Annotated in this window: 56 protein-coding genes, 1 tRNA gene and 1 pseudogene (1 of these 58 only partly in view); 30 read left to right on the top strand and 28 right to left on the bottom strand. The window is 69.0% G+C overall.

What is annotated here, in order from left to right:
• Positions 1-7: 7 nt before the first annotated feature.
• The 5 genes from AU194_RS03240 to AU194_RS03220 are packed head-to-tail and all read right to left on the bottom strand — an operon-like array spanning position 8 to position 6,206.
• Positions 8-1,468 (bottom strand): long-chain fatty acid--CoA ligase, encoded by a 1,461-nt coding sequence (locus tag AU194_RS03240; protein ID WP_059087791.1) that lies wholly within the window; start codon positions 1,466-1,468, stop codon positions 8-10.
• Entirely contained in the window at positions 1,465-2,241 is a 777-nt protein-coding gene (locus tag AU194_RS03235) for an SDR family NAD(P)-dependent oxidoreductase (protein ID WP_059087790.1), read from the bottom strand. Before AU194_RS03235 ends, AU194_RS03240 begins: the two co-directional genes overlap by 4 nt.
• 1 nt (position 2,242) lies before the next feature.
• Positions 2,243-3,838, bottom strand: a complete 1,596-nt coding sequence (locus AU194_RS03230; RefSeq protein WP_059087789.1) for an AMP-binding protein — start codon at positions 3,836-3,838, stop codon at positions 2,243-2,245.
• A gap of 5 nt (positions 3,839-3,843) precedes the next feature.
• Positions 3,844-4,581, bottom strand: a complete 738-nt coding sequence (locus AU194_RS03225; RefSeq protein ID WP_059087788.1) for a GntR family transcriptional regulator — start codon at positions 4,579-4,581, stop codon at positions 3,844-3,846.
• The gene (locus tag AU194_RS03220; protein WP_059087787.1) at positions 4,578-6,206 is read right to left on the bottom strand and encodes an SMP-30/gluconolactonase/LRE family protein; all 1,629 of its coding nucleotides are present in this window, start codon (positions 6,204-6,206) and stop codon (positions 4,578-4,580) included. Before AU194_RS03220 ends, AU194_RS03225 begins: the two co-directional genes overlap by 4 nt.
• A gap of 144 nt (positions 6,207-6,350) precedes the next feature.
• Between AU194_RS03220 and AU194_RS03215 the strand changes: the two genes are divergently transcribed.
• The 19 genes from AU194_RS03215 (at position 6,351) to AU194_RS03125 (ending at position 29,367) form a co-directional block, all read left to right on the top strand.
• Entirely contained in the window at positions 6,351-7,196 is an 846-nt protein-coding gene (locus AU194_RS03215) for an SDR family NAD(P)-dependent oxidoreductase (protein WP_059087786.1), read from the top strand.
• Between the two features lie 12 nt (positions 7,197-7,208).
• Positions 7,209-8,624: an SRPBCC family protein gene (locus AU194_RS03210; RefSeq protein WP_059087785.1), complete on the top strand. Its 1,416-nt coding sequence runs from the start codon at positions 7,209-7,211 to the stop codon at positions 8,622-8,624.
• A 61-nt stretch (positions 8,625-8,685) separates the two neighbouring features.
• Complete coding sequence (locus AU194_RS03205; RefSeq protein WP_059087784.1) at positions 8,686-10,518, top strand: NAD(P)/FAD-dependent oxidoreductase; 1,833 nt, start codon at positions 8,686-8,688, stop codon at positions 10,516-10,518.
• A 65-nt stretch (positions 10,519-10,583) separates the two neighbouring features.
• Positions 10,584-11,501: an SDR family NAD(P)-dependent oxidoreductase gene (locus AU194_RS03200; RefSeq protein ID WP_059087783.1), complete on the top strand. Its 918-nt coding sequence runs from the start codon at positions 10,584-10,586 to the stop codon at positions 11,499-11,501.
• Positions 11,494-12,645 (top strand): CaiB/BaiF CoA-transferase family protein, encoded by a 1,152-nt coding sequence (locus AU194_RS03195; protein WP_082698449.1) that lies wholly within the window; start codon positions 11,494-11,496, stop codon positions 12,643-12,645. The genes AU194_RS03200 and AU194_RS03195 overlap by 8 nt, the downstream gene beginning before the upstream one ends.
• Positions 12,646-12,647: 2 nt before the next feature.
• Positions 12,648-13,799, top strand: coding sequence for an acyl-CoA dehydrogenase family protein (locus AU194_RS03190; protein WP_059087782.1), 1,152 nt, complete (start codon positions 12,648-12,650; stop codon positions 13,797-13,799).
• Positions 13,796-14,713, top strand: coding sequence for an acyl-CoA dehydrogenase family protein (locus AU194_RS03185; RefSeq protein WP_059087781.1), 918 nt, complete (start codon positions 13,796-13,798; stop codon positions 14,711-14,713). The genes AU194_RS03190 and AU194_RS03185 overlap by 4 nt, the downstream gene beginning before the upstream one ends.
• Positions 14,710-15,645, top strand: coding sequence for a Gfo/Idh/MocA family protein (locus tag AU194_RS03180; protein ID WP_059087780.1), 936 nt, complete (start codon positions 14,710-14,712; stop codon positions 15,643-15,645). The genes AU194_RS03185 and AU194_RS03180 overlap by 4 nt, the downstream gene beginning before the upstream one ends.
• On the top strand, positions 15,642-16,802 hold the full coding sequence (locus AU194_RS03175; protein ID WP_059087779.1) for an acyl-CoA dehydrogenase family protein: 1,161 nt from the start codon (positions 15,642-15,644) through the stop codon (positions 16,800-16,802). Before AU194_RS03180 ends, AU194_RS03175 begins: the two co-directional genes overlap by 4 nt.
• Complete coding sequence (locus tag AU194_RS03170) at positions 16,802-17,779, top strand: acyl-CoA dehydrogenase family protein (RefSeq protein WP_059087778.1); 978 nt, start codon at positions 16,802-16,804, stop codon at positions 17,777-17,779. Before AU194_RS03175 ends, AU194_RS03170 begins: the two co-directional genes overlap by 1 nt.
• 4 nt (positions 17,780-17,783) lie before the next feature.
• Entirely contained in the window at positions 17,784-19,499 is a 1,716-nt protein-coding gene (locus tag AU194_RS03165) for a thiamine pyrophosphate-binding protein (protein ID WP_059087777.1), read from the top strand.
• Positions 19,500-19,526: 27 nt separating this feature from the next.
• On the top strand, positions 19,527-20,960 hold the full coding sequence (locus AU194_RS03160) for an aldehyde dehydrogenase family protein (RefSeq protein WP_059087776.1): 1,434 nt from the start codon (positions 19,527-19,529) through the stop codon (positions 20,958-20,960).
• Between the two features lie 70 nt (positions 20,961-21,030).
• Complete coding sequence (locus AU194_RS03155; RefSeq protein ID WP_059087775.1) at positions 21,031-21,927, top strand: amidohydrolase family protein; 897 nt, start codon at positions 21,031-21,033, stop codon at positions 21,925-21,927.
• Between the two features lie 152 nt (positions 21,928-22,079).
• Positions 22,080-22,397, top strand: coding sequence for an L-rhamnose mutarotase (locus AU194_RS03150; RefSeq protein ID WP_059087774.1), 318 nt, complete (start codon positions 22,080-22,082; stop codon positions 22,395-22,397).
• Between the two features lie 8 nt (positions 22,398-22,405).
• On the top strand, positions 22,406-23,725 hold the full coding sequence (locus AU194_RS03145; RefSeq protein ID WP_059087773.1) for an MFS transporter: 1,320 nt from the start codon (positions 22,406-22,408) through the stop codon (positions 23,723-23,725).
• Complete coding sequence (rhaI, locus tag AU194_RS03140) at positions 23,722-24,870, top strand: L-rhamnose isomerase (protein ID WP_059087772.1); 1,149 nt, start codon at positions 23,722-23,724, stop codon at positions 24,868-24,870. The genes AU194_RS03145 and rhaI overlap by 4 nt, the downstream gene beginning before the upstream one ends.
• A gap of 3 nt (positions 24,871-24,873) precedes the next feature.
• On the top strand, positions 24,874-26,907 hold the full coding sequence (locus AU194_RS03135; protein ID WP_059087771.1) for a bifunctional rhamnulose-1-phosphate aldolase/short-chain dehydrogenase: 2,034 nt from the start codon (positions 24,874-24,876) through the stop codon (positions 26,905-26,907).
• 28 nt (positions 26,908-26,935) lie between these two features.
• On the top strand, positions 26,936-28,375 hold the full coding sequence (locus AU194_RS03130) for a rhamnulokinase family protein (RefSeq protein WP_059087770.1): 1,440 nt from the start codon (positions 26,936-26,938) through the stop codon (positions 28,373-28,375).
• A 2-nt stretch (positions 28,376-28,377) separates the two neighbouring features.
• Positions 28,378-29,367: a LacI family DNA-binding transcriptional regulator gene (locus AU194_RS03125; RefSeq protein ID WP_059087769.1), complete on the top strand. Its 990-nt coding sequence runs from the start codon at positions 28,378-28,380 to the stop codon at positions 29,365-29,367.
• On the opposite strand, the gene AU194_RS03120 is transcribed toward AU194_RS03125, so the two are convergent.
• Genes AU194_RS03120 through AU194_RS03110 form a run of 3 tightly spaced genes read right to left on the bottom strand, consistent with a single transcriptional unit; the run spans position 29,364 to position 32,174 of the window.
• A complete protein-coding gene (locus tag AU194_RS03120) occupies positions 29,364-29,975 on the bottom strand; it encodes an LUD domain-containing protein (protein ID WP_059087768.1) in 612 nt (203 codons plus the stop codon). The two genes, AU194_RS03125 and AU194_RS03120, sit on opposite strands and share 4 nt — an antisense overlap.
• Positions 29,968-31,422, bottom strand: a complete 1,455-nt coding sequence (locus AU194_RS03115) for a LutB/LldF family L-lactate oxidation iron-sulfur protein (RefSeq protein WP_059087767.1) — start codon at positions 31,420-31,422, stop codon at positions 29,968-29,970. Before AU194_RS03115 ends, AU194_RS03120 begins: the two co-directional genes overlap by 8 nt.
• Positions 31,419-32,174 (bottom strand): (Fe-S)-binding protein, encoded by a 756-nt coding sequence (locus tag AU194_RS03110; RefSeq protein ID WP_059087766.1) that lies wholly within the window; start codon positions 32,172-32,174, stop codon positions 31,419-31,421. Before AU194_RS03110 ends, AU194_RS03115 begins: the two co-directional genes overlap by 4 nt.
• Before the next feature lie 85 nt (positions 32,175-32,259).
• On the opposite strand from AU194_RS03110, the gene AU194_RS03105 reads away from it, so the two are divergent.
• From AU194_RS03105 to AU194_RS03095, 3 genes are read left to right on the top strand one after another with little or no spacing between them, the layout of a single operon-like run.
• Positions 32,260-32,955 (top strand): FadR/GntR family transcriptional regulator, encoded by a 696-nt coding sequence (locus AU194_RS03105; RefSeq protein WP_197417499.1) that lies wholly within the window; start codon positions 32,260-32,262, stop codon positions 32,953-32,955.
• A gap of 57 nt (positions 32,956-33,012) precedes the next feature.
• Complete coding sequence (locus tag AU194_RS03100; protein WP_059087840.1) at positions 33,013-33,786, top strand: VOC family protein; 774 nt, start codon at positions 33,013-33,015, stop codon at positions 33,784-33,786.
• A 20-nt stretch (positions 33,787-33,806) separates the two neighbouring features.
• A complete protein-coding gene (locus tag AU194_RS03095) occupies positions 33,807-34,532 on the top strand; it encodes a 3-keto-5-aminohexanoate cleavage protein (RefSeq protein ID WP_059087764.1) in 726 nt (241 codons plus the stop codon).
• On the opposite strand, the gene AU194_RS03090 is transcribed toward AU194_RS03095, so the two are convergent.
• Entirely contained in the window at positions 34,522-34,968 is a 447-nt protein-coding gene (locus AU194_RS03090) for a cupin domain-containing protein (protein ID WP_059087763.1), read from the bottom strand. The genes AU194_RS03095 and AU194_RS03090 overlap by 11 nt on opposite strands.
• Positions 34,969-35,065: 97 nt before the next feature.
• Between AU194_RS03090 and AU194_RS03085 the strand changes: the two genes are divergently transcribed.
• Positions 35,066-35,485 carry a hypothetical protein gene (locus AU194_RS03085; RefSeq protein WP_059087762.1) on the top strand — a complete coding sequence of 140 codons (420 nt, stop codon included), beginning with the start codon at positions 35,066-35,068 and terminating at the stop codon, positions 35,483-35,485.
• A 48-nt stretch (positions 35,486-35,533) separates the two neighbouring features.
• Here the strand turns inward: AU194_RS03085 and AU194_RS03080 are convergent, their stop codons facing one another.
• Positions 35,534-35,983, bottom strand: coding sequence for an Hsp20/alpha crystallin family protein (locus AU194_RS03080; RefSeq protein ID WP_059087761.1), 450 nt, complete (start codon positions 35,981-35,983; stop codon positions 35,534-35,536).
• Positions 35,984-36,284: 301 nt separating this feature from the next.
• On the opposite strand from AU194_RS03080, the gene AU194_RS03075 reads away from it, so the two are divergent.
• Positions 36,285-36,968, top strand: coding sequence for a GAF and ANTAR domain-containing protein (locus AU194_RS03075; RefSeq protein ID WP_059087839.1), 684 nt, complete (start codon positions 36,285-36,287; stop codon positions 36,966-36,968).
• Between the two features lie 55 nt (positions 36,969-37,023).
• On the opposite strand, the gene AU194_RS32915 is transcribed toward AU194_RS03075, so the two are convergent.
• Together AU194_RS32915 and AU194_RS32450 are read right to left on the bottom strand one after the other, a co-directional pair.
• The gene (locus AU194_RS32915; protein ID WP_304438538.1) at positions 37,024-37,107 is read right to left on the bottom strand and encodes a hypothetical protein; all 84 of its coding nucleotides are present in this window, start codon (positions 37,105-37,107) and stop codon (positions 37,024-37,026) included.
• Between the two features lie 4 nt (positions 37,108-37,111).
• Entirely contained in the window at positions 37,112-37,360 is a 249-nt protein-coding gene (locus AU194_RS32450) for a 2-hydroxycarboxylate transporter family protein (protein WP_059087760.1), read from the bottom strand.
• Positions 37,361-37,401: 41 nt separating this feature from the next.
• On the opposite strand from AU194_RS32450, the gene AU194_RS32940 reads away from it, so the two are divergent.
• Entirely contained in the window at positions 37,402-37,557 is a 156-nt protein-coding gene (locus AU194_RS32940; protein WP_369804018.1) for a hypothetical protein, read from the top strand.
• On the opposite strand, the gene AU194_RS03065 is transcribed toward AU194_RS32940, so the two are convergent.
• On the bottom strand, positions 37,493-37,723 hold the full coding sequence (locus AU194_RS03065) for a hypothetical protein (RefSeq protein ID WP_059087759.1): 231 nt from the start codon (positions 37,721-37,723) through the stop codon (positions 37,493-37,495). The two genes, AU194_RS32940 and AU194_RS03065, sit on opposite strands and share 65 nt — an antisense overlap.
• A gap of 269 nt (positions 37,724-37,992) precedes the next feature.
• Between AU194_RS03065 and AU194_RS03060 the strand changes: the two are divergent.
• Positions 37,993-39,467: pseudogene (locus AU194_RS03060) on the top strand (HNH endonuclease signature motif containing protein); the annotation flags it as partial.
• A 474-nt stretch (positions 39,468-39,941) separates the two neighbouring features.
• Here AU194_RS03060 and AU194_RS03055 read toward each other — a convergent pair.
• Both AU194_RS03055 and AU194_RS03050 read right to left on the bottom strand, forming a co-directional pair.
• Positions 39,942-40,017 (bottom strand) — tRNA-Arg (locus AU194_RS03055).
• Positions 40,018-40,042: 25 nt separating this feature from the next.
• Positions 40,043-40,867: an LLM class F420-dependent oxidoreductase gene (locus AU194_RS03050; protein ID WP_059087758.1), complete on the bottom strand. Its 825-nt coding sequence runs from the start codon at positions 40,865-40,867 to the stop codon at positions 40,043-40,045.
• Between the two features lie 180 nt (positions 40,868-41,047).
• On the opposite strand from AU194_RS03050, the gene AU194_RS03045 reads away from it, so the two are divergent.
• A complete protein-coding gene (locus AU194_RS03045; RefSeq protein ID WP_059087757.1) occupies positions 41,048-42,145 on the top strand; it encodes a glutamate--cysteine ligase in 1,098 nt (365 codons plus the stop codon).
• Here AU194_RS03045 and AU194_RS03040 read toward each other — a convergent pair.
• The 3 genes from AU194_RS03040 to AU194_RS03030 all read right to left on the bottom strand — a co-directional run bounded on the left by AU194_RS03040 (position 42,142) and on the right by AU194_RS03030 (position 44,286).
• Positions 42,142-42,864 (bottom strand): anti-sigma factor domain-containing protein, encoded by a 723-nt coding sequence (locus AU194_RS03040; RefSeq protein WP_059087756.1) that lies wholly within the window; start codon positions 42,862-42,864, stop codon positions 42,142-42,144. The two genes, AU194_RS03045 and AU194_RS03040, sit on opposite strands and share 4 nt — an antisense overlap.
• A complete protein-coding gene (locus AU194_RS03035; protein WP_059087755.1) occupies positions 42,861-43,442 on the bottom strand; it encodes a sigma-70 family RNA polymerase sigma factor in 582 nt (193 codons plus the stop codon). Before AU194_RS03035 ends, AU194_RS03040 begins: the two co-directional genes overlap by 4 nt.
• Before the next feature lie 64 nt (positions 43,443-43,506).
• Positions 43,507-44,286 carry a DUF1365 domain-containing protein gene (locus AU194_RS03030; RefSeq protein ID WP_059087754.1) on the bottom strand — a complete coding sequence of 260 codons (780 nt, stop codon included), beginning with the start codon at positions 44,284-44,286 and terminating at the stop codon, positions 43,507-43,509.
• Between the two features lie 40 nt (positions 44,287-44,326).
• Here AU194_RS03030 and AU194_RS03025 point away from each other — a divergent pair, with 40 nt between their 5' ends.
• Positions 44,327-45,934 (top strand): amidohydrolase, encoded by a 1,608-nt coding sequence (locus AU194_RS03025; RefSeq protein WP_059087753.1) that lies wholly within the window; start codon positions 44,327-44,329, stop codon positions 45,932-45,934.
• A gap of 11 nt (positions 45,935-45,945) precedes the next feature.
• Positions 45,946-47,313, top strand: coding sequence for an APC family permease (locus AU194_RS03020; protein WP_059087752.1), 1,368 nt, complete (start codon positions 45,946-45,948; stop codon positions 47,311-47,313).
• Here the strand turns inward: AU194_RS03020 and AU194_RS03015 are convergent.
• From AU194_RS03015 to AU194_RS02970, 10 genes are all read right to left on the bottom strand, one after another.
• Entirely contained in the window at positions 47,304-48,365 is a 1,062-nt protein-coding gene (locus tag AU194_RS03015; protein WP_059087751.1) for a poly-gamma-glutamate hydrolase family protein, read from the bottom strand. The two genes, AU194_RS03020 and AU194_RS03015, sit on opposite strands and share 10 nt — an antisense overlap.
• On the bottom strand, positions 48,366-49,592 hold the full coding sequence (locus AU194_RS03010; RefSeq protein ID WP_059087750.1) for an Nramp family divalent metal transporter: 1,227 nt from the start codon (positions 49,590-49,592) through the stop codon (positions 48,366-48,368).
• A gap of 84 nt (positions 49,593-49,676) precedes the next feature.
• Positions 49,677-49,850 carry a hypothetical protein gene (locus tag AU194_RS03005; RefSeq protein WP_231743138.1) on the bottom strand — a complete coding sequence of 58 codons (174 nt, stop codon included), beginning with the start codon at positions 49,848-49,850 and terminating at the stop codon, positions 49,677-49,679.
• 96 nt (positions 49,851-49,946) lie between these two features.
• Positions 49,947-50,189, bottom strand: a complete 243-nt coding sequence (locus AU194_RS03000) for a hypothetical protein (protein ID WP_059087748.1) — start codon at positions 50,187-50,189, stop codon at positions 49,947-49,949.
• 5 nt (positions 50,190-50,194) lie between these two features.
• Positions 50,195-50,470, bottom strand: a complete 276-nt coding sequence (locus AU194_RS02995) for a hypothetical protein (RefSeq protein WP_059087747.1) — start codon at positions 50,468-50,470, stop codon at positions 50,195-50,197.
• A gap of 27 nt (positions 50,471-50,497) precedes the next feature.
• A complete protein-coding gene (locus AU194_RS02990; protein WP_059087746.1) occupies positions 50,498-51,577 on the bottom strand; it encodes a diacylglycerol kinase in 1,080 nt (359 codons plus the stop codon).
• A 7-nt stretch (positions 51,578-51,584) separates the two neighbouring features.
• Positions 51,585-52,376 carry an SDR family oxidoreductase gene (locus AU194_RS02985; protein WP_059087745.1) on the bottom strand — a complete coding sequence of 264 codons (792 nt, stop codon included), beginning with the start codon at positions 52,374-52,376 and terminating at the stop codon, positions 51,585-51,587.
• Between the two features lie 165 nt (positions 52,377-52,541).
• On the bottom strand, positions 52,542-53,492 hold the full coding sequence (locus AU194_RS02980) for a Ku protein (protein WP_059087744.1): 951 nt from the start codon (positions 53,490-53,492) through the stop codon (positions 52,542-52,544).
• A gap of 22 nt (positions 53,493-53,514) precedes the next feature.
• Entirely contained in the window at positions 53,515-54,456 is a 942-nt protein-coding gene (locus AU194_RS02975; protein ID WP_059087743.1) for a carbohydrate kinase, read from the bottom strand.
• Positions 54,453-55,871 carry a mannitol dehydrogenase family protein gene (locus AU194_RS02970; RefSeq protein WP_059087742.1) on the bottom strand — a complete coding sequence of 473 codons (1,419 nt, stop codon included), beginning with the start codon at positions 55,869-55,871 and terminating at the stop codon, positions 54,453-54,455. Before AU194_RS02970 ends, AU194_RS02975 begins: the two co-directional genes overlap by 4 nt.
• 132 nt (positions 55,872-56,003) lie before the next feature.
• On the opposite strand from AU194_RS02970, the gene AU194_RS02965 reads away from it, so the two are divergent.
• Positions 56,004-56,418: the start of a sugar-binding transcriptional regulator gene (locus AU194_RS02965; RefSeq protein WP_059087741.1), read on the top strand. The gene runs 605 nt beyond the window's last position; only the first 415 of its 1,020 coding nucleotides appear in the window; it begins with the start codon at positions 56,004-56,006; the stop codon falls past the right edge of the window.

Here is a 56,418-nt window from a genome sequence, read left to right as displayed (position 1 = left end):
CGGCGACTCAGGCCAACTGCTCCCGCAATGCCCGCTTGAGCACCTTGCCGTAGCTGTTCTTCGGCAGTTCGTCGATGAACTCGTAGCGTTTGGGCCGCTTGAACCGGGCGATGCGGGTGAGCAGGTGGGCGTCGAGGTCGGCCGGATCCGCGGTGCCGACGATGAACGCGACCACCACCTCACCCCACTCCGCGTCGGGGGCGCCCACCACGCACGCCTCGGTCACCTCGGGATGCTCGATGAGCACCTCTTCGACTTCGCGCGGATAGATGTTGCTGCCGCCGCTGATCACCACGTCCTTCGACCGGTCACGCAGGGTGAGGTAGCCGCGCGCGTCGAACGACCCCATGTCCCCGGTGTGCAGCCAGCCGTCGCGCAGCGTCGCCGCGGTGGCGTCGGGGTTGTTCCAGTAGCCCGACATCACGACGTCGCCGCGGCAGACGATCTCGCCGATCTCGTCGACGGCCGCGGCTGTGCCGTCCTCGCGGACCACCGCGACGTCCACCCCCGAGCGGGCGTAGCCCACCGACCCGAGGACCACGTCATCCGCGTCCAGGTGGTCGCGCCGGCGCAGGCCCGTGATCGTCATCGGCGCTTCACCCTGCCCGTAGAGCTGGACGAAGACCGGACCGAACGCGGCCATCGCCTTCTTCAGGCTGTCCACGTACATCGGCCCGCCGCCGTAGACCACGGTGCGCAGATTCGCCGGCGGAGGCCGGCCGGTGGCCACCAGCCGCTGCACCATCGTCGGGGCGAGGAACGCGCTGCACCCGGGATGCTGGTCGCACAGGTCGAGGAACTCGTCGGGGTCGAACGCCCCGGACGCCGGAATCACCTGCCGCGCGCCGCGCAGCACGTACGGCGGGATGTACAGACCCGAGCCGTGGGACATCGGTGCCCCGTGGATGAGACTGCAATCCTGTTCGGGCGCATCGAAATCCGCGAGGTGGGCCACCGTCATCGCCATCAGGTTGCGGTGGCTCAGCATCGCCCCCTTCGATCGGCCCGTGGTGCCGCTGGTGTAGAACAACCACGCCAGCGCGGCCGGATCCGTCGTCCGGGGCGGAGGCGCCGGTTCCGCCGCGAATCGGCGTTCGTAGGATTCGCTGCCGATCGTCTCCACCGGCACCGAGACGTCGAGCTGCGCGGCGCTCTTCGGGGACGCGAATACCCGGGCCGCGCCGGAATCGTCGAGGATGTCAACCATCTCGCGCGGATGCAGTTTGTAGTTGATCGGGACGTAGACGCACTCCGCCGCCCACACCCCGAACATCAGCTCGACGATCTCCGGACGGTTCTCCGACGCGACGGCGATCCGCGTGCCCGGCGCGCAACGCAGCGATCCCGCCACCCGGAGCGCACGGTCGCGCAGGCCCGCCCACGTACACACTTGTCGCTCACCGTCGTACACCGCACCCCGGTCGGCGTACCGTGCCGCGGCCTGGTCGAGCAGTGCGAACAGATTCACTGCCGCGCAACCCATTCCGAGGTCAAAGCGAAGTCCGACAGGTACTTGGTCGAACTCCACCCGCCGTCGACGACGATGGTCTGCCCGTTGATGAAACTGCCGCCCTCGGAGCACAGGAACGCCACCGTGGCCGCGAGGTCCTCGACCTTTCCGAGCCGCGGATACGGCGTCATCTCGGTGTTGATCTTGCGGAACCGTTCGTCCTCGAGGCGGTGCGCGACCATCGGGGTCAACGTGACCCCGGGGGCGACGGCGTTGCAGCGGATGCCCTGCGGCCCGTACTGACAGGCGATGTGGGTGGTCAGCGCGGTGAGTCCACCCTTGGCCGCCGAATACGCCCCGCCGCGCAACCCGCCCACCACGGCGAAGGTCGAGGTGACGTTGATGATCGCCGATCCCGGACCCATGTGCGGGATCACGTCGCGGGCCAACCGGAAGGGGGCGCGCAGCATCAATCCGAGGAAGTAGTCGAGGGATTCGTCGTCGGTCTCGTGCAGCGGTTTCGGGCTACCCACCCCGGCGTTGTTGACCAGATAGTCGATGTGGCCCCACCGTTCGACCGCGGCGGCGACAACGCGTTGCGGGGCATCGTCGGCGGTGAGGTCGACCGCCAGCGTCGCCACCCGGTCCGGGTCGCCGATCGCATCGCGCAGTTCGGCGAGGCGCTCCTCGTCGCGTCCGGTGCCCAGCACCGCCATCCCGGCCTCGGCGAGTTTGGTGGCGCAGCCGAATCCGATGCCGCTGCTCGCTCCTGTGACGATCGCGACCTGCATGTCAGTGTTCCTTCCCGGTCAGCACCGCGCGGATCCGGTGCTTGAGCACTTTGCCGGCATCGTTGCGCGGCAACGCATCCCAGATCTCCACGTGTTCGGGGATCTTGAACTTCGCCACCCCGTGCGCCTGCAGCACGGCCGCCAGGTCCGCCACCGTGGGGCCGGGCGGCGACGTGGGCACGATGACCGCGCAGGCGCGCTCGCCGGTGCGCTCGTCGGGCAGGCCGACCACCGCGATCTCCGCGATCCCGGCCGCGCCGACCAGTAGATCCTCGATCTCCTTGGGAGAGATGTTCTCCCCGTTGCGGATGATGAGGTCTTTCGCGCGTCCGGTGACCACGAGGTGTCCGTCGTCCCAGCGAGCCAGGTCGCCGGTGCGGAAGAACCCGTCCGCGTCGAAGGATCCGGCCTCGTCCTCGGGATGGAGGTAGCCCAGCAGCATCTGGGCGCCGCGGGCGCGGATCTCGTCGTCGACGAGGCGGACCTCGGCGATGCCGGGGCGGCCGTCGGACTCCGCGGCGTGATCGGCGTCGTCGAGCGCGCCGACGGTGGTCACCGGCACCTCCGTCGACCCGTAGACGCGGCTGACGGCGGCCCGGTCGAAGAACGTCCGTGCGCGGCGGATCAACGACGGCGGGACCGACGCGCCGCCGCAGATGAACACCTTCAGGCTCGGCAACCGGGTATCGGCGCGTTCTGCCGCGGCGAGCAGCTGTTCGAGGAACGGGGTGGCGCCCGCCATGTGCGTACAGCACTGCGCGGCGATCAGGTCGACGGCATCATCGCCGTCCCAGTGCTCCATCAGCACCGCGGTGGTCCCGAGCAGCAGCGGACACTCGAACGCGTAGATCGACCCGCCGATGTGGGCGATCGGCGACGGGACCAGGAAGGCGTCGCCGGGCTCCACCAGCCAGTGCTCGCGCAGCTGGGAGATCAACGCGTGGATCGAATTGTGCGTGTGGAGCACGCCTTTGGGGCGTCCGGTGGTGCCGGAGGTGTACATCACCATCCGGACCTCGTCGGGGTCCGGGCTCCGCAGCGGGGCCGGCGGGGCGTCGAACAGGTCCGAATACGTGGTGTCATCCGCGCCGCGGACCACGACCACCTGCGGTGGACGGTCCAGCGCCTCGGTGACGCGGTGCAGCATCGCGGCGTAGTCGTGCCCGCGGAACTGTGCGGGGACGAAGATGATCCGGCTGTTCACGTCGTCGAGCAGGAAGCGCAGTTCGTGGTCGCGCAGTGACGGAAGGATCGGGTTGACCACCATCCCGGCCAGCGTGGCACCGAGGTAGACGACGGCGGCCTCGTGCCAGTTCGGCAGCATGAACGACACCACCGCGCCCGCGGGCAGTCGTGCGGTGAGCGCATGCGCGAGCGCGGTGGCCTGATCGAGCAGCGCCGCGCAGGTGAGCTGACAGTCGCCGTCGACGATCACGATGCGGTCGGGCGTCTCCCGTGCGGCCTCACGCAGCGCGTCCGCCAGCGTCGTACGCACCCAGAGTCCGCGGGCGTACGCGTCCTCGGCGCGGCGTTCGTCCCAGCGGACGGAGTGGCCGCCGACGGTTCTGCGGGTGGCGGCGGTGGTCGGGCTGGACACCGGTCTCAGTCCTTGACCCGGCGCATCGTCATCGAGTGCCGGTAGCGCGCCGCGGGGTGGGTGTTCACCGTGATCTGGGCGATCTCCCCGTCGGAGGTGGTGTACGTGCGCTGCATCTGCAGTGCGGCGCTGCCGGTTTCGACATCCAGCCGGTCGGCCAGTTCGTCGGGCAGCACCACCGCGGAGATCTCCTGGTGCACCTCGACCACGCTCACCCCGAACAGGTCCTCGATGAGCGGGAAGATGGGGCCGGTGTGGCGGGGCAGCAGCCGGCCGACGGCGGCGAATGCGCGGTTGATGTAGTACTCGGTGCGGCAGATCGGTGTCGAGGTGGCGTCAGCCTGTCGATAGCCGCGCACCGCAAGCCATTCCGAGCCGTTTTCGAGACGGATCCGGTCGGCCAGTTGGGCGTCGACGGTCACGGTGGCGGTGGATTCGATCGTGAACTGGGCGCCCGAGGCGAAGGCCAGCAGGTCGTCGATCGACATCACGTCCTGGGCGTAGGTGTTGCCCGCGGGCCGCGGCACCACCAGCGTCCCCGCCCGCGGCCGCGAGGTGATCAGGTTGTCCTCCCGCAGGCGGCGCAGCGCCTCGCGGATCGTGAAGCGGCTGACCGCGAACCGCTCACACAGTTCGTGCTCGGTGGGCAGCTGCGAGCCGACGGGGTAGACCCCGTCGACGATCTCCTTGCGCAGCGTGCGAGCCACCTGCAGGTAGCGGTGCTCGGACTGGGTCACGCTCATGGGCGGTCGGCGTCGCGGCGCAGGGCCAGCACGCTGCCGTCGCCGTCGGCGGAGACGAACAGCGTCCCGTCGCGGCCCTGCGTGATCCCCGCGAACGGCCCCTGCGGACCCGAGAACGGCGGCATCCCGCGCAGCGGTTTGGGCTCCACCCCGGGTGGTGGACCGACCGGCATCCCGGACGCGATCGTCTCGCGCGCACCGCTGTTGAGGTCGACGGCGATGACCTCCTTGGCGCCGGCGTCGACGATGTAGAGCACCCCGTCGGCGACCAACAGACCCTGTGGGCGCTGCAAGTCGTCTATCACGGGGATGACCTGGGTGCCTGCGAGCCGGACCACGCGCCCGGCGCCGGATTCGGCGACCAGCGGGGTGCCGTCGGGGGCGATCGCGACGCCGACGGGGTCACGCAGGTCGTTGGCGAGCAACTGGACGTTGCCGTCGAGCACCGAGTGCACCCGGCCGGTACCGAGTTCGGCGAACACCGCCGCGCCGCCGGGCGCGAGCGCCACCCCGTAGAGCTGGTCGAAACCCGTTGCCAGGAACTCGCTTTCCCCGGCCGCCGGGTGGTACCGGGCGACCTGACCGCCGGAGGTGGTGACGACGAACCGGCCGTCGCCCGCGGCGGCCAGTCCGCGGACGAAGCCGGGGTAGCCGGGGGTGAACAGCATGCCGACGGTCTGCAGCGACCCGTCGGCGCGGACGACGTAGAAGTAGGTGCCGTCGGCGACGTAGAGCCTGCCGTCGTCGGCGACCGTCAGGTCCAGCGGCCAGTTCAGCCCGCCGGCCAGCGCGGTGCGGACCTCGCCGCCGGGGGTGATCTCGCTGATCTCGCCGGTGAAGTTCGACACGTACAGCCGGTCACCGACGAAGGTGAGGTTGTCCAGGCCCGGGTTCAGTTGTGCGAGTGTGGTTTTGCTTCCGGTGCGTGGATCGATCCGCAGCACCTGGCCGCTGGCCACCTGGGTGGAGACGATGGTGCCGTCGGCGTCGAACTTCACCGCGTCGGGCACCCCAAGGTCACCGGCCACCCGCTCCGGCTCACTGTGTTTTCCCGGGTCGGGGTCTACTCGCCAGATCTCGTTGGCGGTCATCAGCGGGTAGTACAGCAGCCCGTCGGGGCCGACCTCCATCGCGTTGGGGGAGGGCAGGTTCTCGGCGAGGACGCGGACGATGCCGCCGTTGCGGTCGAGCTCCATCAGCCGTCCGCCGTCACGGCATTCGCCGATGAACAGTCGGCCCTGGTGCACCGTGATCCCGTTGGCGCAGGGCAGATCGTCACGCAGGACGCGGGTGCGGCCGTCGGTGCCCCTGGCGCTGACCCGGCCGTCCATCACCTCGGTCGCGAACAGTTCGCCGTCCGGGCCGAACGCCACGTCGTCGGGGGCGATGATGTCGCCGCCCTTCGGGCTGACCGTCTCCAACGCGCCGGTCGCCACGTCCAGCGCGCTGATCTGGCTGCCGGTCACCTGGGCGATGTAGACGCGTCCGTCGGGGCCGGTGCGCAGACCGTTGGCACCGAACAGTCGGCTCGGTGCGGTGATCCGCTCGACGCGCCAGCCTGGTCCGGCGGCCGGCTGCGCGCCGGGGTAGCGGGTGGCCTGCAACGACTCGGTCGACGACGTCATGAAACCGGACGTTATCAACCGTCGATGGTCCAGACAATAGGCGCGCAACGGCCGGTTTCCACCCTTGACTGGTCGATAATGCCTGCGGAATAGTGTTCTGCAATATGAAGAGCAACGTATGTCGTCCGGACAAATAGGCGCCGTATGCAGGAGTCGTTGAACCTCACCGGCCGCACCGTCGTCGTCTCGGGCGCGGGCGGTGGCGGGATCGGTACGACGGTGACCGAGCTGGCGGCCACCGCCGGTGCCACCGTCGTCGCCGTCAGCCGGAATCAGGACAACCTGGACCAACACGTCGGCCCGTTGATCGCCAAGGGACTGTCGATCGTCACCGTCGCTGCCGACGCGTCGACCGACGACGGCGTCGCCCGGGTGCTCGAGGCGGCGCGGCGCGCCGACGGGCAGCTCTACGGTCTGGTCAACGTGGCCGGCGGCGCCGCACCCGCGACGTGGATGCCGGCCACCCGGGTCCGCCGTGAGGACTGGCGGGCGCTGTTCACCGCCAACCTGGAGACGGCGTTCTTCATGAGCCAGGCCGTCGCCGCCGAGATCCGCTCGAGCGGCGGCCCGGGATCGATCGTCTCCGTGTCGTCGATCAGCGGGATGAACACCGCGCCGTACCACATCGCCTACGGCACAGCGAAAGCCGCGGTCGTCGCGATGACGCGCACGCTGGCGGTCGAACTCGCGCTCGACGGTATCCGCGTCAATGCCGTCGCACCCGGCGTCACCGAGACCGCCGCCTCGGCGACCTACGTCGACGAGGACCCCGAACGGGACCGCACGGCGATCGCGATGGGCCGGCGCGGCACACCGGTCGAACAGGCCAACGCGATCCTGTTCCTGCTCTCGGACATGTCGAGCTACATCACCGGCCAGACCCTGCTGGTCGACGGCGGTCTCGATCTCAAGTGGACGCATCTGGGGGCCGACAACACGTCGCTGTTCCTCAAGGACGAGAACTTCCGCGCAGCGATAAGTCGGCCGTGAAAGGAAGATGAAGTGACGCACACGGAATCCGATCTGGACGCCTCGATCGATGTCGACGGCGAACCGGACGACTCGACCGGTCGGATCGCCGAGGACCTGTCGGAGCCGATGACCATCCCGGTCGAGGCGTACACCTCACCGGAGTACGCGCGCGCGGAGCGGGACAGGTTGTGGCGCAAGGTCTGGCAGCAGGTCGGTCGCGTCGAGGAGATCCCGGAAGTAGGCAGCTACCTGACCTACGACATCCTCGACGACTCGATCATCATCGTCAGGACGGGCGCGCACACCTTCGTGGCCCACCACAACGTCTGCATGCACCGCGGCCGCCGGCTCATCGACACCCCCGACGGCGCCAAGAACGCCCGCGGCCGCGCCCGCAAATCGTTCATGTGCGGATTCCACGGCTGGACATACGGTTTGGACGGCACCTGCACGCACATCCGGGAGCAGGACGACTGGAAGGGTGTGCTCACCCCGCAGCGCACCCACCTGGCCCCCGTGCAGGTCGACACCTGGGGCGGCTGGCTGTTCATCAACATGGACCCGGACTGTGAACCGTTGGCCGACTACCTGTTCCCGGCGTCGAAGATCCTCGACCCGTTCGGGCTGGAGAACATGCGCTACAAGTGGCGCAAGTGGTTGTACTTCGACTGCAACTGGAAAGTCGCGCTCGAGGCGTTCAACGAGACCTACCACGTCTTCACCACCCACCCGGAGTTCAACAAGTTCGGCGAGTTCAAGGGCTGGGCCAAGGCGCAGGGCAAACACAGCAACATCGGCTACGACGCGCCCAAGGGAATGGACGAGACGAAGTCCAAGATCCGGCTCGGCACCGGCGACGACCCACGGGTCACCACCGCCGAGATGCAGATGTACACCTGGGAGCAGACCAACGCGACCACCACCGAGACCCTGGTGAACGCGGCCAAGCGGCTGGTCGACGAACTGCCCGAGGGCACACCGCCGGACAAGGTCCTGCAGCACTGGCTGGCCTCGGCGCGGCGCGACGACGAGGCGCGCGGCGTGATCTGGCCGACGATCCCGCCGGACATCCTGGGGCAGAGCGGCACCGCCTGGCAGCTCTTCCCGAACTTCCAGATCGGCCAGGGCCTGACCAGTGCGCTGTGCTACAGCGCGCGACCCGATCCGAGCTACGACCCGAACAAGTGCATCTTCGAGGTCGCGGTCTTCGAGCTGTACCCGAAAGGCGAAGAGCCCGAGACGGAATGGGCCTACACCCCGAAGGACTCCCCGAACTGGCTTTCGGTGCTGCCGCAGGACTTCTCGAACATGGCGGCCGTCCAGCAGGGCATGAAGTCCGCGGGCTTCCCCGGCACGCTGCCCAACCCGTACCGCGAACGCAGCACGGTCAACCTGCATCACCAACTGTCGAAGTACATGGGCACCGGCGAGCCCCGCGAACTGTGATTTCGGTGTAGTCCGTAGCGCTCAACGCAACCAGCTACACCGAAATCGCCGAAGGAGAGACATGACCGACTGCGGTCCGACGCAGACCCCCGACGACGTCGACATCGACGCGCTGCGCGAACGCTATGCCCAGGAACGGGCGAAGCGCCTGCGCCCGGAGGGGTCCAAACAGTACGTCGAGCTGACCGACGAGTTCGCCGGCTACTACGAGACCGACCCGTACACCCCGGTCACCGACCGCGACCCGATCGACGAGGACATCGACGTCGCCGTGCTGGGCGGCGGCTTCGGCGGGCTACTGACCGCGGCGCACCTGAAGAAGGCCGGCGTCGACGACGTGCGGATCATCGAACTCGGCGGCGACTTCGGCGGTGTCTGGTACTGGAACCGCTACCCCGGAATCCAGTGCGACAACGAATCCTATTGCTACATCCCGCTACTCGAAGAGCTCGACTTCATGCCGAGCAAGAAGTTCGCCGACGGCGCGGAGATCTACCAGCACTGCCGCAACATCGGTAAGCACTTCGGCCTCTACGACGGGGCGATCTTCTCCACCCAGGTCCGCGATCTGCGCTGGGACGATGAGATCAACCGCTGGCGGATCAGCACCAACCGCGACGACGACATCCGCGCCCGGTTCGTCGTGCTGGCCTCCGGCCCGTTCCACCGCCCGAAACTGCCCGGCATTCCCGGTATCCAGGACTTCAAAGGCCACGCCTTCCACTCGTCGCGTTGGGATTACGACTACACCGGCGGCGACGCAGGCGGCAATCTGCACAAGCTCGCCGACAAGAAGGTCGCCGTGATCGGCACCGGCGCCACCGCCATCCAGATCGTGCCGTTCCTGGCCCGCGACGCCGGCCACCTCTACGTCTTCCAGCGCACCCCGTCGACCGTCGACGAGCGCAACAACGCCCCCACCGATCCGGAGTGGGTGAAGACGCTGCAGCCGGGCTGGCAGAAGAAACGCCAGCGCAACTTCCACGCGTGGACGTTCGAGGGGATGGCGCCCGGACAGCCGGATCTGGTGTGCGACTTCTGGACCGAACTCGGCCGCAACACCGCCGCGCGCGTGATGGCGCTCGAGGACCCGTCCACGCTGACGCCCGAGCAGTTCATGGCGATCCGCGAGGAAGAGGACTACAAGCTGATGGAGCGGCTGCGCCGCCGCATCGAGGCGATCGTCGACGATCCGGACACCGCCGAGGCGCTCAAACCGTATTACCGGTTCCTGTGCAAGCGGCCGCTGTCCAACGACGAGTACCTGCCCGCGTTCAACCGCCCCAACGTCACCCTCGTCGACGTCTCGGACTCCAAGGGCGTCGAGAAGGTCACCGAGAACGGGTTGGTCGCCAACGGCGTCGAATACGAGGTCGACTGCATCATCTACGCCAGCGGGTTCGAGATCACCACCGACATCAGCAGGCGGTACTCCATCGACGCGATCGAGGGCCGCGACGGGCTGTCGCTCTACGACTACTGGCGTGACGGGTACAAGACGCTGCACGGGATGACCAGCCGCGGGTTCCCCAACCAGTTCTTCACGGGCTTCACCCAGGTCGGCATCTCGGCCAACATCGCCGCGAACTACGAACTGCAGGGCGAGCACATCGCCTACATCATCGCGACCGCACTCGAGCGGGGTGCGCAGGTCGTGGAGCCGACACCCGATGCGCAGGACGCGTGGTGCCGCACGGTCAAGGACACCGCCGTCGACAACTCGGCGTTCGACGCCTCCTGCACGCCGGGTTATTACAACAACGAGGGCGGTGGCGGCGGGGAAGGTATCCGGTCGCACCTCGGCGAACCGTACGGACCGGGGTTCTACGCGTTCGGCGACCTGCTGTCCGCGTGGCGTGAGAAGGGGGACCTCGATGGCCTGGTACTCACCTGACGCCGAGCGCACGGTTGTTGCCGCCCGCTCTCGGCGTTCGCGTACATCAACCGTGCAGTCGGCGCATGGGTGAGCTGAGGTACGACGGTCGAGTGGCCGTGGTGACCGGCGGCGGGCGCGGCCTCGGCCGCGCCTACGCACTGCTGCTGGCCTCGCGTGGTGCGAAGGTCGTCGTCAACGACGTGGGCGGCGACCTGACCGGCGACGGCAGCGACGACGGACCCGCCCGCGAGGTGGCACGCGAAATCGTCTCCGCGGGAGGCGAAGCCGTCGCCACCACCGATTCGGTGGCCACCCCCGAAGGCGGCAGGGCGATCGTCGACGCGGCGCTGGACACCTACGGCAGGCTCGACGTTCTGATCCACAATGCGGGCAACGTCCGGCGCGGATCGCTGCGCGAGATCAGCTACGAGGACTTCGACGCGGTGGTCGACGTGCACCTCAAGGGTGCGTTCCACGTTGTGCGCCCGGCGTTTCCGGTGATGTGCGACGCCGGCTACGGCCGGATCGTGCTGACGTCGTCGATCGGCGGCCTGTACGGCAACCACGACGTGGTGAATTACGCCGTCGCCAAGGCCGGCGTCATCGGGCTGTCCAACGTGGCGGCCATCGAAGGCGCCGAGCACGGGGTGACGAGCAACGTCATCGTGCCCGCCGCCGTCACCCGGATGGCCGAGGGCATCGACACCTCGGCCTATCCGCCGATGGGCCCGGAACTCGTGGCGCCGACGGTCGGCTGGCTGGCGCACGAGAGTTGTTCGGCCACAGGGGAGATGTTCATCGCCCTGGCCGGTCGGGTGGCCAGCGCCGTGCTCACCGAGACGGCGGGCGTACACCGGACGTCGTGGACGGTCGAGGACGTCGCCGCCAACCTCGACGCGATTCGTGACCGGTCGCACTCCGTCGTCTTCCCGGTGGTGCCCGACGGCCACAACGCCCACATCCGGTACAGCTTCGCGATGGCGGCGGTGAACAGTGGGTAGCGGCCCGCTCGCCGGCGTGCGCGTCGTCGACCTCACCGCGATGGTGATGGGGCCCTACTGCACCCAGATCATGGCCGATATGGGCGCCGACGTGGTGAAGATCGAACCGCCCGAGGGGGACAACACCCGGTTCATCTCCGTCGGACCCGCGCCGGGGATGAGCGGGGTGTTCGTCAACGTCAACCGCGGAAAGCGCTCGGCGGTCCTGGATCTGCGCAGCGACGAGGGGAAGCAGGCCCTGCGGGCGCTCATCACCGACGCGGACGTGTTCATCCACTCGATGCGGGCGAAGGCGATCACCAGACTCGGCTTCGACTACCCCGCGGTGTCCGCGCTGAACCCGAACATCGTCTACACCAACTGCTACGGGTACGGCCGCCGCGGCCCGGCCCGTGATCTGCCCGCCTACGACGACACCATCCAGGCCGAGTGCGGCATCCCCGCGGTGCAGCAGCAGCTGACGGGTGAGGCCAACTACGTCGGCACGATCATGGCCGACAAGGTCGCGGGGCTGACCGCGCTCTACGCCACGATGATGGCGCTGTTCCACCGCGAGCGCACCGGCGAAGGCCAGGAGGTCGAGGTCAGCATGTTCGAAACCATGGCCGCCTTCATGCTGGTCGAACATGCCAATGGCGCCATGTTCGACCCCCCGCTCGGCCCGGCGGTGTATCCGCGGACCGTGGCGCCCAACCGCAGACCGTATGCGACCAAGGACGGGTACATCGCCGCGCTGATCTACAACGACAAACACTGGAATGCGTTCGTCGACGCCGTGTCCCCGGTGTGGGCGTCCGACCTGTACGCGACGCTCGAACACCGGGCCAAGCAGATCGACACCGTCTACGGGTTGGTCGCCGAGACGCTCAAGGAGCGCACCACCGCCGAGTGGCTGAAGTTGTTTCAGGAGTTGGAGATCCCCGCCGCACCCATCCAGACCCCCGACGCCCTGTTCGACCATCCGCACCTCAATGCCGTCGGCCTGTTCGAGACCGTCGACACCCCGCACGGCCCGGTTCGGTTCCCCGGCGTGCCGACGTGGTTCTCTCGCACGCCCGGTCACGTGCGCGGACCCGCGCCGGAACTGGGCGCCGACACCGCGGCGGTGCTCGACGAACTCGGCCTCGCCGCGGAGCGGGGGTGAGCATGGACTTCGACATGGGGCCACCGGCCGCCGAGCTACGCGACAAGCTACGCGCGCTCGTCAACGCGCATGTGCCCGAACACTTCCTGGGCGCGTTCACCGACGACCCGACCGATCTGGAGACCGCACAACGGTTTTGCCGAATCCTCGCCGAACAGGACCTGCTGTGCCTGGCGTGGCCGGAGGAGTTCGGCGGCGGCGGAGCATCGGTGTGGGAGCAGACCGTGGTCCGCGAGGAGATGTGGGCACACCACGAACCGCGCGGCGCTCAGTACATGGGCGTCAACTGGGTCGGACCGATCATCATGCGGCACGGGACTTCCGAGCAGCAGGCCGAGCATCTGCCGCCGATCGCGCGCGGTGAGGTGATCTGGTGCCAGGGCTTCTCCGAACCCGAGGCCGGATCGGATCTCGCGTCGCTGCGCACCACCGCGCGTCGGGATGGCGACGGGTGGCTGGTCAGCGGGCAGAAGATCTGGACGTCCTACGCGACGATGGCGCAGTGGTGTTTCCTGCTCGCACGCACGTCGAAGGGCGAGAAGAAACAACAGGGTCTGACGATCTTCCTGGTGCCGATGGACGATCCGGCGATCCAGGTCCGCCCCATCCGGTCGATGCTCGGCCCGCACCACCTCAACGAGGTGTTCTTCGACGATCTGCGGGTCACCGAGGCTGACGTGCTCGGCACCGTCGACGACGGTTGGTCGGTCGTGCAGGACGTGATGGCGTTCGAGCGGGTCGGCATCGCGCGCTACGCCCGCTGTGAACGGCTACTCGCCGCCGCGCCAACGGTTCTCGGCGGCCGCTGGGAACAGTTGACCGACGAGTTGCGTGGCCGCTGGGTGCGGATGCTCACGCACTGCCGGCGGGCCCGGCTGATGGCCTACCGGGTGGTGTCACTGCAGAGCAGCGGCCGCATCGCCCCCGGCGACGCCGCGGCCTACCGCATCGCGGTGACGAGGCTCGATCAGGACAGCGCGGAGGTGCTGATGGATATCGCGGCCGAGGTCGCGCACGACGATCCGCGCGCCGCCTGGTTCCTCGGCGAGGTCGAGGACCACTGGCGGTACTCCCAGGCCGCGACGGTCTCGTCGGGCAGCATCGAGATGCAGCGCATCCTGCTGTCCCGCGCCCTGCTGGCGGCGGTGAAATGATCCTCGACCTCGGCGACGACGCGCTGGAATACGGCCGCCAGGCCCTGCGCGCGTTCGAATCCGCAGGCGGGGACCTGCTGTTGCAGCAGGCCGAAGCCAAACCCACACAACGAGAATCACTGGTCGCCCCGACGCTCACCGAACTCGGGGCCTGGGACCTCGACGTGCGCGCCGAACCCGACGAACTCGAGGCCGGCGCGGCGCTGTGCCGCAGCGCGGGGTACTGGGCGGTGCCGTACCCGGTGGCCGAACGGCTCGCCCGCCCCACCGACCTCGACGTCGACGGGCTGCTCGTCGTGGCCGACACCAGGCCGGCGGGTGCGCTCGCCGGGCTCGAATCACGCTGGGCAGCAACCTCTCTGGACGGTCGACGAAGCACTGTGACGGGCCACCGCGAACCGGGCGCCGCGTTCGTCACCGAACTGGACTTGACCGCCGTCGACGACGCAGGCACCAAGGATCTCGCGCTCGTGCTCACCCTGCCGTGCTGGACGTTGCTCGGCATGCTCGACCGGGCGATCGCGCTGACCACCGCCCACGTCACACTGCGCAAACAGTTCGGCCAGTCACTGTCGACTTTTCAGGGCGTGCAATTCCAGCTCACCGACGCGGAGGTCGAGCGCAGCGGCGTCGACATCCTCGCCAAGTACGCGCTGTGGAGCATCGCCACCGCACGGCCCGAGGCCGTCGACGATGCACTGGCCCTGCGGCTCGCGGCGATCGAGGCCGCCGACGTCGTGTTCCGCGTCTGCCACCAATTGCACGGCGCGGTCGGCTTCTGCGACGAGACCACGCTGTCGTGGCTGTCCCGCCACAGCCAACCGCTGCGCCGCCTGCCGCTCGGCCTGTCGGCGACGCGCGCGGAACTGACCCGCCGCGCGGGTCGGCACGGGCTGACGGGGCTGTACGCGTGAAGGTCCTCGTCGTCGGCACCGGATTCGGCCGCCATGCCGCCGCGCCCGCGTACGAGGCCGTCGGCTTCGACGTCGAGGTGGTGAGCCCCCGCGACGGTGCCGCCATCGAGCGGGCCCTGGACGCGGGCGCCGACCTCGTGTCGGTGCACTCACCGCCGTTCCTGCACGTCGAACATGTGTCCGCCGCGCTGCACCGTGGCCTGAACGTGCTGTGCGACAAACCTTTCGGCCGCACCGCTGCCGAGGCGGAGAAGATGCGCGACGGTGCTCGTGACGCCGGCGTCCTGCACTTCCTCAACTTCGAGTTCCGCCACCGCGAATCCTGGGCCAGGGTCAAACACCTCGTCGACGACGGCGCGATCGGCACTCCACAACACCTGAGCTGGACCTGGTTCGGCAACGGGCTGCGCGGACGCAGAATCGGCTGGATTCACGACGCGGACCTCGGCGGCGGCTGGATCGGGGCCTACGGATCCCATCTGCTCGACTTCACCCGCTGGCTGTTCGGCAGCGAGATCGTCGACTGTGGCGGCGTCACCCGCATCGACGACCCGACCCACCGCGGCACCGCGACCGCCGAGGACGCCTACGCGGCGTGGTTCCGACTCGCCGACGGCGCGTCCGCCGCCCACGACACCGGATTCGCCGCCGTCGCCACCACATCCCCGCGCGCCACCCTGCTGGGCACCGACGGTTCGATCGAGCTGACGGCCGACACGCGGGTGGTGCTGCGTCGCACCGGCGAGGATCCGCAGACCATCGAGTTCGACCGCCCCGGACGCCCGGACCCGGCGCTGACGGCGTTCTTCACCGAGGTCGCCGACGCACTGCGCACCGGAACCCAGGTCGCCCCGTCGTTCGACGACGGTGTCGCCATCGCCCGTGTGATGGACCGGTTGCGCGCCAACGCCGTTCGGGTGGGATCGTCATGAGCATCGACGACTTCCGCGCCACCGTGCGGGCGTGGTGCGCCGAGCACGTGCCCACGGACTGGCGCGAAGGGCAGACCGGGGTGAGCGACGCGGAGTTCGTGCGCTTCCAGAAGGCCTGGTTCGCTGAGCTGCACGCCGCCGGGTACGCGGTACCGCACTGGCCCGCCGAATGGGGCGGCGGCCTCTCGGTGCCCGAACAGATCGTGCTCTACCAGGAACTGGCCGCCCACGACGCGCCCCGGCTGGTGCTGGCCTTCGTCGGCATCCATCACGCGGCGTCCACGCTGCTGATCGCGGGCACCGACGAGCAGCGCCGCAGACACCTGCCCGCGATCCTCGACGGCGAGATCTGGGTGCAGGGATTCTCCGAACCGGAGGCGGGGTCCGATCTGGCGAGCCTGCGGACCACCGCGCGCCGCGACGGCGACACGTTCGTGGTCAACGGCCAGAAGCTCTGGGCCAGCGGCGGTATGCACGCCGACTGGTGTCTGCTGCTCGCCCGGACCGATCCGGACGCCCCGAAACGTAAGGGCATCTCGTATTTCCTGCTCGACATGACCACCCCCGGCGTCGACGTGCGGCCCATCCGCAACGCCGTCGGCGACTCGCACTTCTGCGAGATCTTCCTCAACGACGTCGAGATCCCCGCCGCCAACCTCGTCGGGGCCGAGAACGCCGGCTGGCACGTCGCCCAGGCCACCCTGGGCGCCGAACGCGGGATGACCATGCTCGAACTCGCCGAACGCCTCGCCAATGCGGGCTTCCAGAGGCTGGTGCGGACCAGCCCGGTCGACGACCCGGTGGTGGCGGACCGGTTGGCGCAGATCGAGTGCGAGATCACCGCGCTACGCGGGATGTGCCGCCGGGTGGTCGAAGGCCATGACTCCGGTGCCCCCGGGCCGGCCGACGCGTCGATCGTCAAGCTCTACTACAGCGAACTGCTGCAGCGGCTCACCGATTTCGCTGCCGAGATCGGCGGTCTCCCCGGACACACCGTGCTGACGAAACCCATGTCGAGCGGGTGGGAGTCCGGCGCGTGGGTGCTCGACTTCATCGGCTCGTGGGAGTGGACGATCCCCGGCGGTGCCAGCGAGATCCAGCGCACCATCATCGGCGAACGCGGCCTCGGCCTGCCGAGAGAGCCGAGCGCGGTCTGATGGGCTTCGAGGAATTCCACGACGAACTGCGGGCGGTCGCCGGTGACCTGCTCGCCAAGGACGGCGCCGTCGACTGGCCGGTCCTCGCCGACGCCGGGTGGACCGGTCTGGAGGTGCCCGACGCGCTGGGCGGTGCGGGCGCCACCTTCGCCGAGACCGCGGTGATCGCCACCGAGATCGGCCGCGCCGCGGCGATCACCGATTTCCTCGGCGGCGCCGTCCTGACCGTGGGCGCGCTGAACCTGTTGCCGCCCGGCGAGGTTCGTGACGAACTGCTCACGGGGGTCGCCGCGGGCGACCTCCGGTGCGCGGTCGCCCTCGACGGATTCACCTTCGACGGCGAAATGCTGACCGGGCCTGCCGAATTCGTCCCCGACGCCGTCGGCACCGACCGACTCCTCGTCCTGGCGGGCGACGCCCTCGTCGTCGCCGCCCCGTCCGCGGTACCGCAGCCCGTCCTCGACGAGACCCGGCGACTGGCCGTCGTGACGGCGGGGGAGGTGACCGATGTCCTGCCGATCGGGGACGGTGCCGCCCAGCGGCTGCGGGACCGCGCGGCCGTCGCGATCGCCTGCGACAGTCTGGGTCTCGCCGAGGCGATGCTGGCCGCGACGGTCGAGTACGCGAAGGTCCGCGCGCAGTTCGGCAGGCCGATCGGCTCGTTCCAGGCCGTCAAACACGCCTGCGCCGACATGCTCGTGCAGATCGAGGTGTCCCGGCAACTGGTCTCGGCGGCCGTGGCCGCTGTCGTCGCCGGAGACGCGACCGTCGAGGCCGCCATGGCCAAATCGCACGTCTGCGGGGCCGCCGTCGACATCGCGGGTAAGGCCATGCAGTTGCACGGCGGCATCGGCTACACGTGGGAGAGCGGCATCCACGTCTACCTCAAACGCGCCGCCCTCAACCGTTCGCTGTTCGGATCCCCTGCGGCGCACCGCAGAACGCTCGCTCAACGCTACCGAGGTCAAGGAGAGTAACCCCATGGGTGTCCCCGTCTACAAACGCATACTCGACCTGTTCGAGGCCGAAGGCGTCAACACCATCTTCGGCATTCCCGACCCCAACTTCGTGCACATGTTCACCGAGGCCGAGGCCCGCGGCTGGTCGGTCGTCGCGCCGCACCACGAACTGTCCGCGGGTTTCATGGCCGAGGCGGCATCGCGGATGACCGGTAAGCCCGGGCTGTGCATCGGCACGCTCGGACCCGGCATGGCCAACATCGCCGGCGCCATCCAGTGCGCGCTCGTCGAGAATTCGCCGGTGATCTTCCTCGGCGGTCAGCGGGCCCGCGTCACCGAACGCCGGGTGCGCCGCGGCCGCATCCAATTCATCCAGCAGGAACCCCTTTTCGAGGCATCGGTCAAGTTCAGCAGCTCCATCGAGTACGCCGACCAGACCGACGAGATCATCCGCGAGGCGATCAGGCGCTCGATGTCGGGCACCCCCGGGCCCAGCTACGTCGAGTACCCGTCGCACGTCATCCTCGAAGAACTCGACGTACCGGATCCGTTGCCGCCCAACCGGTATCGACTGGTCAACCAGGGTGCGGGGGCCAACGAGGTCGCCGAGGCCGCGAAACTGATCCGGGAGGCGGCCAATCCGATCCTGTTGGTGGGCCACGGCGTTCACACCTCCCGCACCCAGGAACAGGTCAGGGAGCTGGCCGAGCTGATGGCGTGCCCGGTGATCCAGACCTCGGGTGGGACCTCGTTCATCCCGGGCCTGGAGGACCGGACCTTCCCGTACCTGTTCTCCCCGGCCGCCAACGAGGCCGTCGAGCAGTCCGACCTGTGCGTGGCGCTGGGCACCGAACTCGGTGAGCCGATGCACTACGGCCGCACGCAGCACTGGGCCGGCAACGACGCCAACCGCAAGTGGGTCTACGTCGAGCAGGACCCGACCGCGATCGGCGTGAACCGGCAGTTCGACGTCCCCCTGGTCGGCGATCTGCGTGGGGTGGTGCCGCAACTGGTCGACGCGCTACGGGACGCCCCGCGCACCCCGTCGGCCACACTGGAGTCCCTGGTCGAAGCCGACGCCGCCGAGATCGCCCGGGTGGCCGAGGAGGCTCCGAGCGGTCGCACCCCGGTCCATCCGGCCCGCTTCGTCGTCGAGGCCACCAAGGCCTTCAACGAGTACGCCGAGGACGGCATCATGGTCCGCGACGGCGGCGCCACCGTGATCTTCCAGTGGACCTACTCGCAGGCCAAACCGCGCGACGTCATCTGGAACCAGAACTTCGGTCACCTCGGCACGGGCCTGCCGTATGCCGTCGGTGCGTCGGTCGCCGAGGGCCGCAAGCGGCCGGTCATGCTGCTCACCAGCGACTCGGCGTTCCTGTTCCACATCGCTGAACTGGAGACCGCCGCCCGCGAGGGTCTGCCGCTGGTCTGCGTGGTCGGCGTCGACCACCAGTGGGGTCTCGAAGTGGGCGTCTACAAGCGCACGTTCGAGCAGCCGTCGCCGCAGCCCGGTGTGCACTGGAGCAAGGACGTCCGGATGGACAAGATCGCCGAGGGCTTCGGCTGCCACGGCGAGTTCGTCGAGAAGGACGACGAGATCGGCCCGGCGATCCAGCGGGCGTACGCCAGCGGGAAGACCGCCGTCGTGCACGTCTGCATCGATCCGAAGGCCAACTCCGAGGAGATGCCGAAGTACGACCGATTCCGCACCTGGTATGCAGAAGGCACCCAGTAGGCAGGCGATCTAGGGGAGAGTGAACCCATGCGTGAGTATCTGAAGTTCTACATCGACGGCCAATGGGTCGACCCGCTCCGGCCCAACGCCCTCGAGGTCGACAATCCGACCACCGAAGAGGTCTCCGGCAAGATCGCGATGGGTTCCTCGGCCGATGTCGACCTGGCGGTCAGCGCCGCCCGCCGGGCGTTCGCGACCTGGTCGCGGACCACCCGCGAGGAGCGCCTCGACGTACTGCAGGCCATCCTCGCCGAATACCAGAAGCGCACCGATGACCTCGCCGACGCGGTGACCGAGGAGATGGGCGCGCCGCCCTCGCTGTCGGCGGGCCCCCAGGTCAACCTGGGCCTCGGACACCTCATGACGGCGATCGACGTGCTGAAGAACTACGAGTTCGAAGAACAGCACGGGTCGACACTGGTGGTGAAGGAGCCGGTCGGGGTCTGCGGGCTCATCACCCCGTGGAACTGGCCGATCAACCAGATCGCCTGCAAGGTGTTCCCGGCGTTGGCCACGGGCTGCACCATGGTGCTCAAACCGTCTGAGGTCGCACCGTATTCGGCGCAGATCTTCACCGAGATCGTCGACGCCGCGGGCGTTCCCGCCGGTGTCTACAACCTGGTCTTCGGTGACGGGCCGGGCGTCGGTGTCCCGCTGTCGAGCCATCCGGACGTCGACATGGTGTCGTTCACCGGGTCGACGCGCGCCGGCATCGAGGTGGCGCGCAACGCGGCCCCGACCGTCAAACGGGTGACGCAGGAACTCGGTGGCAAGAGCCCCAACATCGTGCTCGACGACGACGACTTCGCCAAGAGCGTGACCGCGGGCGTCTCGGTGATGATGATGAACAGCGGTCAGAGCTGTAACGCCCCGTCGCGCATGCTCGTGCCGAGCTCGCGGATGGACGAGGCCATCGAGATCGCCAGGCAGACCGCCGGTGCGGTCAAGGTGGGCGATCCGGGCGACAAGACCGCGATCGGTCCGGTGGCGTCGAAGGCGCAGTTCGACAAGATCCAGGGTCTGATCCAGAAGGGCATCGACGAGGGTGCCACGGTCGCCGTCGGCGGCACCGGCCGTCCCGACGGCCTCGACAAGGGTTACTACGTCAAGCCGACGGTGTTCGCCAACGTCACCAACGACATGACGATCGCCCGCGAGGAGATCTTCGGCCCGGTGCTGTGCATCCTCGGCTACGACGATCTCGACCAGGCCGTCGAGATCGCCAACGACACCGAATACGGACTGGCCGGGTACGTGTCGGCGGCCGATCTCGACAAGGCCCGCGAGGTCGCCCGCCGCATCCGCGCCGGGTCGGTCGCGATCAACCACGGCTTCGACATGAGCGCCCCGTTCGGCGGCTACAAGCGCAGCGGCAACGGGCGCGAGTGGGGGCCGTTCGCGTTCGACGAGTTCCTCGAGATCAAGGCCGCGCTGGGCTACGCGCCGGAGGCGTCTGCCTGATCTCCCCGCCGAGACTACGGTTGTTGACGGATTTCCTCGGATTTCGGTCAACAACCGTAGTCTCGCGGTCATGGTGGCCGGTAAGTACGCATACGGGATCGATTTCGCCCGCGTCGACGCCGTCGACTTCCACACCCATGTCGAGGTCGACGGTCACGGCCACCCGGCCTACGACGACGCGCTCATCGAGGCCACCGCCAAATACTTCAAGCTCGAATCCGGCGCGCTGTCGAGCGTGGACGCGCTCGCCGATCTCTACCGCCGCCACAACACCGCCGCGGTGGTGTTCACGATCGACGCCCGCACCGCAATGCGCCACGCGCCCAATTCAATCGAGGACCTGATCGGCGGCGCCGTCCGCAACAACGACGTGCTGATCCCGTTCGGCAGCGTCGACCCATGGCACGAACGGCGGGCGGTGCACCGGGTGCACGAACTGGTCCGCGACTACGGCGTCCGCGGGTTCAAGTTCCACCCGAGCATGCAGGCGTTCGAACCCAACGACCGCCGCTTCTATCCCATCTACGAGGCGATCGCCGAGGCCGGGGTGCCCGCGCTGTTCCACACCGGGCAGACCGGGATGGGGGCGGGACTGCCCGGCGGCCACGGCATCAAGCTGCGCTACTCCGACCCGATGCTGCTCGACGACGTCGCCGCCGATTTCCCCGAACTCACCGTCGTTATGGCGCATCCCGCGGTGCCGTGGGTGGATGCGCAGATCGCGATCGCCGCGCACAAGGTCAACGTGTTCGTCGACCTGTCGGGCTGGTCGCCCAAGTACTTCCCGCCGCAGCTGGTCCGCGCCATCTCCCGGCAGTTGCGCACCAAGGTGCTCTTCGGCACCGACTACCCGTACATCGCTATCGACCGGTGGCAGCGCGACTTCGACGAGCTCGGCTTCGACCCGTCGGTGCGCAGGCTGGTACTCAAGGACAACGCGCTGCGGGTGCTAGGCCTCACCTCCTAGCACGAGCAGTCACAGATTCGCGTGCCGAGGGGCGCGAGCGCACGAATCTGTGTCTGGTCGGCGGTCTTGACGTGTCCGGCCGCCGTGCCCTAACGTGAGCGCAGTCACGTATTGAAACGTTTCAACATGTACACGAACGCAAGGGAGCGGTCATGGACACCGAACGTGTGTGCTTCCTGCTCCACCTCAAACCCGACCGCGTCGACGACTACCTCGCCGCCCACGAACACGTGTGGCCGGAGATGCTCGACGCGCTGCGGCGCGCCGGCTGGCGCAACTACTCACTGTTCGTCCGTCTCGAGGACGGTCTTGTCGTCGGCTACTTCGAGACCGACGACTACGAGGCCGCCACCGCGGCCATGGCCGACACCGAGGTCAACGACCGGTGGCAGGCGACGATGGCCGAGTACTTCGACAACCGGCCCGATCACGCGATGGACCGACTCACCCACTATCTCCATCTACCCTGAGGATTGCCGTGAAAGTAGGAGCGCGCTCCACCACAGGCTGGAAGGCCACGATCTCGGTCGCGATGTCGAACTACATCGAGGCCGGGTCGATCATCGCGATCGCCACCAGCCTGGGCTTCTGGCAGGAGGCTTTCGGCATCAGCAACTTCGGTGTCGGGTTACTGGCGGCGTTGAGCGCCAACGCATTCGGCGCGGCCATCGGCGCGATCCTCGGCGGTCCGCTGTGTGATCGCTTCGGCCGCAAGGCGATCTACACCTACGACCTGCTGGTGTACATGGCCGGCGTGCTGGTCGCCGCCTGCGCCGTGAACTTCACCATGCTGCTGATCGGCTTCATCATCACCGGCATCGCCGTCGGCGCCGGTGTGCCCGCCTCGTGGACCTACATCGCCGAACAGGCGCCATCGGTGCAGCGGGCCAAACACGTCGGCACCGCACAGCTGGCCTGGTCGACCGGACCGCTGATCGGATTCGCGCTCGCCGCGGCGCTGGCGCCACTGGGTCTGCTCGGCTCCCGGCTGATCTTCGCCCACCTGTTCGTCGTCGCCGCGATCGTGTGGTGGGTCCGCCAGGGTCTGCAGGAGTCGCAGATCTGGCAGGACGAGGGCCGCGACGAGTCGGCGCAGGTGGCGTCCGCGGTCGGCGTGCGGGGTCTGCGGGGTCTGTTCTCTCGCAAGGTCAACATCACCGCGCTGCTGTTCCTCGGCGGCATCTACCTGTTCTGGAACACCGTCGCCGGGCAGGCCGGCATCTTCATGCCGCGGGTCTACGACACCGCGGGGCTGCACAGCGCCGTCCAGCAGAACCTGCTGCAGGTGCTGGTGTGGGGCTGCACGGTGCTCGCCACCTACTTCGGGTTCATGCGCTACGGCGACCGGATGTCGCAGAGGAAGCTCTACGTGATCGGCGCGGCGATGGGCATCGTCGGCTGGATCGTGCTGGTGGCGTTCACCGACAACGGCGTGCCGACCATGCTGATCTTCGCGGTGCTGTGGGGCATCTCCGCCGGTATCGGCGCCCAGGCCTTCTACAGCCTGTGGACCAGCGAACTGTTCGCGACCCCGTACCGGGCCAGTGCGCAGGGCGTGATGTTCTTCGTCGTCCGCACCGCCACCGGCCTGCTGTCCTACTTCTTCCCGACGATGCTCGCGGTCACCGGCCTGACCGGGGTGGGTCTGCTGCTCGTGGCCCTGCTCACCATCGCCCTGATCATCGGCGCGGTTTGGGCGCCGCAGACGCGGGGCAAGACCCTCAAACAGATCGAAGCCGAACGCTACGGCGCACCCGTCTCACCGACGGTCACCGGGAAGGCAGCTGTCACTCCATGAATCCGCTACTCGACCACCTCGCGATCGAACTGCCGTCCTGGGCGTTCGGGAACTCGGGCACCCGCTTCAAGGTCTTCGGGACGCCGGGCACCGCGCGCACCGTCGAGGAGAAGATCGCCGACGCGGCCATGGTGCACCGGATGACCGGGCTGGCCCCGACCGTCGCACTGCACATCCCGTGGGACACCGTCGACGACTACGCCGCGCTGTCGGCCTACGCCGGCGACCACGGCGTCACGCTGGGCACGATCAACTCGAACACCTTCCAGGACGACGACTACAAGTTTGGCAGCCTCACCCACACCGACAAGGCGGTGCGACAGAAGGCGATCGACCACCACCTGCACTGCATCGAGGTGATGAACCAGACCGGGTCGCGCGACCTCAAGGTGTGGCTGGCCGACGGCACCAACTACCCCGGCCAGGGGGACATCCGCGGACGTCAGGAGCGGCTGGCCGAATCGCTGGCCACCATCTACCAGCACATCGGCCCCGACCAGCGGATGGTGTTGGAATACAAGTTCTTCGAGCCGGCGATGTACATGACCGACGTGCCGGACTGGGGCACCTCGTATGCACACGTCACCGCGCTGGGGGAGCGGGCGATGGTCTGCCTCGACACCGGCCACCACGCGCCGGGCACCAACATCGAGTTCATCGTCGCCCAACTGCTGCGACTCGGCCGGCTGGGCTCGTTCGACTTCAACTCGCGGTTCTACGCCGACGACGACCTCATCGTCGGCGCGGCCGACCCGTTCCAGCTGTTCCGGATCATGTTCGAGGTGCTGCGCGGCGGCGGGCTCGCCCCGCAGTCCGGGGTCGCGTTCATGCTGGACCAGTGCCACAACATCGAGGCCAAGATCCCTGGCCAGATCCGGTCCGTGCTCAACGTGGCTGAGATGACGGCACGTGCGCTGCTCGTCGACACCGATGCGCTGACCGCCGCGCAGGAAGCCTCGGATGTGTTGGACGCCAACGCGATCGTCATGGACGCGTTCTACACCGATGTGCGGCCGATGCTCGCGCAGTGGCGCACCGAACGGGGCCTGCCCGCCGACCCGATGGCGGCCTACGCCGAATCGGGCTATCAGGAGACCATCGCCGCCGACCGCGTCGGCGGTACGCAATCGAGCTGGGGAGCATGACGCATGCCTGACACCGTGACCGAACTGATCGAACGCTCCAACCGACTGGGCGCCGACCCGAAGAACACCAACTACGCCGGCGGCAACACCTCGGCGAAGGGCACCGAGACCGACCCGGTGACCGGGCAACCCGTGGAGTTGTTGTGGGTCAAGGGATCCGGCGGCGACCTCGGCACCCTGACCGAGAAGGGCCTGGCCGTGCTGCGGCTGGATCGGATGCGTGCCCTCGTCGACGTCTACCCGGGCGTGGAACGCGAGGATGAGATGGTCGCCGCGTTCGACTACTGCCTACACGGACGCGGCGGGGCCGCCCCCTCGATCGACACCGCGATGCACGGCCTGGTCGACGCCGCCCACGTCGATCACCTCCACCCCGACTCCGGCATCGCGCTGGCGACCGCCGCCGACGGGGAAGCGTTGACCAAGCAGATCTTCGGCGACCGGGTGGTGTGGGTGCCCTGGCGGCGGCCCGGCTTCCAGCTCGGCCTCGACATCGCCGAGATCAAACGCGCCAACCCCCAGGCGATCGGCACGATCCTCGGCGGACACGGGATCACCGCGTGGGGTGAGACGTCGGCCGAGGCCGAGGCGCACTCGCTGGAGATCATCGAGACCGCCGAACGCTACATCGCCGAGAACGGCCGCCGGTATCCGTTCGGCACCCCGATCGACGGCTACGGCGCTCTGCCCGACGCACGGCGCCGCGCCAAGGCCGCCGCGCTCGCCCCGTACCTGCGGGGTCTGGCGTCCACCGACAAGCCGCAGGTCGGTCACTTCACCGACGATCCGCGGGTGCTCGAATTCCTCAGCTGCGGTGAGCATCCGCGGCTCGCGGCGCTCGGTACCAGCTGCCCGGACCACTTCCTGCGGACCAAGGTCAAGCCGCTAGTGCTCGACCTGCCTGCCGACGCATCGGTCGAGGACTGCAAGGCGCGGCTGGCTGAACTGCACACCGCCTACCGCGACGACTACCGCGCCTACTACGAGCGGCACGCGACCGCCGACAGTCCCGCGATGCGCGGCGCCGACCCGGCGATCGTGCTGATCCCCGGTGTCGGGATGTTCAGCTACGGCAAGGACAAGCAGACCGCCCGGGTGGCCGGCGAGTTCTACCTCAACGCGATCAACGTGATGCGCGGAGCCGAGGCGATCTCCACCTACGCGCCGATCGACGAGGCGGAGAAGTTCCGCATCGAGTACTGGGCGCTCGAAGAAGCCAAGCTGCAGCGCATGCCCAAGCCGAAGCCGCTGGCCACCCGCATCGCACTGGTGACCGGCGCGGCCTCGGGGATCGGCAAGGCCATCGCCACCCGGCTGGCCGCCGAGGGCGCATGCGTGGTGATCGCCGACCTCGACGCCGAAAAGGCCACTGCCGCAGCAGAAGAACTCGGGACCAGCGACGTGGCGGTGGGCATCGCCGCCGACGTCACCGACGAGGCGGCGGTGCAGGCGGCGATCGACGCGACGGTGCTGGCGTTCGGCGGGATCGACATCGTCGTCAACAACGCCGGGCTGTCGCTGTCGAAGGCGCTGCTGGAGACCACCGCCGCGGACTGGGATCTGCAGCACAACGTGATGGCCCGCGGGTCGTTCCTGGTGTCCAAGGCCGCGGCGAAGGCGCTCATCGACCAGGGGCTCGGCGGCGACATCATCTACATCTCGTCGAAGAACTCGGTGTTCGCCGGCCCCAACAACATCGCGTACTCGGCGACCAAGGCCGACCAGGCCCACCAGGTCCGGTTGCTCGCCGCCGAACTCGGTGAGCACGGCATCAAGGTCAACGGCATCAACCCCGACGGTGTGGTGCGCGGCTCCGGCATCTTCGCCGGCGGCTGGGGTGCCAAACGTGCTGCGGTGTACGGGGTTCCGGAGGAGGAACTGGGCGCCTACTACGCGCAGCGCACGCTGCTCAAGCGGGAGGTGCTGCCGGAGAACGTCGCCAACGCCGCGTTCGCGCTGTGCACGTCGGACTTCTCGCACACCACCGGATTGCACGTCCCGGTCGATGCGGGCGTCGCCGCGGCCTTCCTGCGATGAGCGCTTGCGCGAAGAGCCGAGGATACCGATGAGTCAGGTCGCCGCGGTCGACCTCGGCGCCACCAGCGGCCGGGTCATGCTCGCCGACATCGGCCCGGGCCACCTCGACATGGCGGCGGTCGCGCGCTTCCCGAACGATCCGGTTCGGGTGTGGAACGGCCGACGGAACGCGTTGCACTGGAACATCACCGGGCTCTACGACCAGGTGTGCCGGGGGCTGACCGCAGCCGCGAAGGCGGCCGACGACCTGGCGGGCATCGGCGTCGACTCGTGGGCGGTGGACTACGGGTTGCTGCGCGACGGCCGACTGCTCGGCACCCCGCACCACTACCGCGACGACCGCACCGCCACCGGCGTCGACCTCGTGCACGCCGTCGTCAGCCCCGACGAGTTGTACCGGCGCCACGGAATCCAGTTCCTGCCGTTCAACACCGTCTACCAGCTGGCCGTGGAACGCGTCGACGGGCTGCTCGACTCCGCCGACACCGTGCTGCTGATCCCCGACCTGATCAACTACTGGCTGACCGGCCGCGCCGCCGCGGAGCGGACGAACGCCTCCACCACCGCGCTGCTCAGCCTCGACGGTGCCTGGGACACCACCGTGATGCAACGGATGGGTCTGCGGCCCAGCCTGTTCCGCGAGTTGGTCGAACCGGGCACCGTACTCGGTCCGGTACAGCCCTCGGTCGCGGAAGCGTTGAGCCTCGACCGAGGTGTCCGGGTGGTGGCGGTCGGCTCGCACGACACCGCCTCGGCGGTCGCCGCGGTCCCGATGCAACCCGACCGGTCCGCCTACATCTCGTGCGGCACCTGGGGTCTGGTCGGCGTGGAGCTGCCCGAGCCGGTGGTCACCGAGGAGAGCCGCAGCGCCAACTTCACCAACGAGATCGGCGTCGAGGGCCGGGTGCGGTTCCTGCGCAACGTGATGGGGACATGGCTGCTGTCCGAGACCGTGCGCCAGTACGAACGCGACGGCGTCCCCGCCGATCTGGCGGTCCTGCTCGAGCAGGCCGCCGCCGCCCCCGCGCCGGCCGAGGTTTTCGACACCGACGACCCACGGTTCCTGCCGCCGGGCGACATGCCCGCCCGCATCACCTCGTGGTACCGCGAACGCGGCCTGCCCGAACCCGACGGCCCGGCCGCGATGGTCCGCGCGATCGTCGAGAGTCTCGCCGCCGCGTTCGTTGTCGCGGTCGACACGGCCGCCAGGCTCTCTGGGGTCGATGTCGCGGCCGTGCACATGGTCGGGGGCGGCTGCCGGAACACGCTGCTGTGTCAGCTGACCGCCGATCGGCTCGGTAGACCGCTGCTCGCCGGGCCGGTGGAGGCCACCGCCCTGGGCAACGTGCTGCTCACCGCGCGCGCCACCGGACTGGTCGACGGTGACCTCGAAGCACTTCGTGGCCTTGTCGCAACCCGGTTCCCTGCCGTGCGCTACGTCCCGTCTGGTGCAATGGTGTCGTGGTGAGCATGCGGGAGGTGGCCGCTGCGGCGGCTGTCTCCGTCGGCACGGTGTCCAATGTGTTGAATTCCCCTGACAAGGTGGCCCCCGGCACCGTCGCGCGTGTGCACGCGGCGATCGAGGAACTCGGCTTCGTCCGCAACGACGCCGCACGTCAACTCAAGGCCGGCCGGTCCCGCAGCGTGGGGTTGGTGGTGCTCGACGTCGGCAACCCGTTCTTCACCGACATCGCGCGCGCCGCCGAACATCGCGCCGCCGAACACAATCTGACCCTGCTGCTCGGCACCTCCGACGACGATCCCCGCCGCGAGCGGGCCTACCTGGATGCCTTCGACGAGCAACGGGTATTCGGCCTGCTGGTGTCCCCGATCGGCGACGACCTCGACCGGTTGCGCGCCTCGCGGCGGCGCGGCACCCCGGTGGTGCTGGTCGACCGCGACGGGAGCGGCACCCCGTTCGACTCGGTGGCCGTCGACGACGTGGCGGGCGGCCGGCTGGCCGTCGACCATCTGTGCGGAATCGGCCGTCGCCGAATCGCGTTCGTGAGCGGTCCGCGCGAGCTGCGCCAGGTGCGCGACCGGTTGCGCGGTGCCCGTGAGGCGGTCGCCGACGTCCCCGGCGCCACCATCGAGGTCATCGAGGCCCCGGCGCTGACGGTGCTCGAGGGCCGCGCGGTGGGGGAGCGGTTGCGGGAACGGCCGCCGGGGCGCAGGCCGGACGCGGTGTTCTGCGCCAACGATCTGCTCGCGATCGGGGTGTTGCAGGCGCTGGCGCTGATGGGCGACATCCGTGTGCCCGACGACATCGCGCTGGTCGGTTACGACGACATCGATTTCGCGCGGTCGGCCGTGGTGCCGTTGACCTCGGTCCGTCAGCCCACCCGCGGGATCGGGACGTCGGCGGTCGATCTGCTCCTGGCCGCCGCCGACGAGGGCAGTGCGCACGAACCCGAACACATCGTGTTCCAGCCCGAACTCGTGACTCGCGACTCGGCCTAACCGTCGACGAGCAGTACGTCGAGGGTGCGCGGACCGTGCACCCCTTCGACCCGGTTCAGTTCGATGTCGCTGGTCGCACTCGGCCCGGAGATGAACGTCAACGGCCGCGCCGGGTCGAGCGCCGCGAACGCCTGCGGCACGGTGTCGACGATCTGGCGGGTGAACACCACGCAGATGTGATGGTCGGGGATCAACGTCAGTGCGCGTCTGCCCTGGGCGAACCCGGCGTCGAGCACGATCGTGCCTGTCGCGGCGATCCCCACCGCGCACCCGGTCACCACGGCGTCGGCCTCGTCGAGGTCGGCGTTGGACAGTGGCGGTGCGTCGCGGAGCACGTCGAGGCCGTCGACCCATTCGGCGGGTACGTCGGCGGGTACCGCCACCCGGCCCTCCCGCGGGACCAGCGACGCGACGGCGGGCGCCACCGCGCCCATGACCCGGCGCACCCGCGCCCGGTACTCGCCGACCGTCTCGGCGAACCGTTCGACATCGCCCGGTCCCCGCAGCGGTGCGTGGTCGTAGTCGCGCGGAACGGTCACCGGCGCTGGCGGTGCACCGGCCAGTGCGCCCCGGATGCGGCCCAGCACAACATCTCTGGCGTCAGCCATGGGTCCGGCTCCACCACTGCCGGAACGTCTCGGCCGGCGGTGCGGGCATGTCCCGGCTGGCCGTCCAATTCGACCCCGGCCACGGCAGGTTCGTGATGCGGTGATCGGCGTTGGCGACCAACCGACCCGCGGCCAACGCCTTCTCCGCCAGCCCGAACCGCCGCGGCGAGGCCATCGCCCACGAGGCGGCCTTCATCGCCAGATCCTGGCCGCCGGGGATCCCGCCGCGCTCTTGGTCTACCGTCTTCGCCCGCAGGTGCACGAGTATCGACGGGATGTCGATGCGCACCGGGCAGGCGTCGAAACACGCCCCGCACAGCGACGAGGCGTACGGCAGTGAGGAATTCGGGTCGACGTGGCCCGCGGTCCCGGTGAGCTGCGGGGACAGGATCGCCCCGATCGGCCCCGGATAGACCGAACCGTAGGCGTGCCCGCCGGTGCGCTCGTACACCGGGCACACGTTGAGGCAGGCGCTGCACCGGATGCAGTGCAGCGCAGCGCGTCCCACCTCGTCGGCGAGCACACCCGTGCGGCCGTTGTCGAGCAGCACCAGGTGGAATTCCTGCGGGCCGTCGCCCTCGTGCACCCCGGTCCACATCGAGGTGTAGGGGTTCATCCGCTCAGCGGTCGAGGATCGCGGCAGCAACTGCATGAACACCTCGAGGTCGGTGAACCGCGGCACCACCTTCTCGATCCCCATCACGGTGATCAGGGTCTGCGGCAGCGTCAGGCACATCCGGCCGTTGCCCTCGGATTCGACGACGGCGAGCGTACCCGTCTCGGCCACACCGAAATTCGCGCCGCTGACCGCGACCTTCGCCGACAGGAACTTGCGCCGCAGGTGCGCCCGCGCCGCCATGGCCAGCACGCGCGGTTCGTCGGTCAGATCCGTCGCACCGGGCATCTCGCGTTCGAAGATCTCGCGGATCTCCGCGCGGTTGCGGTGGATGGCCGGGACCAGGATGTGGCTCGGCTTGTCGTGTCCGAGTTGGACGATCAGCTCCGCGAGGTCGGTCTCCACCGCGGCGATGCCGATCGATTCGAGGTACTCGTTGAGGCCGATCTCCTGGGTGGCCATCGATTTGACCTTGACCACCTCGTCGGCGCCCGCGGCGCGGGTCAGCTCACCGACGATGCGGTTGGCCTCGTCGGCGTCCCGCGCCCAGTGCACCACGCCGCCGCGGGCGGTGACGTTGCGTTCGAGTTCGGTGAGCAGTTCGGGTAGCCGCGCCATCACGTCCTGTTTGAGCGCGCTGCCCGCCGCCCGCAGCTCCTCCCAGTCGGCGCATTCGGCGACCGCGTTGAGGCGTTTGGTGCGGATGGTCCGCGTCGCGTGACCGACGTTTCGGCGCATCTGGGTGTCGCGCAACGCTTTCCGGGCGGCCCGCGGGAATGGCTCGTCCCCGCGCAGGTTGCCGGTTCCGGGGGTGCCGAGGAACGTGCTCATCGGGCACCCGCCACCGCGTCGTCGGTGGCGGCGAGGATCTCGGCGAGGTGCACGGTGCGCACCCCGGACCGGATCCGGCTCAACCCGCCCCCGATGTGCATCAGGCACGAGGAGTCCCCGGCGCTGCAGATCTCCGCGCCGGAGTCGATGACGTGGGCCATCTTGTCGGCGAGCATGGCCGTGGAGGTGTCGGCGTTCTTCACCGCGAACGTCCCGCCGAATCCGCAACAGGATTCGGCGTCGTCGAGTTCGATCAGAGTCAGCCCGCGCACGTGGCGCAGCAGTTCCAGCGGTTTGTCGCCCACCCGCAGCATCCGCAGCGAGTGGCAGGTCGGGTGGTAGGTGACCCGGTGCGGGTAGTAGGCGCCGACGTCGCGGACGCCCAGCACGTCGACGAGGAATTCGGAGAGTTCGTAGGTGCGCGCGGCGATCGCCTCGGCCCGCGCGGCCAACCGCTCGTCGCCGGCGCGGCGGGCCACCATCGCGTGCTGGTGGCGGACCGAACCCACACACGACCCCGACGGCGCGACGGCGGCCTCGCAGCCGGCCTCCTCGAACACCTCGACGTGGTGGCGCACCAGCGCCGTCGCCTCGTCGAGATAGCCGGTGTTGACGTGCATCTGACCGCAGCAGGTCTGTTTGTCCGGAAAGACGACGTCATGGCCGAGCCGCTCGAGCAGGCGGACGGTGGCGATGGCGGCCTGCGGGAACATGGCGTCGGCGAGACAGGTCGCGAACAGGGCGATACGCATGACACTCCGGGGCTGGTCGGTGTGGTCTGACCACAGTACGACAATGTGGTCCGACCACACCAGTGCGGATGGTTATCCTCATCGCATGCGCGCCCACGAACTGGTGCTCGAGCGGATCGAGCGTGACCTCGCCGACGGCGCGCTGGCGGTCGGTGACCGGCTGCCGGGCGAGCGCGCGCTGGCCGAGGAACTGTCGGTGAGCCGTTCCTCGGTGCGGGAGGCGATCCGCGTGCTGGAGGCGATGGGGGTGGTGCGCACCGCGGTGGGTTCCGGTCCCGAGGCCGGCGCGATCGTCGTCGCCGATCCGGGCAGTTCCATGGGGTCGGCGCTGCGGTTGCACATGGCGACCCGCCACCTGCCGATCGCCGACCTCGTCGACACCCGAATCCTGCTGGAGAGCTGGGCGTTACGCGAGGCCGCCGACCGTGATCCGCGCCCGGACCTCACCGCGCTCGAGGCCACCCTCGACGCGATGGACGATCCGGCGCTGACCCCCGACGAATTCCTGCGCCTTGATTCGGCGTTCCACGTGGCCATGGCCGGGCTGGCGGGCAATGTCGTGGTGGCGGCGATGATGGCGGCCCTGCGCGACTCCATCCACGGCTACGTCGTCGCCGGGGTGCCGCTGCTCACCGACTGGTCGGACGTCGCGGCGACGCTGCGGTGCGAACACCGTGCGATCCTGTCGGCGGTGCGCCGCGGGCACGGCGCCAAGGCGGGCGACCTCGTCGATGCGCACATCCGCGGCTATTTCGACCTGATCAAACGTCCCCTGCGATGAGTTTCGCGCGCACCGGTGGTCGACACCGGTGACCGCATCACCGACAAGGAGACTCACGTGCCCGTTCGTACCACCGCCCCGTTGGGCGCCCCCACCTGGATCGACCTGTCCACCTCCGACATGGACCGTGCCCAGCAGTTCTACGGGGCGGTGTTCGGGTGGACCTTCACCAGCCCGGGCCCCGAGTACGGCGGCTACGTCAACGCCTCGCGCGACGGGCACCCGGTCGCCGGGTTGATGCCCAAACACCCGGACTACGACGGCCCCGATGGCTGGATCACCTACCTGCACACCGCCGACATCGTCGCCGCCGTCGCCGCGGCGACCGCGGCGGGCGCGACCACTTGCGGCAGCGTGATGGACGTCCCCGCCAAGGGCAGGATGACCCTGCTCACCGACCCCGCCGGCGGGTTCGTCGGACTGTGGCAGCCCGGCGGGCACAGCGGCTTCGAAGTGACCGGTGAACACGGCGCACCCGCCTACCACCAGTTGACGACGCGCGACTTCGGCGCCGCGCTCGACTTCTACCGGCAGGTCTTCGGCTGGCAGTGCCAGACCGTCTCCGACACCGACGAATTCCGCTACGCCACCGCCACATTCGATGGTGCTGCGCTAGTCGGTGTGATGGACGGCAGGCCGTATCTCGGCCAGGATGCACCGTCGGACTGGGCGTTCTTCCTCGGCAGCGACGACGTCGACAAGACGGTCGAGTTGATCCTCGACAACGGCGGCAGCGTGGTGCGGCCGGCCGAGGACACCCCGTACGGCCGGTTGGCCGCCGTGGCCGATCCGACGGGTGCGGGTTTCAACCTCACGTCGCTCGACGGCTGACTTATGGCCAAGATGGGGGTATGTCGAGTTCCCCCGTCTACGTCCAGGCGTGCATCAACGGTGCCCGCACCCCCGACGCGCACCCCGCCCTCCCGGTCACGCCCGACGAGCTGGCCGCGGCCGCCGTCGCCGCGCACCGGGCGGGTGCGCAGTCGGTGCACCTGCACCCGAAGGGTCCCGACGGTGCCGACTCACTCGACCCCGAGGTCGTCGCCGCGGCGGTCACCGCGGTCCGGCATGCGGTCCCGGGGCTGCCGCTCGGGGTGACGACGGGATTCTGGGCGCTGCCGGATGCGCAGCGTCGGCACCGCACCGTCGACAGCTGGTCGGTGCTGCCGGACTTCACCTCGCTCAACTGGCACGAGCCGGGGTCCCCCGAGTTGGCGCGCCTGCTGCTGAGCAAGGGCCTCGGCGTCGAGGTCGGCATCTTCCACGCCGAGGCCGCCGAGTCGTGGGCGGCCTCGGAGGTGGCCCCGCACTGTCTGCGGGTGATGATCGAACTGCAGGCCGACGAGGACGTCGCCACCGCCGACGCGCTGCTCGACATCGTGCGGTCGGCGGGGTCACCGGCGCCGGTGCTGCTGCACGGCCTCGACGAAAGTTGTTGGCCTCTACTCGAACACGCAGGCAGGCGCGATCTGCAGACGCGGATCGGGCTGGAGGACACGCTGCGGCTGCCCGACGGTGAGACCGCACCGGACAACGCGGCGCTGGTCGCCGCGGCGCTGGACTTGCTCAGTCGGTGACGGCGCCGAGTTCGAAGTCGGCGAAGTCGAAGCCGGGCACCACCACGCAGCTGACCAGGCTGGGCTCGTCGTCGCGGGGACGCGCGCGCTGCCAGTGCCGAGGCGGCACGATGAGCTGCGGGTGTTCCCCGGCGTCGATGTCCCCGCCGAGCAGATGTGTTGTCGCCGAATCGTGTTCGGGTCCCATCTCGAGGAGCAAGGGGCTGCCGCGGTGGTACAGCCAGAGTTCGGCACTGCGGACGGTGTGCCACGCCGACTGCTGACCCGGCATGAGCAGGAACAGGATCGCGGTGCCCGCGCTGCGGGGGCCCGTGTAGTCCGGGGGCAGGGCCGCCTGGGTGACCGTCAGATCGCTGCGCCAGGTCTCGCGGTACCAGCCGCCCTCCGGATGTGGCGACAGGTCCAGCCGTTGCGCCCACGCCGGGAGATCACTCATCGCATGCACCGCCTTGGTCGCCGCCTGGTCGAGGTCACCTCAGCCTAGAGATCGCGCGCCCGATGGTCGATTGCGACGCACCCGCTACGCTCGTCGCATGCTGCGTCCCGGATGGCTCGTCGCGCTGTGCGCGACCGTGCTGGCGGTAAGTGCGTGGTTGCCGTGGCTGACCACCACCGCCGACGGGGGCGGGCGTGCCAGTGCGATCGGCGGGACGGCTGGGAGCCTGGTGCTGCCGCCTCGCTTCGGCGCCGGACAGTTGATCGTGCTACTGGCCGCGGTTCTGGTGGTTGCGGGCGCGATGGCCGCGCGAGGGCTGTCCGAACGTTCGGCAGCCGTTGCGGCCGTTGCGGTTTCGCTGCTGATCGTCGGAATGACGGTGTGGTACTACCGCATCAACGTGCAGAATCCGGTCGAACCCGCCTACGGACTCTACATCGGTGCCGGCGCGGCGGTCGCCGCCGTGCTGTGCTCGGTGTGGTCCCTGATCGCAGCGATGTCGCGCAGCGCGCGCTAGACACGACGCGGCCGCGGACGCGGGGCCCGCGGCCTGCCGGTGGTGTCGTTATTCGGCGTCGACGGTGGTCGGCTGAATGGACTTCTGGCCGCCGCCGTGGGCGACGTCGATCTTGCGCGGTTTGGCGCGTTCGGCCATCGGGATGGTGACGGTCAGTACGCCGTTCTCGTAGGTCGCCGAAATCGCGGCCGTGTCAACACCCTCGCCGAGCGACAGCTGCCGCCGGTAGGTACCGAAGAACCGCTCGCTGGCGAGCCATTGCGCGGATTCGTCGGACCGGGCGGTGCGGTGCGCGGAGATGGTGAGGGTGCCGTTGTCGACATTGACGTCGACCGAACCGGGATCAACACCGGGCAGATCAGCGGTCAGCACGTAGTGGTCGTCGATCTTGCAGAGGTCCATCGGCATGAACCGTGGAGTGCGGTTTGATCCGGTCTGGCTGCTCAGCAAACCCCGGGTCCACGTGTCCAGATCACTGAACGGATCAAAGCGAAGCACAGCAATCCACCTCCTCGTCGATCCGAAAGCCCGCCACCCTGGCGGGCAGCCAATCACTGTGCGCTGCCCAGATTAGCACTCTCTGCTTGAGAGTGCTAGATGCCCACTGCGGGAATTTTTCCGGGATCAGGGCTGGTCAGAGACGTTTCGGGCGGCCCCGTCAGCTCGTGGTCTGAACCGACGAGACCTGGGCGAGTGTGGTGGTCGACCGCCACACTCACCTGCGCGGGTCCATGCCCGTCGCTGCAACATCACAAACGTTCTCGGTGTGCGTATCGGCCGGATCGGGAAGACTGCCGTCATGGCCCACCCCGAGACCCACGAGCTCGCCAGGCGCATGGCGGACTTGGCGCGCACCCTGGCGCAGCCCAGTGACCTCGATGCGATCCTGTCCGGCGCCACCGCGGCGGCCAAGGAACTCATCCCGGGAGTCGACGCTGCCGGGATCCTGCTCATCGGTCGCGGCGGCCAGTTCGAATCCGTCTCCCAGGTCACCGAACTGCCGCACAAGCTCGACGAGCTGCAGATGAGGTACAACGAGGGGCCGTGCGTGCAGGCCGCGCTCGACGACGTCGTGGTGCGTACCGACGACTTCCGCAACGAGACCCGCTGGCCGAAGTATGCGCCCGCGTGTGTCGAGATCGGGGTCCTCAGTGGGCTGTCGTTCAAGCTCTACACCGCCGAGCGGACGGCCGGCGCGCTGAATCTGTTCGGGTTCCGTCCCAATGTGTGGGACAGCGAAGCTGAGACCATCGGCACGGTGCTGGCCGCCCACGCCGCCGCGGCGCTGCTCGCCCACCGCGAGGGCGAACAATTGAAGTCGGCGCTGTCTTCGCGGGACCGGATCGGTCAGGCGAAGGGCATCATCATGGAGCGGTACAAGGTCGACGACGTGCAGGCGTTCGAGATGATGCGGCGGCTGTCCCAGGACAGCAACAAGAAGCTGACCGAGATCGCCCAGCAGGTCATCGACACCCGCGGGTGAAGTACCGACGGCCAGCCCACGGAGTCCGCGTGGTGGCCGTCGTAACGGGGTCTGCTCAGAGCAGCAGCGGTCCCAGCAGCGAGAGCGTGAGGACGACGAGTCCGCCGCCGATGCGCGACGAGATCGACAGGAACGGCAGCAGTTCAAGGCGGTTCGACGCGCCGAGGACCGCGAGGTCGCCTGCTGACGGCCACCAGCACCGCGGGGATGAACGCGTTGGCCACCATGCGATAACAGAGGTCAGCGGCGTCGACGATCCTGTCCGGGGACGGGAAGACCTTGGCCACCGCGCACATGATGATCAGGATGACGTAGCTGTGGATCTGCGGGATGAAGCCCGAGATCGCGTTGGCGACCACGAACAGCACGCCGGCGATGAAGAACCCGGTCACAGTGCTGTTGTGCGCACCACCATTTGGAGATCGTCCACGCGATGGAGCGCCGCGACCCGGACTGGGTGGAGTCGATCATGCGGGCGCACATCCGGCGCGGTCGCGGGCGTGCCGCCGCGCTGACGTTCCCGATCAGTGGCGGTGGTCGTGCTTCCAGTGGCCATTGCCGTGGCCACGGGGGCCGTCGTGCCAGTTGACCCAGTTCGGGGTGTCGACGCAGGCGTAGGCGAAGCCGTACGGACCACTGACGCAGACATCCGGTCCCGCGGACGCGGGTGCGGCGCCGGCGAGAGCCACGCCGACGGGAAGCGCTGCTGCGCCGATCGACAGAGCCACGGTCTTCAGCATCTTCGAAGCGATCACGTAGGCCAGCTTAGTCCTGCTATCTTTCAGCGAACAACCTTGTGGTGCTTACGCTTTCGTCAATTGCCATTATGTCGCCGAGACTGCGCGGAGATCACGGTTCCGCCCGCAAACGTGATCTGACGGCAGACTCGGCGAACGGGGAAGTGCTCATCGAGCACACCCGCCCCTTGCCCCCTTGGATGAACCGTCGGCCTGACACGCCAACTGTCACCGATGTCCTGAGGCTGCATCGTATCTGTGCAGGTAGTGGGCTTGTCGGTGGTCGAATGTATGTTCGGGGTATGTCGGGTGAGGACCTGCAGGACGCGATCGCCGCGCTGGATGCCGCGGTCGATCAGCTGGCTGCCTGCCAGGTGGATCTGCTGACCCGCCCCGACCTGATCGCCGCCCTGGACACACTGGAAAACCTCGGCTGCCGCCTGCCCGCGGTGCGTCACCGCCTGCTGGCCCGCCTCCAGGTCGAGGCCACACCCCGACAGCTAGGCGCCAAATCCTGGAAAGAAGTGCTGCGGGTCCGCTGGCGGCTCTCCGGCAGAGAAGCCCACCGACGCCTCACCGACGCCGCCCTGTTGGCGCCACGACCGGCGGTGTCGGGGCCGGCGCTGCCGCCGGTGTTGCCGGCGACCGCCGCCGCCCAGCAGCAGGGGTTGATCACCGCCGAACACGTCGAGAAGATCCGTCACTAGGTCAACGACCTGCCCCCGTGGGTGGATGCGGTCACCCGCGACCAGTTCGAGGTCAACCTGGTGCGCATCGCCCTCGGCGTCGGCCCCAAAGAACTCGAAGAGGCCGCTAAACGGTTGGTGTTCCTGCTCGACCAGGACGGCCCCGAACCCGACGACACCGAACGGGCCCGCAAGCGTGGGGTCACCCTCACCGGACAGCGCCGCGACGGCATGGTCGGACTACTCGGTTCGTTGACCCCGGAGCTGGCGGCGATGTGGGAGGTGATCTTCGCCAAGTTCGCCGCCCCCGGCATGTGCAACCCCGATGATCCCGAACCGTGTGTGTCCGGGACCCCGACCCAGGCGCAGATCGACAACGACTTCCGCAGCCCCGCCCAGCGTCGCCACGATGCGATGGTGGCGGTCGTCCGGATCGCGTTGATGAGTGGGGATCTCGGCCAGTTGAATGGGCTACCGGTGTCGGTGATCGTGCGCACCACCCTGCAAGACCTGGAATCCCGCGCCGGGGTCGCCACCACCGGCGGCGGGACGATCATCCCGATCAAAGACGTGATCCGCATGGCCGCCCACGCCAACCACTACCTGGCGATCTTCGACCAAGCGACCGGGTCGGCGTTGGATCTGTTCCGCACCAAGCGGACGGCCTCGCCCGCGCAGCGGATCATGCTGACCGCCCGTGACGGGGGCTGCACCAAATTCGGCTGCACCATCGGCGCCTACGGCTGCCAGGTCCATCACGCCGACAAAGACTGGGGCGAGGGTGGGAACACCAACATCAACGACCTCGGCCTGGCGTGCGGAACCGATAATCGCGACGTCAAAGACGGCGGCTGGACCACCCGCGTCAACGACCAACACGAGGTCGAATGGATCCCCCAGCGGATTTGGACACCGGCCAAGCCCGCGTCAACACCTACCACCGCCCCGAACGCCTCCTCGCCGACGACGACGAGGGTGACGACGACAACACCGGCGACACGGAGCAGGCCACAGCCCTGGTGACCGACCAAACCGCCAACCCCGTGACATCGCCGGAGCCCGTTGAGGCCAACGACATCGGCGACGCGGCGTTGAACGCTGACGAGGTCCGAGAGACCGGCCACGAGCAGACCGCTGCCCCGGTGGCCGCCGTCGACGAGACCCGGCCCGTGAAGCAAGACGAGCCGACCCAGTCCGCCGACGAACCCGGGGAACCCGGCGACACCGTTGCATCACCGGAACCGGCTGACGTCAATGACATCACCGACATGGAGCTCAACGCGGACGAGGTCCACGAGACCCTCCACATGCAGATCACTGCCTTGATGGCCGATGCGGCCTTCTACTCGGAAGACCCCACCACATCGCAAACCGACGCCGACGAGCCTGTCCCCGCGGAGCCGGACGAGCCCACCCGGCCCGCCGACAACCCCGGCGAACCCGGCGGCCCAGCACCACCCCAACATCGAGCGGCCTGACGGGCCGAAGGCCGCGCCGGATTACCGCGGACCCCGAAATCGGTCCGCAGAAACTCCGGTGCAAAACACACCTGGTGCCCCCGGCAGGATTCGAACCTGCGACACCGGCTTTAGGAGAGCCGTGCTCTATCCCCTGAGCTACGGGGGCGACCCGTGGAGCTTACCGTCCCGCCTCACCTCAGCTGCGCGATCACCTTCGCGAACGCCTGCGCGTGCGGCGCCTGCACGATGACATAGGAGATGCCGTAGCGGTCCCGGTATCCGCGCAACCGGTCCGCCATGTCCTGCGCCGTCCCCGCCAGCACCCCGGGATGGCGCAGCAACTGCTCATCGGACAGCCCGGGCAGGGCGCGGCGAGGGATCTTCAGATCGGGGCGGCCGGAGTCGTCGAGCGGCATCGCGGTGATCGCGACATTGAGCTCCAGCGCGTCGAACCGGTCACCGGCCGCCGCGCGGACGAACGCGACGCGCTCGGCCAGCGGATCGTCATCGCCCGAGGCCGCCCGGTCACCGCCGGTCAGCCCGACGATGTCGGCGTGCCGGGCCGCCACCGTCAGCAGGCGGTCGCCGTTGCCCGCGATCATGACCCGCACCCCTGGCACGTGTTCACGCAGATAACGGGTCACATGCTCGAGGTGCTCCACCCGTTCGCGCGCCGTCGGGAATCGCAGTTCGGCGGCCTCGAACTCCCGGCGCACGTACCCCGCGCCCAATCCCAGCTCGAACCGATCGCCGGACAGGTCCCGCAGCGCCGCCACGTCGCGGGCCAGCAGGGCGGGCCGATAGAACCCCGCGTTCAGCACGAACGTCCCCAGGCGCAGGGTCGAAGTGGCCGCGGCCGCTGCGGTCAGCACCGGGAACGGCGCGGGCGCCCCGAGGTGGTCGGGTACGTGCAGGACGTCGAAGCCGAAGTCCTCGGCCCGGCGCGCCGCGTCCTGCACCTGCGCCAGCGACACCGCCGAATGCAGCCCGACACCGAACCGGAAGTCCGAGACCATCACCGGATCTTATGCAGGCCGGAGAAAATCGATGTTTGATCCACACATCCAGGGGTTACTAATGATCCGCACACCGCACCGCGGCGGTGACAACCGAAAAGCCACACCGAGATCCGGCCCGTCGTGAGTACGCCCGACGGGCCGGATCAATGTCTTGAGAAAGGTCAGTGAGCAGCGAGCATGGCCGCCCATCCCACCGTCGGCGTCGAGGAGGAGTTCCTGCTCGTCGACCGTGACACCGGCGCCCCGGCCGCCCTCAGCCGGGAAGTCGCCGAGCGCGCCGCCGACCGGGGTGTCGACCTGCAGCTCGAGCTCACCTCCTGTCAGGTGGAGACCGCCACCGACGTGAACAGCAACATGACCGACGTGCGCAGCCAGCTCATGCACCTGCGCTCGACCGCGGCCCGCGCGGCCGAGGACAGCGGTGCGCGGCTGCTGGCCGTCGCCGTCCCGCCGACTGTGCCGCACGAGTTCCCGGTCACCGACAATCCGCGCTACCACCGGATCGCCGACCGCTTCGGCATGCTGGCCCGCGAGCAGGGGATTTGCGGTGCGCACGTGCATGTCGCGGTCCCGACCCGCGAGGCGGCGATCCGAGTCAGCAACCGGCTGCGCCCGTGGTTGCCGGTGCTGCTGGCGCTGACCGCCAACTCCGCGATCTACCGCAGCGCCGACAGCGGGTACGCCAGCTGGCGCCGCATGCTGTGGGCGCGCTGGCCGAGCGCGGGACCGCCGCCGCACTTCGACTCGGTCGACGAGTATGACGCGATGGTGCGGGTGCTGCTGCAGTCCGGCGCCATGCTCGACCAGGGGCAGGTCTACTGGGACGTGCGCCCGTCGGCGAACTTCCCGACCATCGAGGTGCGGGTCGCCGACGTCCCGGCCTCGGTCTCCGACACCGTGCTGTTCGCCGCGCTGGTGCGGGCCGCGGTGATGACCGTGCTCGACGACGAACGCGACGGCGCGGGGGTGCCCCGCCTGTCGGCGCACGCCCTCGACGCCGCCTACTGGCGGTCGGCCCGCGATGGGCTGGCCGGGGAGGCGATCGACCTCGTCGACACCCACGCCCCGGTCCCAGCGCGCGATCTGCTCGGTGGCCTCGTCGACCGGATCACCCCGGCGCTGCGCGCGGTCGGCGACCTGGAACTCGTGCAGACCGAACTCGCCCGCGTCGACGAGCAGGGCAACGGCGCCATCCGCCAGCGCGCGGCATGGCAGCGCCGCGGTGAGGTCGCCGACGTCATCGACGCGGTCGCCGAGGCGACGCTCGCGGATTAGATCAGCGGCAGCTCGGCGAACGCCGGCGAGGTGGGCCGCTGCGAGCCGCCGGGCGGTTCGACCGTGAACGCCAGCGTCTGCGACGCGCCGATGTTCGACAGCACCGCGGTGGTCGACGGCGAGATCGCCTTGTCGTCCATCGTGCCCGCCGAATGCGGCCCGTCGGCGTCGACCAGCCACATCTGGTAGACCGTCCCCGGCTTCGGCGGCGGCACGTCGTTCATCACCAGCACACCGGCGTCGCGTTCTTTGGAGAACACCACGGTCGCGGTCCCGCCGCCGGGGATCGACCCGGAGACGGTCTGCACGTCGGGGGCGGCGAAGACCTGGTCGGCGGTCGTGGGAGTCGCGGCGGGCCGGATCGCCAGCCCCACTCCGAGCGCCCCCAGACCGACCACGGCCACCGCGGCGGCCGCCAGCAGCCCGGTCCGCCACCGCGAACCCGACCGTCGGCGGGCATCGAGGTCGCGCACCGGATCGGCGGTGACCGCGGAGAGCAGGCTGTCCCGCAGCTGGGCCGGCGGTTCGACGGCGGTGGCCGCTGACAGCACCGCCATGGTCTCGCGTACCGACCGGACCTCGTCGGTGAAGGCGTGCGCCACCTCCGGCGGTGCGGTGGTGAGCCGCCGCTCGATGTCGACGCGTTCGTCGGTGGACACCGCATGCAGCGCATACGGCGTGGCGAGTTCGAGGAGATCGGTGTTCATCGGCTCGGTCATGAGATGCCCAGACAGTTCTTGAGACCGCGGATGCCGTCGCGCATCCGCGATTTGATTGTCGCGAGGTTCGCCGACAACCGCTCGGAAACCTGCACGTACGTCAGGCCCTCGTAATAGGCGAGCTGGATGGCCTCGCGTTGCAGATCCGACAGCGACGCCATGCAGTCGACGACGCGGCGCCGCTCGTCGAGCAGGATCACCGAGTCCGAGACGTGGTCGACGGGCGGGTCGACGGTCGCGGCGCCGTAGCGGTTCTCCCGCTGCGAGGCGGCCTCCTCCGAACGCACCCGGTCCACGGCGCGGCGGTGCGCCAACGTCAGCAGCCACGACATCGGCGAACCCGCCGACGGGTCGTAATTGCCTGCCGACCGCCACACCTGGAGGTAGATGTCCTGCGTGGTCTCTTCGCTGTAACCGGGGTCGCGCAGCACGCGGGTGACCATTCCGTACACCCGCGTCCTGGTCCGGTCGTAGAGGGTGGCGAACGCGTCGACGTCCCGCTCGGCCACCTGCCGTAGCAGTACGTCGAGGTCAGTGGTCACGGACGGTAGCCTAACCGGCCCTGCCAGGGCGGTCACAGGTATGGCCCGCCCCGGGCGGGATGCCCGGAACGGCTTGGCCCGCAGGCACTTCGGTCAACGGTCATGCCTTTGCTCCGCACGGCGCCACCCGCGGGGTCGGCAGCAGCGGCGTCTCGGCGGCCGGCTGCGCCACCACGGGCACCCGCCGCGCCCGCAGGATCAGCCCCTGCACGCGCAGGCTCAGCGCCGTCATCTGCGGGGCGAGCGGTTTGGTCGCCCGCAGCCGCAGCACCTGCGCCAACGTGGCCGGCCGCCGGGTGCCCCGCAGGGTCCCGACGATCGCGGGCTGGTTCTCGCGGTGCAGCGAGATCGTGACGTCGAGTTCCTCGTCCGGCCGGGGGATCCGCGCCAGGTAGTACCCGTCGACGCCGTTGAACGGGGAGGTCTGGAACCGCTTGCGGACCATCGCCGGGTTGGGGCCGTCCGGCGGGATCACGTACGCGTGCCACTCCCCGCGGGTGTTCTGCACCTCGGCGATCACGTGGCGCAGCACGCCCTGGGCGTCGTGGCACCAGTAGAGGGTCAGCGGATTGAATGCGTAGCCGAGCACCCGCGGCTGCAGCAGCGCGGTGACCCGGCCGCCGTCGAGATGGATACCGCGCTGCGCCAGGAAGGCGTCGACCCGCGCGCGCAACGTGTCGCCCTCGATGCCGTCGAAGTGGTCCCGCGCCTCAAATCGGGCGCACCACCGCAGCCGGCCGGGCAGGTTCGGCAGCTCGTCGAGGTCGACGTACCAGCTGTAGCTGTTCAGCTCGAAGTAGTGGTGTACGGGCGCACGGCGCAGATGGGTGACCCGGGTCCGGTACAGCGCAGGCGACGTTTTCGTTTCCACATTCTGCATTCGGAGCCGCCGGCCGTAAGGATGGTTATAGTTCCCCCCCGTGGCAGCGACCGTTTTCCGTAACGGGTCCATCTGGACCGGCACTTCCGCACCCGTGGCCGACGCGCTGCTGGTGGTCGACGGCGTGATCGCCGCGATCGGGGAGGAGGCCCTCGCTGCTCCCGCCGACGACGAGGTCGACCTCGAGGGCGGATTCCTGATGCCCTCGTTCGGGGACGGCCACGCCCACCCGTTGCTCGGCGGGCTCGAGGCGGTCGGTCCGCCGGTGCGCGGCTGCAGTTCCGTCGCCGAGATCGTCGAGGCGGTGCGCGGCTTCGCCGAGGCTCATCCCGAGGCGGAGTGGATCGTCGGCGCCTCCTATGACGGCAGCCTCGCCGAGGGCGGTCTGTTCGACGCGCGCTGGCTCGACGCCGCGGTGCCCGACCGGCCGGTGATGCTTCGGGCGTGGGACTACCACACGGTGTGGTGCAACTCGGTGGCGCTGGAGCGGGCCGGGATCACCGCCGACACCCCGGACCCGGTGCTCGGGGAGATCCCGCACCGCGAGGACGGCTCGGTGCTGGGCACGCTGCGCGAATGGGGTGCGGTCGACCTGGTCACCGCGGTCATGCCGGAGCGCGACGAGGACGTCCGGATCGCGGCGCTCGGCACCGCCGCCGACTACTACCTCGCCCGCGGCGTGACGTGGGTGCAGGACGCCTGGGTCGAACCCGGCGACGTCGACACCTACCTCGCCGCCGCCCGCCGCGACGCCCTGCGGATGCGGTTCAACCTCGCGCTCTACGCCGATCCGCGGCACTTCGACGCCCAGCTCGCGCACTTCGTCGAGGCCCGCGGCCGCGTCGAGGAGCTCGGGCATCCGCTGCTGACCGCGCAGACCGTGAAGTTCTTCGCCGACGGCGTGGTGGAGAACGAGACCGGCGCGCTGATCGAGCCGTACTGCTCCGGCCTGCACAACCACGGCATGCAGGTGTGGGAGGGCGATTCGCTCGCCGAGTCCGTGCGCCGCGTCGACGAACTCGGATTCCAGATCCACATTCACGCGATCGGCGACGCCGCGGTGCGCCAGGCCCTCGACGCCATCGAACACGCGATCACGGTCAACGGTCCGCGCGACCGCAGGCCGGTCATCGCCCACGCGCAGCTCGTCGATGACGCGGACATCGACCGGTTCGCCCGCCTCGGCGTCATCGCGAACATGCAGCCGCTGTGGGCACAGCTCGATCCGCTGATGACGGTGCTGACCGTGCCGCGGCTCGGCCGGGAGCGCGCCGAACGGCAGTACCGGATGCGCACGCTCGACGAATCCGACGTGCTGGCGTTCGGTTCGGACTGGCCGGTGTCCTCGGGCGCCCCGCTGGACGGCATCGCGGTCGCGGCCTCACGGCGCACCGTCGACGGTGTCCCCGAGGGCGGCTGGACCCCGCAGGAGATCGTGCCGACGGAACGCGCGATGCGCGCCTACACCGCGGGCGTGGCCCGGCAGGCGTTCGCCGAGGAGCGCTGGGGCCGCCTCGTGCCCGGCGCCAGCGCCGACCTCGTGTGGTTGAGCGCCGACCCGCGATCCACCCCCGCCCTGGAGATTCCCGCGATCACCGTGCGCGGAACCTGTCTGAGCGGCAAGCTCGTAGGGCCGTCGGCCCGCTGAAGGGAGTCTTGATGTCATCGACCACACCTCTCGACCCGACCGTCGGGGAGGGTGAGGGCCACCTGCGCCGCGTGCTCGGCGTGCCCTCACTGGTGCTGTTCGGCCTCGTGTACATGGTGCCGCTCACGGTGTTCACCACCTACGGCATCGTCACCGTCGAATCCGGCGGCCGGGTGCCGCTGTCCTACGTCGTCACCCTGGCGGCGATGATCTTCACCGCGCGGTCGTACGCGCGGATGGCCGCGGCCTACCCCGTCGCCGGCTCGGCGTACGCCTACACGCAGAAGACCTTCGGCGCCCCGATCGGCTTCCTCGCCGGGTGGTCGCTGCTGCTGGACTATCTGTTCCTGCCGATGCTGAACTACCTGGTCATCGGGCTCTACCTGAACGCCGCGGTCCCTGCGATCCCGCAGTGGGTCATCGTCGTGGTCTCCATCGCGGTCGTCACGGTGCTCAACATCGTCGGCATCGTGTCAGTGGCGCGGGCCAACATGCTGATCATCGCCGTGCAGGCGGTGTTCATCGTGGTGTTCCTCGTGATGACGATCGCGTCGGTCTCGGGGGCGGGCACCGTCGACGTGATGGCACCGTTCCGCGGTGACGGCACCGCGGACGGCATGGGCCCCGTGCTCGCGGGTGCGGCGATCCTGTGCCTGTCGTTCCTCGGATTCGACGCGGTGTCAACGCTTTCCGAGGAGGCCCGGGACGCCAAGCGTGATGTGCCCAAGGCCATCATGCTGGCCACCGTCATCTGCGGTGTGCTGTTCATCGTCCTGTCCTACGCCTCGCAGGTGGTGTTCCCGTCGAACGCGTTCACCGACGTCGACTCAGGTTCGCTCGACGTGATGCAGGCCGCGGGCGGCGCGTTCCTGGCGGCGTTCTTCACCGCCGCCTACGTCGCGGGCGCGACGGGTTCGGCGCTCACCTCGCAGGCGTCGGTGGCGCGCATCATCTACGCGATGGGTCGCGACGGTGTGCTGCCGCGCAAGGTGTTCGGGCACGTCTCGGTCAAGTTCGGCACCCCGACGTGGGCGATCCTGGTGATCTCGGTGATCTCGCTGCTGGCCCTGGTGATCGACCTGGCGATCCTGGCCTCGGTGGTCAGCTTCGGTGCGCTGGTGGCGTTCTCGGCGGTCAACCTCACGGTGCTCAAGCACTACTTCATCGACGCCGGCGAGAAGAACGTGCTCAACAACCTGGTGCTGCCGCTGATCGGTTTCGGGCTCACCGTGTGGCTGTGGACGAGCCTGTCGACCGAGTCGCTGACCATCGGGTTGATCTGGCTGGCAGCCGGTTTCGTGTGGCTGGCCGTCGTCACCCACGGCTTCCGCCGCCCGACCCCGGTGCTCGACCTGGAGGAGACGCCGGTTCAGCGGTAGCTGCGGGCCGCGGCCACCAGCCCCTGCACGAGTGCCGACGTGGCGGGCGACAGCCCGTCGTCGCCGGGCAGGGGACTGCGGGGGCTCAGCCCGCGCACCCGCGAGCTCAGCTCGAGTTGCGTTCCGCCGCTACGGGTTCGGTTGACCGGATTGTCGGGGTGCAGTCCGCGCAGCTCTGGTGGAATTGCGTCGAGGTCGGTGACCACCCGGTAGCCGGGAAGGTCGAGGTGGGCGGCGACGTGGGTGGCCAGCGTGCGGTTGCGCCCGCCGGCCAGCAGTTCCGTGCTGCGCCCGATGCGGCCGTAGCCGTGCAGCGAGACCGTCACGTCGACGTGGTCGAGGAACTCTGCGAGCCGCGCCGACTCGGCGGCCAGGTAGCGCGCCGACGGCAGGTGGTAGGGGTACTGGTCGGGATGGCGCACCACGTACACCGACGCCCCGGCGGCCTCCGCCGCGCATTCGGCGATGACGTCGGTCATCTGCTCGAGCCCACCGCCGTGGATGGCGAGGAATCCGAACCGCGAGCGGAGCGTGCTGTGTTCCTGCACCGCGGGATCGGTGAGCAGTTCCGAAAGGGATTGCGGGCCATCGCTAGCCGCGTGCGGTGGGCGGTGCGGCCAGTTCGCCGGATCCCAGCGGCGGAGGAACTCGATCCAGCGCTGCGGCAGGTCGTGGTGCAGTGCGCCGTCGATGATGCGTTCGAGGTAACCGGGCCGCGGCGGGCCCGGTTCGACGCGGTGGTCGATGTACACCCACGCGGGCGCGGGACCGTCGTCGGTCTGCACGGTGAGCCGGTCGCGGCGGTAGCGCACCGGGACGCCTTCGGCGCTGTCGAGGGTGGCCAGGTCGTGGGCGGACACCTGCCACAGCACGCCGTGCACCTGCGCGCCGTCGAGCGGTTCGACGGTGGCGACACCGCGTTCGTTGATCAGCCAGTCGTGGTCGGCGAGCGTCGCCCGGCGCGGGTCGGCGGCGTCGGGACAGCGCTGCGCCATCTGCCGCACGCACAGGTTGGACCCGTACGCGAAGTAGGCGTGTCGACCGTCGCGCATTCAGCCTGACACGGTCAGATAGATCAGGACCACGTTCAAAAGAGTAATCAAACCAGCGACGACCCAGCCCAGCGCCGTGGTGACGCGGTGGTTCGTATCATCGCCCATCAGCGAGCGGTCGCTGGTCAACCGGATGAGCGGGATGAGCGCGAACGGGATGCCGAACGACAGCACGACCTGCGAGAGCACCAGTGCGCGCGTCGGGTCGACGCCGACGGCGAGGATCACCAGTGCGGGTATCAGCGTGACGAGGCGGCGCAGCAGCAGGGGATAACTGCGGCGCAGCAGACCGCCCATGATCATCGCCCCGGCGTAGGCGCCCACCGACGTCGACGCCAGACCGGAGGCCAGCAGGCCGATCGCGAAACACAGCGCGACCGCGGGGCCGAGCGTGGTCTCGACCGCGGCGTGCGCACCTTCGAGGGTGTCGGTGTCGGTCATGCCCTGCAGGTTGGTGGCGGCCACCAGCAGCATCGACATGTTGACCGCACCGGCGATCAGCATCGCCAGGCCGACGTCGATGCGGGTGATCTTGAGCAGTCGCTGCCTGCGGGCGCCCGGTTCGGGATGTCCGTGGCGGTCACGCGCCAGGCCGGAGTGGAGGTAGACCGCGTGCGGCATCACCGTCGCGCCGAGCATCGCCGTCGCCAGCAGGACGCTCTCGGCGCCGTCGAAGCGCGGCAGCAGCCCGCCCGCCACGTCGGCGAGCGGCGGCGGCTCGACGAAGACGCTGGTCAGAAACCCGATGGCGATGATCGCCAGCAGGCCGGTGATGACCCGTTCGAAGTGGCGTTGGCCGCGGCGGTTCTGCACCGCCAGCAGCACCATCGACACCACACCGGTGATGACGCCGCCGATCAGCAGGGGCAGATCGAACAGCAGGTACAGCGCGATCGCCCCGCCGACCACCTCGGCGAGGTCGGTGGCCATCGCGACGAGTTCGGCCTGCATCCAGTAGGCGATGCGGGTCGGTGTGCGGGCCCGGTCGGCGACGGACTCGGGCAGCGAACGGCCGGTGACCAGACCGAGTTTCGCCGACAGGTACTGCACGAGCCCGGCCATCACGTTGGCCAGCACGATCACCCAGACCAGCAGGAAACCGAACTGGGCGCCCGCGCTGACATTCGCCGCGACGTTGCCCGGATCGACGTAGGCGATGGCCGCCACGAACGCAGGCCCGAGCAGCACCCAGGCAGATCTGTTCCGACTGTCGATGTCCGGCAGCACCCGGTCTTTTCCTCTCTGCGGCGCAGCGAATAGAAAAGTTAGGTTAGCCGAAAACTCGGTCGGTGGGGTAAGCGGGTGTCCGGATCAGAAGCCGAAGCCGATCAGCAGACCACCGCCATAGCCGTACCCGTAGCCCCAGCCGCTGTACGGCAGGACCTCCTGCGGTGACGTGACGATCTGGGTGCTGCCGCCGGTCTCGCACTGGGTGGTGCGGGGACCGGTGTTGACGCAGTCGGGTGCCGCGGCGGCGACAGGCATCGCCGATACGGTCGCAAGAGCGAGAATCGTTGTGGCCGTTGCGAGTTGGATTCGCATCGGAACACCTCCCGAAGAGGAGGGATGTGGTGGGGCCGGCTACCAGCCCATCACGAGAGCCGGACCGTAGTAATAGTCATTCCACGGGTACAGGTAGTTGGTCTGGCCCGGGGACGTGACGATCTGCGTGTTACCCGGTGTGCTGCACTGGGTGGTCGACCCGCCCATGCCGGTCTGACCTGTGGTGACGCAGTTCGGCTGCGCCGCCGCCGTTGGGGCGAACAGCAGTGCCGCCCCGATACCTGCCGCGGCGAGCGGTACGAGGCCAACGACCTTCTTCATGTCGGTCAGCCCCAGTCGACGACCGTGGCGGGACCGTAGTACGCGTCACCCCAGGGGTACAGGAACGTGCTCTGGTTGTGGATGTCCTTGGGCTGCGTGGCGAACTGGGTCTCCCACGGCGGGCACGAGGTGCCCTGGCCGAGGGCGTTGGGGGCGACGTTGAGGCATTTGCCGTCGTGCTCGCCGCTGGGCTGCGCGCCGGCGACCGGTGCGGCCGCGATTGCTGCGGCGGCACCCGCGGCCGCAGCGAGCGGGAGGAGAAAGCGCAGAGCAGTACGCATGGGACCGTCCTTGGGTCGGCTTGCAGCTTACGAGCAGGAGCCTACTAGTCCGTTGCCAGTTATGAGTGGTAAGTCGAGGGTTGTCCGGATCCCGGGCTTCGCGCCGACCACCGCGGGGATCGCGTTGACGATGCGTGCGGCCGTCGCGACCAGACCGGCGCGGTTGTGGTCGCCGTTGGGGCTGCTCTGGCACAGGTCGAGGGTGTAGGTCGGTTCGCCGGTGATCTCGACGCGGTAAGAGCCGCCTTCCTGAGCCGGTTGCGGCCAGTCCGGGCAGAGGTCGGCGCGTAGCCGGGTGACGTGTTCGAGGACGACGACCGGCCGGCCGTCGCGCATGCCGCGCACCTCGAAACGCAGTGCGGCCGCGGTGCCTTCGGCGATCGGCCCGGACGCGATCTCGAAGTCCTCCGGTGCGGGTTCGCGGACGTAGGTCTCGGTGACCTCGTCGAGTTCGATGCCCAGTCCGGCGGCGAGTTGGCGGACCACCGAACCCCACGCCAGGCTCAACACGCCCGGTTGAAGCAGCATCGGGAGCTCGTCGAGCGGTTTACCGAAACCCATGACGTCGAACATGACGGTGGGGCTGTCGTAGGTGGCGTAGTCGACGATCTCCATGCAGCGGATCTGCTCGATGCGCTGACAGGCGCCGGCCAACGCCATCGGCAACAGATCGTTGGCGAAGCCGGGGTCGATCCCGCCGACGAACACGCTGGAATTGCCGGTCGCCGTGGCCTCTTCGATCGGGGCGATCAACTCCTGGGGCAGCACCTGCCACGGGTACTGGAGGAAGACCGGCCCGCTGCCGACCACGTTGATGCCTGCGGCGAGGATGCGACGGTAGTCCTCGAGGGCCTCGGGTAACCGGTTGTCCGCCATGGCGGTGTAGACCGTGCAGTCCGGTGCGGCGGCGAGGATCTCGTCCAGGTCGTTGGTGGCGATGATGCCGGTCGGTTCGGCCAGGCCGGCGAGTTCGGCGGCGTCGCGGCCGGCCTTGGCGGCCGACGACACCCAGAGGCCGGTCAGCTCGAACCGCGGGTCGGTGATGAGGTGGGTCAGCGCGTGTGCGCCGACGTTGCCGGTGCCGATCTGGGCGACGCGGATGGCCATGGGACTCCTACAGGTCGGGGAGGGGCATGTCGAGGTTGGGGAACGTCAGACCGCCGTCGACCTCGAGGGTCTTGCCGGTGAGGTAGCTCGCGGCGGGGGAGGCCAGGTAGACGGCCGCGGCGGCGATGTCCTCGGGGTCGCCGAGCCGGCGCATCGGGGTGGCCTTCTCCATCGGCTCGCGCAGGTCGTCATTGCTGGCGACGATGTCGAGCGCCGAGGTGAGGATGGAGCCGGGGGCGATCGCGTTGACGCGGATGCGCGGGCAGAGGTCGAGGGCGGCGAGCCGGGTGTAGTGCGCGAGCGCGGCTTTGGCGGTGCCGTAGGCGGCGAAGCCTCGGCCGGCGAGACGGCCCATGGTCGAGGTGATGTTGATGACGCTGCCGCCGCCGGAGTGTTCGAGCATGAGCGGTACGGCGGCGGTGGTCAGCGCGTGGGCGGTGGCGACGTTGAAGGTGAACGCGTCCTTGAGGTCCTTCACCGAGGTGTTGGTGAGGCTGTTCGGCATGGTGCCACCGACGTTGTTGACGACGATGTCTAGTTTTCCGAACGCCTCGACCGCGGCGGGGGCCAGCTGGGCCGTCTGGTCGGGGTGGGCGAGGTCGGCGACGACGACGTGGGCGCGACGGCCGGTGGCGCGGATCTGGTCGGCGACCTCGTCGAGTTGGGCTTGGGTGCGGGCCGCGATCACCACGTCCGCACCGGCTTCCGCGAACGCCACGGCGATGGCGGCGCCGAGTCCGCGGCCGGCGCCGGTGACAGCGGCGACCTGTCCGTCGAGCCGGAATCTGTCCAGGATCACGTATGCCTCACTTCCTTCGACGGCCGTCACCGTAGCAAGGCGCGCCGCATGGCGAGTGAGGTTTCTGGAACACGTTCTAATGGGACCCCGGAAGCGCCGAGCGTGCGCTCACTGTGAAAAACCGCATCGGATCTCGCGCTGAGCGCACGTTCGGCGGCGGCGAGATCAGGACTTCTTCGACGCGGCCTTCTTCGCCGTCTTCTTGGCCGGTGCCTTCTTGGCCGCCGACTTCTTGGCCGGGGTCTTCTTGGCCGCCGACTTCTTGGCCGCCGACTTCTTGGCCGGCGCCTTCTTCGGTTCGGCGGCGTCATCGGAACTCGACCCCGACCGCCGCGCCTTCACGCTGGCCTCCAACTTGGCCAGCAGATCCGACACGTCCTCGGTCTCGTCGAGCTCGGTGGGCTGCTCCTCCACGGCGAACGCCTCACCACCTTCGAGTTTGGCGTCCACCAACTCCCGCAGCTGATCCTGATAGTCGTCGTGATAGCGGTCCGGATTGAAATCGTCGGTCATCGACTCGACCACCTGACCGGCCATCTTCAACTCCGCCGGCTTGATCTCGACTTCCTTGTCGAGGACCGGGAAATCGGGATCGCGGATCTCGTCCGGCCACAGCAGCGTATGGATCATCATCACGTCACGCTTGCTGAAGTCCTTGACGCGCAGCGCGGCCAATCGGGTCTTGTTCCGCAACGCGAAGTGGACGATCGCCACCCGGTCGGTCTCCGACAACGTCTTGGCAAGCAGCACATACGATTTCGACGACTTACCGTCCGGCTCCAGGAAGTAGCTCCGGTCGTACATCAACGGGTCGAGATCGGCGGCGGGCACGAATTCGAGCACCTCGATCTCGCGGCTGCGCTCCTCCGGCAGCGTGGCGATGTCCTCGTCGGTGATGACCACCATCTGACCGTCGTCGGACTCGAAGGCCTTCGCGATGTCGCGGTACTCCACGACCTCACCGCACACCTCGCAGGTCCGCTTGTAGCGGATCCGCCCGTTGTCCTTCGCGTGGACCTGGTGGAACTTGATGTCGTGGTCCTCGGTCGCGCTGTAGACCTTGACCGGTACGTTCACCAGGCCGAAGGCGATCGAACCCTTCCAGATGGATCGCATCAGCCCAGTATGGCCCACATACTCACCGCTGACCGCCGAGTTGGCTCGCCGCGGCGTCGCGGGTCGCCCGATCCGGCAGGTCCGCACCGGCGCGGGTCACTGTCAGCGCTGACGACAACGCGGCCGTCTGCAGCACATCATGCAGCGTGTCCAGGTGAATGCCGCGCAATTCCCGTCGTTTCCCGGCGCCCAGCAGATCGTGAGTCCACAGCGCATCGATCAGCCCCGCCATGAATGCGTCACCCGCCCCGACGGTGTCCACCACCTCGACCGGGAACGCCGACACCCGCACTGACCCCGCCGCGCACACCGCGAAGGCGCCCTCGCCACCCTCGGTGACGGCGACGATCGACGGCCCGAGCTCCAGCCACGAGCGCGCGATCTGCTTCGGCGTCCGGTGCGGATCGAGCCACCGCAGGTCCTCGTCGCTGGCCTTGATCACGTCGGCGCGTTCGACCAGGCGCTCGATCCGCGTGCGCGCGGCGCCGCCGTCCTCGATGAGCGCGGGCCGCACATTGGGGTCGAACGTGATCGTCGCGGACAGGTGGTAGGCGTCGAGCAGGGCCGCCGTGGCCCGGCACCCCGGTTCGAGCACCGTCGCGATCGATCCGGTGTGCGCGATCAGCGGGGGCGCCGCCTCGGGGGTGCCCGCCAGTTCCCACTCGATGTCGAATTCATAACGCGCTGAACCTGACTCGTCCAGCATGGCCCGTGCGGTCGGGGTGTGCGTCGCGTTCGTGCTTCCGGCGACGAGTTCCACACCGGACGCGTGGAGGTATTCGACGATGCGCCGGCCGCGTTCGTCGTCGCCGATGTGGGTGAGGAAGTCCACCTCCCGCCCGAGCCGGGACAGTCCGACCGCCACGTTGAGCGGGCTGCCGCCGACGTGTTCACCCGTCACCTCGCCGTCGCGTTCCACGATGTCGATCAACGCCTCGCCTATCACCAGCGCCCGAGGTGTCATGACTGTCGCACCAAGGCTTCCAGGGTGGCGCGCGCACCGTTGCGATGCAGTGACTCCAGCGCCGCCAGGTACTCCTCGACGAACCGCTTGTCGTCGACGAGATCGCCGAAGACGGAACGGTTCTCGATGAACGCCGTCGGGTTGTCCCGCTGCGAGCGGGCCAGCGGCACCAGCTCGTCGGCCAGCTGGTCCTGTACGTCGATCGGCTCACCCTGTTCGTCGACGCCTTCGGCGTAGCGGGCCCAACTCGCGACGACGGCGGCCGACAACCGGATGGGCGCACCGGTGCGCAGATTCTCCCGGACCACCGGCAGCAGCCACTTCGGGATGCGGTCCGACGAGCCGTAACACAGCCGTGCGATCGTGTCGCGGATGCCGGGGTTGGCGAACCGCTCGATCAACGTGCGCTTGTAGTCGGGCAGGTCGATACCCGGGACCGGCTGCAGCGTCGGGGTGGCCTCGGAATCCATGTACTGGCGCAGCAGTTCGGCGAACAGCGGATCACCCGCGGCATCGTGCACGAACCGGTAGCCGGCGAGATAGCCGAAGTAGCAGAGCGCCTGATGGCTGGCGTTGAGCAACCGCAGCTTCATCAGCTCGTACGGGGTGACGTCGTCGACCAGCAGCACGCCGACGTCCTCGAACGCGGGTCGCCCGTCGGTGAAATCGTCCTCGAGCACCCACGAGGTGAACGGTTCGGCGACCACCGGCCACGCGTCGTCGACGCCGAATTGCTCTCGGACGGTGGCGATCACCTCGTCGGTGGTGACGGGGGTGATCCGGTCGACCATCGAGTTGGGGAAGCGGGTGTTGGCGGCTATCCACTCCGAGAGGCCGGGCTTCGTGCGGTCGGCGTATCTCATGAACGCCGCGCGGGCGACGTCGCCGTTGCCCTCGATGTTGTCGCACGAGACCACCGTCGGCGAGGTGATCCCGCGGTCGCGCCTGCGGGCGAGGGCCTCGGTCACCAGCCCGAAGACGTTGACGGATTCGGTGTCGGCCTTGTCGACCTCGTAGCCGCCCTCGGTGATGGTCAGCGAGATGATCCGGGTGCTCGGCGCGGCGAGCAGTTCGACGACGCCGTCGGGATCGTCGGGGGCGTAGCGGTAGTCGACGATTGACCCGATGACGCGGGCGGTGCGGGTGCCGTCGGGGTTCTCCAGCAGCAGCGTGTACAGACCGTCCTGACCGCCCAGTGCGTCGGCCATCCTGCGGTCGCCGGGCAGCACGCCGACACCGCAGATGCCCCACTGCGCGGCCGAGCCCTGGTTCAGCAGGCCGTCGACGTACATCGCCTGGTGGGCGCGGTGGAACCCGCCGACACCGAAGTGCACGATGCCGACGGTGACCTCGTCGCGCGCGTACGACGGTTTGTCGACGGAGATCTCGTCCAGCGTCGACTTGTTGAGTTTCATCGCGTCGTCACCGCCGTCCGGAAAGCTGCGGGACAGAAAACTGTTGTCTGCGTCACACCCTCATGTTAGCGTGATGAGCATCTACTCGCACCCGTGAGCATATGCTCACCGAGCCACGGAGAGGTGGGAGGCGTGGCGACACCGACGTCAGCACCCGCGGCGAATGGACGGGCGCCTCAGCGCACGCCCGAAGACCTGCGGCTGGCACTGCGGGCGGCCACCCTCTACTACCTCGACGGTCTGACCCAGGCGCAGATCGCCGACCGGCTCGGCGTCTCCCGGCCCACCGCCGGGCGGCTGGTCGCCCGGGCCAAGGCCCGCGGTCTGGTGCGGATCGAGATCGTCGTCCCGCCCGAACTGCAGGACGGTCTGCACGCCGACGAGGAACGCGAACTCGAGGCGCGGTTCGGCCTGACCGAAGTGGTGATCGCCGGCCACGGGGTCGACGTCGGCTCGCCGGGCCGGCCCGCCACGTACGCAAGCGTCGGACGCGCCGCCGCCGCACTGCTGATGCGCCGCCTCGAACCCGACCACGTCCTCGGTTTCA

This window comes from Mycobacterium sp. GA-2829 (genome assembly GCF_001499965.1).
Classification (GTDB): Bacteria; Actinomycetota; Actinomycetes; order Mycobacteriales; family Mycobacteriaceae; genus Mycobacterium.
This window is presented reverse-complemented; position numbering and strand designations above follow the sequence as displayed.

Coding starts and splice junctions, on each gene's coding strand:
- AU194_RS03235 (WP_059087790.1), bottom strand. CDS start 2,241: ATGCAGGTCGCGATCGTCACAGGAGCGAGCAGCGGCATCGGATTCGGC.
- AU194_RS03225 (WP_059087788.1), bottom strand. CDS start 4,581: ATGAGCGTGACCCAGTCCGAGCACCGCTACCTGCAGGTGGCTCGCACG.
- AU194_RS03220 (WP_059087787.1), bottom strand. CDS start 6,206: ATGACGTCGTCGACCGAGTCGTTGCAGGCCACCCGCTACCCCGGCGCG.
- AU194_RS03215 (WP_059087786.1), top strand. CDS start 6,351: ATGCAGGAGTCGTTGAACCTCACCGGCCGCACCGTCGTCGTCTCGGGC.
- AU194_RS03205 (WP_059087784.1), top strand. CDS start 8,686: ATGACCGACTGCGGTCCGACGCAGACCCCCGACGACGTCGACATCGAC.
- AU194_RS03200 (WP_059087783.1), top strand. CDS start 10,584: ATGGGTGAGCTGAGGTACGACGGTCGAGTGGCCGTGGTGACCGGCGGC.
- AU194_RS03190 (WP_059087782.1), top strand. CDS start 12,648: ATGGACTTCGACATGGGGCCACCGGCCGCCGAGCTACGCGACAAGCTA.
- AU194_RS03185 (WP_059087781.1), top strand. CDS start 13,796: ATGATCCTCGACCTCGGCGACGACGCGCTGGAATACGGCCGCCAGGCC.
- AU194_RS03175 (WP_059087779.1), top strand. CDS start 15,642: ATGAGCATCGACGACTTCCGCGCCACCGTGCGGGCGTGGTGCGCCGAG.
- AU194_RS03170 (WP_059087778.1), top strand. CDS start 16,802: ATGGGCTTCGAGGAATTCCACGACGAACTGCGGGCGGTCGCCGGTGAC.
- AU194_RS03165 (WP_059087777.1), top strand. CDS start 17,784: ATGGGTGTCCCCGTCTACAAACGCATACTCGACCTGTTCGAGGCCGAA.
- AU194_RS03160 (WP_059087776.1), top strand. CDS start 19,527: ATGCGTGAGTATCTGAAGTTCTACATCGACGGCCAATGGGTCGACCCG.
- AU194_RS03155 (WP_059087775.1), top strand. CDS start 21,031: ATGGTGGCCGGTAAGTACGCATACGGGATCGATTTCGCCCGCGTCGAC.
- AU194_RS03150 (WP_059087774.1), top strand. CDS start 22,080: ATGGACACCGAACGTGTGTGCTTCCTGCTCCACCTCAAACCCGACCGC.
- rhaI (WP_059087772.1), top strand. CDS start 23,722: ATGAATCCGCTACTCGACCACCTCGCGATCGAACTGCCGTCCTGGGCG.
- AU194_RS03135 (WP_059087771.1), top strand. CDS start 24,874: ATGCCTGACACCGTGACCGAACTGATCGAACGCTCCAACCGACTGGGC.
- AU194_RS03130 (WP_059087770.1), top strand. CDS start 26,936: ATGAGTCAGGTCGCCGCGGTCGACCTCGGCGCCACCAGCGGCCGGGTC.
- AU194_RS03125 (WP_059087769.1), top strand. CDS start 28,378: ATGCGGGAGGTGGCCGCTGCGGCGGCTGTCTCCGTCGGCACGGTGTCC.
- AU194_RS03120 (WP_059087768.1), bottom strand. CDS start 29,975: ATGGCTGACGCCAGAGATGTTGTGCTGGGCCGCATCCGGGGCGCACTG.
- AU194_RS03115 (WP_059087767.1), bottom strand. CDS start 31,422: ATGAGCACGTTCCTCGGCACCCCCGGAACCGGCAACCTGCGCGGGGAC.
- AU194_RS03110 (WP_059087766.1), bottom strand. CDS start 32,174: ATGCGTATCGCCCTGTTCGCGACCTGTCTCGCCGACGCCATGTTCCCG.
- AU194_RS03105 (WP_197417499.1), top strand. CDS start 32,260: ATGCGCGCCCACGAACTGGTGCTCGAGCGGATCGAGCGTGACCTCGCC.
- AU194_RS03095 (WP_059087764.1), top strand. CDS start 33,807: ATGTCGAGTTCCCCCGTCTACGTCCAGGCGTGCATCAACGGTGCCCGC.
- AU194_RS03090 (WP_059087763.1), bottom strand. CDS start 34,968: ATGAGTGATCTCCCGGCGTGGGCGCAACGGCTGGACCTGTCGCCACAT.
- AU194_RS03085 (WP_059087762.1), top strand. CDS start 35,066: ATGCTGCGTCCCGGATGGCTCGTCGCGCTGTGCGCGACCGTGCTGGCG.
- AU194_RS03075 (WP_059087839.1), top strand. CDS start 36,285: ATGGCCCACCCCGAGACCCACGAGCTCGCCAGGCGCATGGCGGACTTG.
- AU194_RS32940 (WP_369804018.1), top strand. CDS start 37,402: ATGGAGCGCCGCGACCCGGACTGGGTGGAGTCGATCATGCGGGCGCAC.
- AU194_RS03050 (WP_059087758.1), bottom strand. CDS start 40,867: ATGGTCTCGGACTTCCGGTTCGGTGTCGGGCTGCATTCGGCGGTGTCG.
- AU194_RS03045 (WP_059087757.1), top strand. CDS start 41,048: ATGGCCGCCCATCCCACCGTCGGCGTCGAGGAGGAGTTCCTGCTCGTC.
- AU194_RS03040 (WP_059087756.1), bottom strand. CDS start 42,864: ATGACCGAGCCGATGAACACCGATCTCCTCGAACTCGCCACGCCGTAT.
- AU194_RS03030 (WP_059087754.1), bottom strand. CDS start 44,286: ATGCAGAATGTGGAAACGAAAACGTCGCCTGCGCTGTACCGGACCCGG.
- AU194_RS03020 (WP_059087752.1), top strand. CDS start 45,946: ATGTCATCGACCACACCTCTCGACCCGACCGTCGGGGAGGGTGAGGGC.
- AU194_RS03015 (WP_059087751.1), bottom strand. CDS start 48,365: ATGCGCGACGGTCGACACGCCTACTTCGCGTACGGGTCCAACCTGTGC.
- AU194_RS03005 (WP_231743138.1), bottom strand. CDS start 49,850: ATGCCTGTCGCCGCCGCGGCACCCGACTGCGTCAACACCGGTCCCCGC.
- AU194_RS03000 (WP_059087748.1), bottom strand. CDS start 50,189: ATGAAGAAGGTCGTTGGCCTCGTACCGCTCGCCGCGGCAGGTATCGGG.
- AU194_RS02995 (WP_059087747.1), bottom strand. CDS start 50,470: ATGCGTACTGCTCTGCGCTTTCTCCTCCCGCTCGCTGCGGCCGCGGGT.
- AU194_RS02990 (WP_059087746.1), bottom strand. CDS start 51,577: ATGGCCATCCGCGTCGCCCAGATCGGCACCGGCAACGTCGGCGCACAC.
- AU194_RS02980 (WP_059087744.1), bottom strand. CDS start 53,492: ATGCGATCCATCTGGAAGGGTTCGATCGCCTTCGGCCTGGTGAACGTA.
- AU194_RS02975 (WP_059087743.1), bottom strand. CDS start 54,456: ATGACACCTCGGGCGCTGGTGATAGGCGAGGCGTTGATCGACATCGTG.
- AU194_RS02970 (WP_059087742.1), bottom strand. CDS start 55,871: ATGAAACTCAACAAGTCGACGCTGGACGAGATCTCCGTCGACAAACCG.